Source organism: Daejeonella lutea (assembly GCF_900168015.1).
Classification (GTDB): domain Bacteria; phylum Bacteroidota; class Bacteroidia; order Sphingobacteriales; family Sphingobacteriaceae; genus Daejeonella; species Daejeonella lutea.
Genome location: NZ_FUYR01000002.1, coordinates 916,302 through 973,972, shown reverse-complemented (window position 1 = coordinate 973,972; position 57,671 = coordinate 916,302). Strand labels below are relative to the sequence as shown.

General features: G+C 42.0%; 45 protein-coding genes and 2 tRNA genes (2 of these 47 cut by a window edge). 26 read left to right on the top strand and 21 right to left on the bottom strand.

From position 1 onward, the window contains the following. The 4 genes in view from hydA to preA are tightly spaced (at most 19 nt apart) and all read left to right on the top strand, a layout consistent with a single transcriptional unit that may run on beyond the window. Positions 1-229, top strand: partial view of a dihydropyrimidinase gene (hydA, locus tag B5X60_RS13395; protein WP_079703183.1) — the 3' portion only. 1,151 nt of this gene lie to the left of the window's left edge; only the last 229 of its 1,380 coding nucleotides appear in the window; its start codon lies off the left edge, out of view; the stop codon is at positions 227-229. Between the two features lie 19 nt (positions 230-248). Beyond that, entirely contained in the window at positions 249-1,115 is an 867-nt protein-coding gene (locus B5X60_RS13390; protein WP_170878451.1) for a nitrilase-related carbon-nitrogen hydrolase, read from the top strand. Between the two features lie 3 nt (positions 1,116-1,118). After that, positions 1,119-2,504, top strand: a complete 1,386-nt coding sequence (locus B5X60_RS13385; protein WP_079703182.1) for an NAD(P)-dependent oxidoreductase — start codon at positions 1,119-1,121, stop codon at positions 2,502-2,504. A 7-nt stretch (positions 2,505-2,511) separates the two neighbouring features. Continuing rightward, complete coding sequence (gene preA / locus B5X60_RS13380; RefSeq protein WP_079703181.1) at positions 2,512-3,780, top strand: NAD-dependent dihydropyrimidine dehydrogenase subunit PreA; 1,269 nt, start codon at positions 2,512-2,514, stop codon at positions 3,778-3,780. A 23-nt stretch (positions 3,781-3,803) separates the two neighbouring features. Here the strand turns inward: preA and B5X60_RS13375 are convergent, their stop codons facing one another. Further along, positions 3,804-4,934, bottom strand: coding sequence for a carbohydrate-binding family 9-like protein (locus tag B5X60_RS13375; protein ID WP_079703180.1), 1,131 nt, complete (start codon positions 4,932-4,934; stop codon positions 3,804-3,806). Positions 4,935-5,161: 227 nt separating this feature from the next. On the opposite strand from B5X60_RS13375, the gene B5X60_RS13370 reads away from it, so the two are divergent. Then, positions 5,162-6,715 carry a M20/M25/M40 family metallo-hydrolase gene (locus tag B5X60_RS13370; RefSeq protein WP_079703179.1) on the top strand — a complete coding sequence of 518 codons (1,554 nt, stop codon included), beginning with the start codon at positions 5,162-5,164 and terminating at the stop codon, positions 6,713-6,715. 120 nt (positions 6,716-6,835) lie between these two features. Continuing rightward, positions 6,836-7,207 (top strand): hypothetical protein, encoded by a 372-nt coding sequence (locus B5X60_RS13365; RefSeq protein WP_079703178.1) that lies wholly within the window; start codon positions 6,836-6,838, stop codon positions 7,205-7,207. Here B5X60_RS13365 and B5X60_RS13360 read toward each other — a convergent pair. Continuing rightward, positions 7,204-9,402, bottom strand: coding sequence for a B12-binding domain-containing radical SAM protein (locus B5X60_RS13360; RefSeq protein WP_079703177.1), 2,199 nt, complete (start codon positions 9,400-9,402; stop codon positions 7,204-7,206). The genes B5X60_RS13365 and B5X60_RS13360 overlap by 4 nt on opposite strands. A gap of 154 nt (positions 9,403-9,556) precedes the next feature. On the opposite strand from B5X60_RS13360, the gene B5X60_RS13355 reads away from it, so the two are divergent. From B5X60_RS13355 to B5X60_RS13340, 4 genes are all read left to right on the top strand, one after another. Beyond that, positions 9,557-10,165: a superoxide dismutase family protein gene (locus B5X60_RS13355; RefSeq protein WP_079703176.1), complete on the top strand. Its 609-nt coding sequence runs from the start codon at positions 9,557-9,559 to the stop codon at positions 10,163-10,165. A gap of 137 nt (positions 10,166-10,302) precedes the next feature. Then, positions 10,303-11,166, top strand: coding sequence for a CvfB family protein (locus tag B5X60_RS13350; protein WP_079703175.1), 864 nt, complete (start codon positions 10,303-10,305; stop codon positions 11,164-11,166). A 62-nt stretch (positions 11,167-11,228) separates the two neighbouring features. Next, complete coding sequence (locus B5X60_RS13345) at positions 11,229-11,822, top strand: hypothetical protein (protein ID WP_079703174.1); 594 nt, start codon at positions 11,229-11,231, stop codon at positions 11,820-11,822. A gap of 322 nt (positions 11,823-12,144) precedes the next feature. Continuing rightward, positions 12,145-12,699, top strand: coding sequence for a glucosaminidase domain-containing protein (locus tag B5X60_RS13340; RefSeq protein WP_079703173.1), 555 nt, complete (start codon positions 12,145-12,147; stop codon positions 12,697-12,699). Here the strand turns inward: B5X60_RS13340 and B5X60_RS13335 are convergent, their stop codons facing one another. Both B5X60_RS13335 and B5X60_RS13330 read right to left on the bottom strand, forming a co-directional pair. Beyond that, positions 12,700-13,935: a TCR/Tet family MFS transporter gene (locus tag B5X60_RS13335; protein WP_079703172.1), complete on the bottom strand. Its 1,236-nt coding sequence runs from the start codon at positions 13,933-13,935 to the stop codon at positions 12,700-12,702. Between the two features lie 100 nt (positions 13,936-14,035). Next, the gene (locus B5X60_RS13330) at positions 14,036-17,023 is read right to left on the bottom strand and encodes a PAS domain S-box protein (RefSeq protein ID WP_079703171.1); all 2,988 of its coding nucleotides are present in this window, start codon (positions 17,021-17,023) and stop codon (positions 14,036-14,038) included. Positions 17,024-17,164: 141 nt separating this feature from the next. On the opposite strand from B5X60_RS13330, the gene trxA reads away from it, so the two are divergent. After that, positions 17,165-17,470 carry a thioredoxin gene (gene trxA / locus B5X60_RS13325; RefSeq protein ID WP_079703170.1) on the top strand — a complete coding sequence of 102 codons (306 nt, stop codon included), beginning with the start codon at positions 17,165-17,167 and terminating at the stop codon, positions 17,468-17,470. On the opposite strand, the gene B5X60_RS13320 is transcribed toward trxA, so the two are convergent. Continuing rightward, positions 17,467-17,928, bottom strand: coding sequence for a MaoC family dehydratase (locus tag B5X60_RS13320; RefSeq protein WP_079703169.1), 462 nt, complete (start codon positions 17,926-17,928; stop codon positions 17,467-17,469). The two genes, trxA and B5X60_RS13320, sit on opposite strands and share 4 nt — an antisense overlap. Before the next feature lie 258 nt (positions 17,929-18,186). Between B5X60_RS13320 and B5X60_RS13315 the strand changes: the two genes are divergently transcribed. Both B5X60_RS13315 and B5X60_RS13310 read left to right on the top strand, forming a co-directional pair. Continuing rightward, on the top strand, positions 18,187-20,043 hold the full coding sequence (locus B5X60_RS13315; protein ID WP_079703168.1) for an ABC transporter ATP-binding protein: 1,857 nt from the start codon (positions 18,187-18,189) through the stop codon (positions 20,041-20,043). Positions 20,044-20,078: 35 nt separating this feature from the next. Further along, positions 20,079-21,146 carry a DUF3810 domain-containing protein gene (locus B5X60_RS13310; protein WP_221406248.1) on the top strand — a complete coding sequence of 356 codons (1,068 nt, stop codon included), beginning with the start codon at positions 20,079-20,081 and terminating at the stop codon, positions 21,144-21,146. 82 nt (positions 21,147-21,228) lie between these two features. On the opposite strand, the gene B5X60_RS13305 is transcribed toward B5X60_RS13310, so the two are convergent. From B5X60_RS13305 to B5X60_RS13295, 3 genes are all read right to left on the bottom strand, one after another. Next, positions 21,229-22,581: a Gfo/Idh/MocA family protein gene (locus tag B5X60_RS13305; RefSeq protein ID WP_079703166.1), complete on the bottom strand. Its 1,353-nt coding sequence runs from the start codon at positions 22,579-22,581 to the stop codon at positions 21,229-21,231. 155 nt (positions 22,582-22,736) lie between these two features. Beyond that, the gene (locus B5X60_RS13300; RefSeq protein WP_245803521.1) at positions 22,737-24,032 is read right to left on the bottom strand and encodes an MFS transporter; all 1,296 of its coding nucleotides are present in this window, start codon (positions 24,030-24,032) and stop codon (positions 22,737-22,739) included. Between the two features lie 118 nt (positions 24,033-24,150). Beyond that, positions 24,151-25,110 carry a D-2-hydroxyacid dehydrogenase gene (locus B5X60_RS13295; RefSeq protein ID WP_079703164.1) on the bottom strand — a complete coding sequence of 320 codons (960 nt, stop codon included), beginning with the start codon at positions 25,108-25,110 and terminating at the stop codon, positions 24,151-24,153. 398 nt (positions 25,111-25,508) lie between these two features. Between B5X60_RS13295 and kaiC the strand changes: the two genes are divergently transcribed. From kaiC to B5X60_RS13265, 6 genes are all read left to right on the top strand, one after another. Then, the gene (gene kaiC / locus B5X60_RS13290; protein ID WP_079703163.1) at positions 25,509-27,254 is read left to right on the top strand and encodes a circadian clock protein KaiC; all 1,746 of its coding nucleotides are present in this window, start codon (positions 25,509-25,511) and stop codon (positions 27,252-27,254) included. Next, positions 27,254-27,532 carry a circadian clock protein KaiB gene (gene kaiB / locus B5X60_RS13285; protein ID WP_221406247.1) on the top strand — a complete coding sequence of 93 codons (279 nt, stop codon included), beginning with the start codon at positions 27,254-27,256 and terminating at the stop codon, positions 27,530-27,532. The genes kaiC and kaiB overlap by 1 nt, the downstream gene beginning before the upstream one ends. An 8-nt stretch (positions 27,533-27,540) precedes the next feature. Beyond that, entirely contained in the window at positions 27,541-27,846 is a 306-nt protein-coding gene (locus B5X60_RS13280; RefSeq protein WP_079703161.1) for a circadian clock KaiB family protein, read from the top strand. A gap of 7 nt (positions 27,847-27,853) precedes the next feature. Continuing rightward, positions 27,854-29,572 (top strand): PAS domain-containing sensor histidine kinase, encoded by a 1,719-nt coding sequence (locus B5X60_RS13275; protein ID WP_079703160.1) that lies wholly within the window; start codon positions 27,854-27,856, stop codon positions 29,570-29,572. 103 nt (positions 29,573-29,675) lie between these two features. Next, complete coding sequence (locus tag B5X60_RS13270) at positions 29,676-30,080, top strand: Dabb family protein (RefSeq protein WP_079703159.1); 405 nt, start codon at positions 29,676-29,678, stop codon at positions 30,078-30,080. 3 nt (positions 30,081-30,083) lie between these two features. After that, positions 30,084-32,411 (top strand): glycoside hydrolase family 95 protein, encoded by a 2,328-nt coding sequence (locus B5X60_RS13265; RefSeq protein WP_079703158.1) that lies wholly within the window; start codon positions 30,084-30,086, stop codon positions 32,409-32,411. A 34-nt stretch (positions 32,412-32,445) separates the two neighbouring features. On the opposite strand, the gene B5X60_RS13260 is transcribed toward B5X60_RS13265, so the two are convergent. Continuing rightward, a complete protein-coding gene (locus B5X60_RS13260) occupies positions 32,446-33,021 on the bottom strand; it encodes a dihydrofolate reductase family protein (RefSeq protein ID WP_079703157.1) in 576 nt (191 codons plus the stop codon). A 149-nt stretch (positions 33,022-33,170) separates the two neighbouring features. Between B5X60_RS13260 and B5X60_RS13255 the strand changes: the two genes are divergently transcribed. The 3 genes from B5X60_RS13255 to B5X60_RS18575 are packed head-to-tail and all read left to right on the top strand — an operon-like array spanning position 33,171 to position 35,611. Next, positions 33,171-34,103, top strand: coding sequence for an amidohydrolase family protein (locus B5X60_RS13255; protein WP_079703156.1), 933 nt, complete (start codon positions 33,171-33,173; stop codon positions 34,101-34,103). Further along, positions 34,093-34,878 (top strand): amidohydrolase family protein, encoded by a 786-nt coding sequence (locus tag B5X60_RS13250; protein WP_079703155.1) that lies wholly within the window; start codon positions 34,093-34,095, stop codon positions 34,876-34,878. Before B5X60_RS13255 ends, B5X60_RS13250 begins: the two co-directional genes overlap by 11 nt. Before the next feature lie 52 nt (positions 34,879-34,930). Beyond that, positions 34,931-35,611: a helix-turn-helix transcriptional regulator gene (locus B5X60_RS18575; RefSeq protein ID WP_079703154.1), complete on the top strand. Its 681-nt coding sequence runs from the start codon at positions 34,931-34,933 to the stop codon at positions 35,609-35,611. A gap of 115 nt (positions 35,612-35,726) precedes the next feature. On the opposite strand, the gene B5X60_RS13240 is transcribed toward B5X60_RS18575, so the two are convergent. The 4 genes from B5X60_RS13240 to B5X60_RS13225 all read right to left on the bottom strand — a co-directional run bounded on the left by B5X60_RS13240 (position 35,727) and on the right by B5X60_RS13225 (position 38,190). Further along, positions 35,727-35,800, bottom strand: a tRNA-Asp gene (locus B5X60_RS13240). Positions 35,801-35,996: 196 nt separating this feature from the next. Then, positions 35,997-36,069 (bottom strand) — tRNA-Lys (locus B5X60_RS13235). Between the two features lie 175 nt (positions 36,070-36,244). Further along, a complete protein-coding gene (gene prfA, locus B5X60_RS13230; RefSeq protein WP_079703153.1) occupies positions 36,245-37,318 on the bottom strand; it encodes a peptide chain release factor 1 in 1,074 nt (357 codons plus the stop codon). Between the two features lie 119 nt (positions 37,319-37,437). Continuing rightward, entirely contained in the window at positions 37,438-38,190 is a 753-nt protein-coding gene (locus B5X60_RS13225; RefSeq protein ID WP_079703152.1) for a UDP-2,3-diacylglucosamine diphosphatase, read from the bottom strand. A gap of 167 nt (positions 38,191-38,357) precedes the next feature. Here B5X60_RS13225 and B5X60_RS13220 point away from each other — a divergent pair, with 167 nt between their 5' ends. After that, the gene (locus tag B5X60_RS13220; protein ID WP_245803524.1) at positions 38,358-40,442 is read left to right on the top strand and encodes a prolyl oligopeptidase family serine peptidase; all 2,085 of its coding nucleotides are present in this window, start codon (positions 38,358-38,360) and stop codon (positions 40,440-40,442) included. Positions 40,443-40,469: 27 nt separating this feature from the next. On the opposite strand, the gene B5X60_RS13215 is transcribed toward B5X60_RS13220, so the two are convergent. Together B5X60_RS13215 and B5X60_RS13210 are read right to left on the bottom strand one after the other, a co-directional pair. Then, complete coding sequence (locus B5X60_RS13215; protein WP_079703151.1) at positions 40,470-42,200, bottom strand: S41 family peptidase; 1,731 nt, start codon at positions 42,198-42,200, stop codon at positions 40,470-40,472. Between the two features lie 97 nt (positions 42,201-42,297). Further along, the gene (locus B5X60_RS13210; RefSeq protein ID WP_079703274.1) at positions 42,298-42,513 is read right to left on the bottom strand and encodes a hypothetical protein; all 216 of its coding nucleotides are present in this window, start codon (positions 42,511-42,513) and stop codon (positions 42,298-42,300) included. A 141-nt stretch (positions 42,514-42,654) separates the two neighbouring features. On the opposite strand from B5X60_RS13210, the gene B5X60_RS13205 reads away from it, so the two are divergent. Beyond that, positions 42,655-43,251, top strand: a complete 597-nt coding sequence (locus B5X60_RS13205; protein WP_079703273.1) for a porin family protein — start codon at positions 42,655-42,657, stop codon at positions 43,249-43,251. Between the two features lie 200 nt (positions 43,252-43,451). Here the strand turns inward: B5X60_RS13205 and B5X60_RS13200 are convergent, their stop codons facing one another. The 3 genes from B5X60_RS13200 to B5X60_RS13190 all read right to left on the bottom strand — a co-directional run bounded on the left by B5X60_RS13200 (position 43,452) and on the right by B5X60_RS13190 (position 49,822). After that, positions 43,452-44,468 (bottom strand): glycosyl hydrolase family 18 protein, encoded by a 1,017-nt coding sequence (locus tag B5X60_RS13200; RefSeq protein ID WP_079703150.1) that lies wholly within the window; start codon positions 44,466-44,468, stop codon positions 43,452-43,454. A gap of 91 nt (positions 44,469-44,559) precedes the next feature. Further along, positions 44,560-46,401: a RagB/SusD family nutrient uptake outer membrane protein gene (locus B5X60_RS13195; protein WP_079703149.1), complete on the bottom strand. Its 1,842-nt coding sequence runs from the start codon at positions 46,399-46,401 to the stop codon at positions 44,560-44,562. A gap of 10 nt (positions 46,402-46,411) precedes the next feature. After that, the gene (locus B5X60_RS13190) at positions 46,412-49,822 is read right to left on the bottom strand and encodes a SusC/RagA family TonB-linked outer membrane protein (protein WP_079703148.1); all 3,411 of its coding nucleotides are present in this window, start codon (positions 49,820-49,822) and stop codon (positions 46,412-46,414) included. Positions 49,823-50,285: 463 nt separating this feature from the next. Between B5X60_RS13190 and B5X60_RS13185 the strand changes: the two genes are divergently transcribed. Then, positions 50,286-51,029: a DeoR/GlpR family DNA-binding transcription regulator gene (locus tag B5X60_RS13185; RefSeq protein ID WP_079703272.1), complete on the top strand. Its 744-nt coding sequence runs from the start codon at positions 50,286-50,288 to the stop codon at positions 51,027-51,029. A 572-nt stretch (positions 51,030-51,601) separates the two neighbouring features. Here the strand turns inward: B5X60_RS13185 and B5X60_RS13180 are convergent. The 3 genes from B5X60_RS13180 to B5X60_RS13170 are packed head-to-tail and all read right to left on the bottom strand — an operon-like array spanning position 51,602 to position 56,860. Then, entirely contained in the window at positions 51,602-52,381 is a 780-nt protein-coding gene (locus tag B5X60_RS13180) for an endonuclease/exonuclease/phosphatase family protein (protein ID WP_079703147.1), read from the bottom strand. A gap of 52 nt (positions 52,382-52,433) precedes the next feature. Then, a complete protein-coding gene (locus B5X60_RS13175) occupies positions 52,434-53,735 on the bottom strand; it encodes a RagB/SusD family nutrient uptake outer membrane protein (protein ID WP_079703146.1) in 1,302 nt (433 codons plus the stop codon). An 11-nt stretch (positions 53,736-53,746) separates the two neighbouring features. Then, complete coding sequence (locus B5X60_RS13170) at positions 53,747-56,860, bottom strand: SusC/RagA family TonB-linked outer membrane protein (RefSeq protein ID WP_079703145.1); 3,114 nt, start codon at positions 56,858-56,860, stop codon at positions 53,747-53,749. 447 nt (positions 56,861-57,307) lie between these two features. On the opposite strand from B5X60_RS13170, the gene nagB reads away from it, so the two are divergent. After that, a protein-coding gene (gene nagB / locus B5X60_RS13165; RefSeq protein WP_079703144.1) for a glucosamine-6-phosphate deaminase crosses the window boundary here: on the top strand, positions 57,308-57,671 show its start. 1,553 nt of this gene lie beyond the right edge of the window; 364 of the gene's 1,917 nt are visible here — the first part of the coding sequence; its start codon is at positions 57,308-57,310; its stop codon lies beyond the right edge, outside the window.

The following is a 57,671-nucleotide window of genomic DNA, read 5'->3' as shown; positions in this document are numbered from 1 at the left end:
TGGTTCTGATGCTGATTTGTTAATCTTTGATCCTGAAATGGAGCATGTAATTTCCGTTGATACCCATCATATGAATACAGACTATTCTGCATATGAAGGCTGGAAATTGAAAGGGAAAGTTAAAACAGTTTTGCTGAGAGGGAAAATTGTAATCGACCAAAATGAATGCCTTGTTGGAAAGGGCAATGGGCGGTTTATAAAACGTAAGAAAGTCACCGGGATCATTTAATCCCAAATAAAATTTAAAGATGCCAAGAAAAGTAAAATCGGGCCTTATTCAGATGAGTCTGGCAAAAACTGAGGGTGAAGGTACTATTCAGGAGATTAAAGATGCAATGCTAAAAAAGCACATTCCTTTTATAGAAAAAGCGGGTGAGCAAGGCGTTCAGATCTTATGTCTCCAGGAAATTTTTAATACTCCCTACTTTTGCCCGGGGCAGGATAAAGCCTGGTATGACTCCGCCGAAAGCGTTCCTGGTCCTACGACCGATTTAATGGCAGAGTACGCCAAAAAATATAAGATGGTGATGATTGTTCCCGTATATGAAAAAGAGCAGGCGGGGTTTTTATATAATACTGCAGCTGTAATTGATGCCGATGGCACCTATCTTGGGAAATATAGAAAGAATCATATACCACACACAACGGGTTTCTGGGAAAAGTTCTTTTTCAAGCCTGGTAATCTTGGCTATCCGGTATTTCAGACTGCTTATGCAAAAATAGGTGTATACATTTGCTACGACAGACATTTTCCGGATGGTGCGCGTGTATTGGGACTGAACGGAGCTGAGATAGTTTACAATCCCTCTGCAACTGTTGCGGGCTTGTCCCAATACTTGTGGAAACTGGAACAACCTGCACATGCTGCAGCTAACGGTTATTTTATGGGCTGTATAAATCGCGTTGGGGAAGAAAAGCCATGGAATCTGGGCAGGTTTTACGGATCGTCATATTTTGTAGACCCACGCGGTCAAATCTTTGCACAAGCTTCTGAAGACAAGGACGAACTTCTTGTATCCGAATTTGATCTCGATATGATCGAGGAAGTTCGTAATACATGGCAATTTTTTCGGGACAGAAGGCCCGAAACCTATGGCAAATTAACAGAATTGTAGGTTATGGCAATATCAGATAACAGACTTTCAGAAGAAGGGTATAAATCTAATTTTAAAGATATACATCCTCCATTTGAAAATTATACCGCGGCAGCAGTTGAGGCTAACCGTTGTATTTTCTGTTATGACGCACCTTGCATGAAGTCATGCCCGACGAGCATCGATGTACCAAAATTCATCAAACAGATTTCTACAGAGAATATAAAAGGTTCAGCCCACACAATTTTTTCATCCAACATTATGGGTGGTGGCTGCTCAAAGGTTTGTCCGGTTGAAAAACTATGCGAAGGTGCTTGCGTATATAATCTACTTGAAGAGGAGCCTATTCAAATTGCCAGGCTTCAGCGATATTCAACTGAGAAAGCAATTAAAGAAAAATGGCCACTGTTTACCCGTAAGCCTTCGACCGGAAAAAAAGTAGCAGTGGTTGGTGCGGGCCCAGCCGGCCTATCCTGTGCCCATGTACTTGCACGAGAAGGTGTGGACGTAACGATCTTTGAAAAAGAACAAAGGGGCGGCGGCCTTATGACATACGGCATCGCTGCATATAAGGTAACACCAGAATTTTGTCAGGAAGAGGTGGATTATATTCTTTCCCTCGGAGGAATAGAAATTGAATATGGAAGAACGCTTGGCGAAGATGTTCATCTTCACGAACTGGAAGAAGAATTTGATGCGACTTTTCTGGGTATTGGAGTTGGACTAACGCGCACCCTTGGCATTCCTGGAGAGGAGCTTCAGGGTGTAGCTGATGCAATTAATTTCATTTATGAAATAAGAACTAAGCCATTTAATAAAATACCGGTGGGGAATAAAGTGGCTGTAATCGGAATGGGCATGACTGCAATTGATGCCGCGACACAAGCAAAGCGACTCGGTGCTGAAGAAGTCACCTTAATATATCGTCGTACACAAGAAGAAATGCCCTGTACAGAGAAAGAGCTTAATATTGCCAAACTGGATGGCTGTAAGATTATTTGGCTCGCATCACCAAAGGAAATTATTGGCCTGGGAGGAAAGGTTTCCGGGGTAGTGTGCGATATTATGGCTTTGAACCCTGCTAGTGCCGGACAAAGAAAATTACCTGAGCCTACGGGCGAGACAATTCAGCTCGATGTTGATATGATAATTAAAGCCACCGGGCAACTGCCGTTTGAAAAGCTGGTTAATCAAAATGAATTCTTCAACAACAATGGTCGGCTTATCGTTGACGATCAAAATGAAACATCCATTGCTTCAATTTTTGCGGGTGGTGACTGCGTGAACGGAGGCAAGGAAGTTGTTGATGCCGTTCAAGCAGGCAAAGACGCAGCAGCAGGAATTCTCAATTATCTTAATATCAAGCCACTTCCAACAGAGCCTCTTATAATAAACCCCTTAAAACTTTAACTCAGAAATGGCAGATCTATCTTCAAACTTTCTGGGCATTAAGTCGCCAAATCCTTTTTGGCTTGCTAGCGCTCCGCCGACTGATAAAAAAATAAATGTGCTGCGTGCATTAGAAGCAGGCTGGGGTGGTATAGTCTGGAAAACTCTGGGATCACAGGTAAAAAATGTCTCATCACGGTATTCGGCTGTGAATTTTCATGGCGGAAAAGTTATGGGATTTAATAATATTGAACTCATTTCAGACCGTCCGCTGCAAATCAATCTCGATGAAATCAAAGAAGTCTTGCGACTGTTTCCAGACAGGGCAATGATAGTATCATTGATGGCTGATAACTCCCGTGACAGCTGGCATGAGCTGATCAAAAAAGTAGAAGATACAGGCGCACACGGCCTGGAACTTAATTTCGGATGTCCGCACGGAATGACAGAGCGCGGTATGGGAGCAGCTGTTGGACAAGATCCCGAAATTGCAAGAATGGTAGTTGAGTGGGTTATGGAATGTGCTACCGTTCCGGTTATCACCAAACTTACTCCAAATGTTCATTCTGTAGTTCCAACCGGAAAGGCAGTTGTTGAGGCAGGCACAAATGCCCTCTCGCTTATAAACACTATTCAATCTGTTACTGGTATAAACCTGGATACATTGGTTCCAAATCCTAATGTTGCGGGAAAATCAGTTTTTGGAGGATATTGCGGACCAGCCGTAAAACCTATCGCCTTAAAATTTCTGACAACGCTGGGCCAGAATGAGCTTACGAAAAACGTTCCTGTCTCAGGAATAGGAGGTGTTAGCACATGGAAGGATGCGGTAGAATTTATGCTTTTGGGAGCCACCAACGTGCAGGTTTGCACGGCTGTAATGACCCATGGCTTCCGTATTATTGAAGACCTATGCGAGGGATTGAGTAATTGGATGGACGAAAAGGGTTTTGCTAATGCAACGGATTTTATAGGAAAATCATTACCGGTAATGACCAACTGGGAAGAACTTGATATAAATTATCACATTGTTGCGAATATAAACCAGGACAAATGCATTCATTGTGGCCTTTGCTATATTGCCTGCGAGGATACAGCGCACCAAGCCATTAATCTATCCTACGGAACACCCTATAACACCTATTCGATTAAAGAACCGGAGTGTGTTGGATGTAATCTTTGCTCGCTGGTCTGCCCGGTCGACAATTGCATCACCATGATTGAACAGCGCAAAGGAGATGAATATCTCAACTGGAAAGAGTTTCAGAAACGAGGATTGCCCTTAAATGATCATTGATCAGGCTTGGGTTAACGGGCCTCCTACTGCCTGGTTGCTCTGCTGGTTTGGACCAAGCCCTCATCATTCACGCTGTAAGTTGTTTCATCCCCCATTATATAGACCATGAACTGGCGGCTGGTAGCTTCCATCCACAATTTGTTAACTTTCCCTTCCACAGTATATTCAGTGTCATTGATACCTAGATCTTTCAATTCTTTCGCATATGATCTGTTTTTTTGGAAATATTCTTTCTGCCGATAATAGACCAGCCAAAGATATTTTTTCTGGGTTTCGCTATACGGTATCTTATACTCAACGGCAGCTTTTCCTGTCTCAGGTTTACTGAAGAACACATAACCTAAACGTTCAGGATAGTGCATATTCACCAGGCCTTGCGGCGACCACACCCAATTGTGTTCCGGAAGATTCCTGCCATTCGCTCCTTTTAATTTCACGTACTTCCCATCCTTAATTTCTACATCCCATTCAACCCTGGAAAAACCTAGTCGCCAAAATTCACCGTCATTCGGAACTTTTGCAACATTGCCCATCGTTACCGCCATAAACGGGATAAACATCTCTAGTGTCCAGCCCTTGTCTACGTCAGCAGGATTATTAAGCGTACCTTGTATACTGACTGCGGTTTTCATACCGGGAGTGTTGTAGGCAAACATAGCACCACTATTATTGCGATACGGCTTGGGCATAAACAGATCAAAAATTGTATTAGCGGCGTTAATTTCTATCTCATAATAACGGTGCGTATCATTGTCCGGATCAATGAAAACCTCGAAATCATTGTCATAAAAAACTATTTCATCATGTTTTGTCAAATAAGCCCATACATGTGGTTCTACAAGCTCGGCTGCAATATATAAACCCTCCTGTGTCCAGGTCATTTTGGCCCGGGTATTCCAGGTTGGTGCCGGCCTGATGTCTCCTTCGATGTCTTTAAAATACTCAGTCCATGGTGCGCTCTGCCAGGCTGCGTCGTCTATTTTACCGTCAACCACCGGGGCTGTGTTTGTGAATGGAGCTACATACTGCCTGGGTGTTGTAAATAAAGCTTCTTTTCCAGAAAAAATTGATTGTGAATAGGCAGTCGTTTGGCTCAGCAAAGTGAGAACTACTATTAATGAATACGCGCGGACTTTATAGTTGAAGGCTTTCATTGAGGAACTATCTAATATCAGAGGAAATTAGTAAGATTTATTTAAACTCAGGAATTTCATATTTATGGGTGCGCCCTATTTGTTGTGATTTTGGTCGCCTTGCTAATCTACTCTAAGTTTTTCTCCAACAACTGAAAAACAAGTAACATGTCCGTTAAATTCCTTACGGCGTAGTCAGACAATTAATTATATTTGACCAAACCATTATAAACTCAAATTATTTATTCATGAAAACATCGATCGGACTCCTATCCGTTTCCTTATTATTTTCGGCGACCCTATCCTTCTCTCAGGCCAAAGATCCAATTGTCGAGAACATAATAAAGGAAGCAACCCAAAATTCCCAGCTAAAAAAACTAGCCCACGAATTGACCGATGGTATTGGGCCAAGACTAGTTGGAACTCCGCAAATGAAGCAAGCACATGACTGGGCAGTTTCCAAATATCAGACTTGGGGAATAACCGCAAGAAATGAAAAGTGGGGTGAGTGGCGTGGTTGGGAAAGAGGTATTTCTCATATTGACATGGTATATCCCCGGGTGAAGTCACTGGAAGGAATGCAACTTGCCTGGAGTCCATCAACAAACGGCAAAACAATTACCGCAGAAACAATTGTACTTGGAAATGCTCCGGATTCTGTAGCCTTTCAAAAATGGCTTCCATCAGTAAAAGGGAAATTTGTTTTGATCTCTATGAATCAGGCCACTGGTCGTCCTGATTATAACTGGCAGGAATTTGCCACTAAAGAGTCTTTCGAGAAAATGAAAGCCGAGCGCACCGCTGACATGGCAGCGTGGCGAAACCGTATGACCAAGACTGGCTTAACTGCCAGAAGTCTTGCATTGGCGCTAGAAAAAGCAGGTGCGGCTGGCATCGTGGCCTCTAATTGGTCTGCCGGGTTTGGAGTGAATAAAATATTCAGCGCGAACACAAGCAAAATCCCGACTATTGACCTATCCCTTGAAGATTACGGTTTATTATACCGCCTGACAGAATCCGGTATCAACCCAAAGATCAGCGTTAAAACTGATTCAAAGGAGCTGGGAATGGTTCCGACTTTCAATACCATAGCAGAGATTCGCGGAACTGAAAAACCAGAGGAATATGTGATGTTATCAGCCCATTTCGATTCATGGGATGGCGGAACGGGAGCAACTGATAATGCTACCGGCACAATTACCATGCTTGAGGCAATGAGAATTCTTAAAAAGGTTTATCCGAATCCTAAAAGAACTATTCTTGTAGGTCATTGGGGTAGTGAAGAACAAGGTCTGAATGGTTCGAGGGCCTTTGTTGAAGATCATCCAGAAATTGTGAAAAATATACAGGCTCTTTTCAACCAGGATAATGGAACTGGCAGAGTGGTCAGTCTTTCAGGGCAGGGATTTTTAAATGCTTACGACTATTTAGGTCGCTGGCTGAACCCTGTTCCAACTGAAATCAAATCACAAATCCAAACAAGTTTCCCTGGATCTCCTGGGGGTGGTGGTTCTGATTACGCTTCGTTTGTTGCAGCAGGCGTGCCCGCATTTTCATTAAGTTCATTGGGATGGTCATATGGTAATTACACATGGCATACAAACCGCGACACGTATGATAAAATCGTTTTTGATGATGTCCAGAATAATGCAATCCTGACCGCAATCCTGGTTTATATGGCGAGCGAAGATCCTAATAAAACATCCCGCGAACGGAGTATCCTTCCAATTAACTCTACTACGGGGAAGCCTTCCGAATGGCCTGCTCAGCGCTCTCCTACTCGTAAAGGCGGAGTTAACTAAACGCAATAGATTTAAATTCTCTAAAAGCGCAATCTTTGATTGCGCTTTTTTTATTTGAAATTAAATACGCAGATGAATAAGTCGAAATAAACAAAACCGGTATTCGCGGGTTTTATTAACATGAAAGCTATTCAACAATTAACTCTTGTGATATTTTTTGGATTGATCGCGGGATGTGCCACTATGAATGAAACCTCCAGGCTTGCTGGAAAGTGGAAGCTGACAGAAAGCCTGGCAGATCCGGGTGATGGAAGTGGAAAATGGAATGCGGTAACGAATGAATCATACCTGACGTTTAATACCGATGGGTCAGTTTCCAGCACAGATTCTCCGAACTTCCAAACATATAAAGTTTTGGACTCCGTCAAACTGGAGTTTACTCTTAATGATGGTAGAAAACAAGTTGTCTCTTACAAAACAGAGGGATCTACTTTAACTCTCACCCCGCAATGCATTGAAGCATGTGGCTCAAAATATGTGAAGGTAAATTAAGATAATACCAAGAGGCCCGAGTTCCGGAGCGTATTAACAGCCTTGCCGTACCAAAATGGTTCAAAATCCTGACCGGTTAGGCGTTCAAAATCCTCTTTGGCTTTTTGAAAAGTTATACGTTCAACATTCTCCGGTGAACTTATCTCCAGAAAATTACTGAGCCAGGCGGCCAGCAATTTGTCGACTTGAATGCTAAATTCTGATTTCTTGTCGTAAAATTTGAATTCTGCCAAATCCCAGTGTTTGCCCTTCTTTACCTTGTTAAAATAACTTATATGCGGTTTTGACCCGAGCCATACTAGTTTTGCTTCAGGCTTCACGAGGAAGTTATCATCTGCACTAATAGCACTTTCTATAAACCCCGGATTCACCCTGGTGCGGGGAACCTTATGGTCAAACCACGATTGTAGGGGATTTTCAAAACAAATCCCATGCATATAATTGAAAAGAGATTTCTTCAGTCCATAGCTGAAGAGTTCATGGTTGGCACCACCCGGATCGTGATGAATAATATCGTTATTTGCAAAACTTCCAATAGTTGATGTCGCGCGCGAAACATTGAATTGCTCCGGATACATTCCGACAGGACTATGAGCTGTCATAGCAAATTGATGCCAAAAAGCAGATTGTAAGACTCCTGATTCAAACATCTGGCGAACCATCTCCAGCGAGTCTATAGTTTCCTGAGCGGTTTGCGTGGGGAAACCGTACATCAGATAAGCGTGAACCATGATCCCGGCCTGGGTAAAGTTATTTGTTACCCTGGCTACCTGCTCCACAGTCACCCCCTTTTGAATTAACGCCAACAGGCGGTCAGAAGCAACTTCAAGACCGCCTGATATTGCGATACAACCTGAAGCTTTGAGAAGCAGACATAAATCTTTGGTAAAGCTTTTTTCGAACCGGATATTGGTCCACCATGTTACCGTTAGCTTCCTTCTGATAATTTCCAGAGCCAGGGAACGCATCAACGCAGGGGGTGCTGCTTCATCAACAAAATGAAATCCATTCTGGCCGGTCTGTGCTATCATTTCCTCCATTCGATCGCATAGCAGACCCGCGGCAACAGGCTCATAAATCTTAATGTAATCTAGAGCTATATCACAGAAGGTACACTTCCCCCAATAGCAACCATGGGCCATTGTCAGTTTGTTCCATCTCCCATCACTCCACATCCGATGCATCGGATTTACAATTTCTATAACTGAGATATAATGATCCAGCAACAAATCAGAGTAATCGGGAGTTCCCACTTCAAACTGCTTGTAATCTTTGGATGTGCTTGAGTTAATATACTCCACAACACCATCGTTCAAGATGAATGTCCGCTTTAATTCACTTACCTTTCGTTTTCCATCCAGTAGCTCTACAAGGTGTTCGAAAGGCGCTTCTCCATCATCCAGACAGATGAAATCAAAAAACTCGAATACGCGAGGGTCAGAAACTGAACGCAGTTCCGTATTTGGGAATCCTCCGCCCATCGCAATCTTCACACCCGGAAAGTTAGCTTTGATACATTGTGCCGAACGAAATGCTGAATATAAATTACCTGGAAACGGAACTGAAAATGATACCAGCTCAGGACCTACTAAATGCATTCGCTCAGCGAGTATTTCGATTAGTAAATTATCAACATAAGTGTTTTCTTGCTTTAATGAATGATACAGTTCGTCAAAACTGCCAGCCGATCTGCCCAATCGTTCGGCATACCTGCTGAATCCGAAATTGGGGTCAACACATTCAACGATAAGGTCAGAGATATCCTCAAGATACAGGGTGGCCAAATGTTTTGCCTTATCCTGAGTACCCATTGATCCGAATGCCCATTCCAATTCTTCTGTTTGGCCAAAGCGCGAGGCTTCAGGTAGAAAATCCTCCATGCATATCAAATGAGAGAGGGTTGGATTTTTGCCTTGAAGAAAGGATATGACTGCATCAACCGTTCGTATATAGTCATCCTTTAAAGCAATAATCCGGCTTGCATTGTCGCTCAGAGGAACTGAAGACTTTTCAGCTTCATTGAAAACACTATCCAGCCCTTTAGCTGAGAACAATTTTAAAATCACCTCAATACCAAGATCAGCCTGTGTAGCGGGAATTTTTTTGGTATTGAGAAAGCCCTTTAAATATGCCGTCGCTGGGTACGGTGTATTCAACTGCGTAAATGGTGGCGTGATTAATAATACTTTCGTCAAGTGCCCAAAATTGTCTGTACAAAAATATCCTTATTATCTGAGATAATGAATTAGCATCTTAGCCTTTGCCAAGGATTGATTGTGCATTAGCTTTTCATAAAACCTTATCTGAATCAAAACGTTATATACAATATCAAATCCTAAAAACTTTATTATGAAAAAAACATCAATGTGGCTAACCTTACCGCTTTTTATTGGGGTGATGGCAGCATGTACTAACACGAACAAAACTGATGCTATGCACGATTCGACGATGCAAGCCGATAGTGCGACAATGGATACAACTGCAACGATGGGGGGTGTAGCTACCAAAGCTCACGCTGATATTGCTGCTACCAAAACTGACACTACGGGTAGTGGCCGGGTGGAGTTTACCAAAAAAGATGATGGATCTGTTGAAATGACTTTAAACGTATCTTTCCCTAAGATGGCAAACAAAACTGTCGCAGTTCATTTTCATGAACATGGTGATTGCGGAGACGCCGGCAAAGGTGCGCATGGGCACTGGAACCCAACAAATGAAGCACATGGAAAATGGGGATCAGCAGCATACCACTCCGGAGATATAGGCAACGTTCAATTAAATGGTGAAGGAGCTGGCACGGTGACTGTTTCCTCTAACAGATGGACTATTGGTGGGGATGAGAAAACAAACGTCCTTGGCCGCGCAGTTATTGTCCATTCAGGTGTTGATGACTACAAAACACAGCCAACTGGAAATGCAGGAAGCAGAATTGGTTGCGGTGTAATTTCAGGAAACTGATAGTCAATTTATAAAAAATGAAAATGCCTTCGACAGTTCGGAGGCATTTTTCGTTTCCAGACTGTCTGAACAAAATGCATTCAGGTTGTTTTCATATCTTTGCATTTTATACCTTCCCGCCATAAAGCTTAACAATCATGATAGACATAGGAAAGTTCAATGAACTCAGATTCATAAAAAAAACAGATACCGGACTTATTCTTACCGATGGTGAGAAAGAAGTGGTTCTTCCTTATGTCCATGCTCCTCAGGAAGCTGAGATAGGTGACAATTTACACGTTTTCGTTTTTATACATAGCGACGGCCGTCTAATGGCTACCACGGAAACTCCAATCGCAATGGTTGACGAATTTGCTTTTTTGGAGGTTGTTGACGTAAATGAGGACGGAGCGTTCATGGATATGGGTATTGGTAAGGATGTATTTGTTCCGGAACGCGAGCAAAAACGCCCTATGAAAATTGGGCAGAAATACGTTGTTTACTTATTCACCGATGAAAAAAACGAACGCATTACTGCTTCTTCCCGCGTGACAGATTTCATTGACCAGGATATGCATGATCTCGAAGAGGGCGATGAAGTTAGTTTACTCATTTTTGATGAAAGTGATCTTGGTTATAGTGCGATCATTAACCAGAGCTACACTGGTCTGCTCTATCACAACGAAGTATTTGAAGATCTTCACCCCGGAGATGTTAAACGTGGTTTCGTTAAAAAGATAAGGGAGGAGAATAAGATCGACTTAAGTTTGCAAGTAATTGGATTCAGGCACATACTTGATCTCAAAGATACATTGTTACAAGAATTACGGGACAATGGGGGCATCATAAACCTTGGTGATAAGAGTTCCCCAGAAGATATTTATAACCAATTGAAGATTAGTAAAAAGGCTTTCAAAAAAGCTGTGGGCAGCCTCTACAAAGAAAGACTAGTGCTTGTATCTGACGATTCGGTGAAGCTGGTGCAGGCCAATGCGGCAGAAATCGATAAAAAAGCTGACTAATATTTGCGTTTCCCGCTAAAAATGATTAAAATTAGTTAGCCTGGACGCTTTAATATTCAATTATGAAAACTTCCTTTCTAACATTTTGCATTTTATGTGCTGCACTGATCACAAGTGCCCAATCTATCATACCCCCGGCCGCTATTCAAATTCAGACTGCCGTACTCGCTGCACCAGCTGATAAGCGCGAAAATTCCACAGTGTTGGGGTATAATGAAAAAGGCGAATTTATAGAGTTGAGGAAAGGCAGCAATGAAATGATTTGCCTTGCCGATGATCCGAAACTTACCGGTTTTAGCGTTGCAGCCTATCATCAGGACCTCGATCCTTTTATGAAACGTGGGCGGGATCTAAGGCTTGCAGGAAAGTCAGCCAAAGATGCTTCTGATCTGCGTGATGAGGAGGTAAAAAGCGGTAGGTTGCTTATGCCTAAGCAACCTACTACTCTCTATGTATATACTGCAAAAGCTGAAAATTACGATGCGGCTACAGGTAATGTGAAAGATGGCTTTCTTAGATATGTTATCTATGTTCCGTATGCCACTGCCGCAAGTACAGGCCTTCCAACAAAACCAGATGTTCCAGGTATGCCTTGGCTAATGGATCCGGGATCCCATCGCGCCCATATCATGATTACGCCCGCTCCCAAAAATTGACCAGTTTGTCATTTTAATGTCATAACGACCCCATTCTCGAAATCCTAATTTACTACGAGTCTTTTAGGCCCACATCAGAACAGGTTGGTTAAAAAACCTCACCAAACACACGCGAAAAGCAAGTTTTTAACCAAATTAAGTGTCTGTTTTCGGGATCAAATGTTGTATACAAAGACATACACAACGTTAGAATCGCTTTGAAAATATGCCTTGAGATATTAAAATAACCCGTTTCGACAAAACAAATCAAAATATGTGCCGTTATAGATGAAACCTTTTCTTAAACCGATTATCACAACGATCAACCTAACTGAGAAAAATTATGAAGGATCTATTTAAGCAAGGAAAAACTATGAAGAAATACATTTACCACGTACTGGTGCTGGCACTAGGCTACGGGATTGGGTTTGCATATAATGCAAAAGGTATATTAAATGCTTCAGAAGGAAGGGGTAAACAATCCCAAATAAGTAATATTCCGAATGAGTTTTCTGAAAAGGCATTAATCGCTTTGATGAAAGAACTCAAGATTAAATACCCCGAAGTTGCCCTATCACAAGCAAGACTCGAAACAGGTAATTTTACCTCCGATATTTTCAAAGAAAACCATAATCTGTTTGGAATGAAGATGGCGGAATTAAGACCTACTTCAGCAATTGGAATAAACAGAGGTCATGCTTCATATTCAAATTGGAAAGAATCTGTAGTTGATTACGCTCTTTACCAGAGCTATATAATATCTCGCTTAAAAAATGTGAGCAAAGATGCTTACCGTGAGCACATTCAAAAATATTACTCAGAAACTTCTGATTATCTCGCAAGAATCGATCGTGTTGGAGTCGATAAAATTGACGATGTTTTCAAAGTAAAACTATAATCAGGGATTTGTTTTCCTGTTGATAAAGACGTCCCGTTTCATTGTGCGGGCAGCAATGACCGCACTTACAAACATTAAAATTGCTCCCGCGAAGAAAGGGGCACCGGCAAACTTCACAGGAGCACCGGGTCTGGTAAACCAGGCAAAAAGGTTGGTCATCAGCAATGGTCCGACAATCGACGTCGCACTCATCAGGCTGGTTAAGGCCCCTTGAAGTTCACCTTGCTCATTTTTGGGGACGTTCCCTGATATTATCGACTGAAGTGCCGGCCCTGCAATTCCTCCTAGGCAATAAGGGATCAAGAATGCGAACATCATCCATCCCTGGTTGGCAAATGCGAATAAGAATAATCCTAATGAATAAAGGCCTAATCCAACATAAATACTTTTTTCGTCGCCGAGTCTTGGGTTAGTATACCGGATTAATACACCCTGAACCAAAGCAACCAGCAATCCAACAACAGTTAAGGATATTCCCATAAGCGCGTTGCTCCAGTTGAATTTTTCGATATTGAAAAATGTCCATGTGCTTTGTACTGCATGGGCAGAGATGTAGACAAAAATCAGCGAAACAATCAAACCACCAACTCCTTTATATTTTTTCAATTGCAGCAGTGAACCTAAAGGGTTGGCTCGCTTCCATTCGAATGGCCTTCGATGCTCTTTTGTAAGAGACTCAGGAAGAACGAAGTATCCATATATAACGTTCAGAAATGTAAGGATCGCAGCAGCAATAAAAGGTACGCGCGGACCAAGCTCTCCAAGTAAGCCACCTAATCCGGGACCAATAATAAACCCGAGTCCAAAAGCAGCCCCAATCATGCCAAAATTCTGAGCCCGATTCTCATCGGTACTGATATCAGCAATATAAGCGGTTGCAGTAGTAAAACTTGCACCGAATATGCCAGCAATTATTCTCCCCAGGAACAACCACCAAATACTGGGAGCCAATGACAGGAAGATATAATCTATACCAAAACCAAATAAGGACAGCAGGAGTACTGGCCTTCTGCCATATTTATCACTTAAATTACCAATAATTGGAGCGCATACAAATTGCATAATGGCATAAGCAAATGTTAGCCAGCCGCTCCATTGAGAAGCTTCGCTAATGTTTCCATGCGTTAGCTGTTTTATAAGCTCCGGAAATACCGGAATTATAAGTCCAAGCCCCGTTACATCAATTAGTAGGGTAATAAAAATAAAGCTCATTGCTGCTTTTCGGGAGGTAGGCATATTGGACTAATAGTGAAGCAAAAGGTTAAGGGCGCAAATATAATGGATTTAAAACCGGCCTTAAAAAGTGAAGGCTATTTAAAAAATGTGGGATTCGGCTTTAAAGAAGTTTTTCCTGATCGGGAATATTGAAGTAAAAAGTACTTCCTTTCCCCTGAATACTTTCTACCCAGATTTTTCCACCGTGGCGTTCAACAAAATTTCGGCACAGGCCAAGTCCCATACCAGTACCTTTTTCACCAAGTGTACCATATGACGTAAATCCAGTGTCGTCGCTAAATAACTTTCCCATATCATCAGGAGGAATCCCTATGCCGTCGTCAGTAACCGAAAAGAGATAACCATCTCCCTTTCTTTTAGCAGAAATAAGTACAGTACCTTCTTTGTTAGTGAATTTTATTGCATTGGTTACGAGGTTCCGGATGATCGAAGCCAGCATGTGTTTGTCGGCCATTATCGATACACCTTCTTTTATCTCCTGATTTAACGTAATGTTTTTAGCCTCAGCAAGCGGTGCAAGCTTCTTAATAGTATGTCTGACGTCACTGGCGAGGTCGTCTATCTTTGAAGGAATGAAATCAACTGAATGAAATTGGATTCTTGCCCATTCCAAAAGATCTTCGAGTAATTCATGTGCATTGAGAACACCTTTCTGCATCATCTGCATATACTCGATTAGCTCGTCCTTGCTTGTATTGTCGATGTCCATAAACACTACTTCAAGCAAACCCACACATCCTGCAATAGGGTTTCTTAAATCGTGGGCAATTACAGATAAGAGCTTATTTTTCTGATCATTAAGCGTGTTAAGGTCGTGGTTGAGAGATTTTAGCGAATCTTGCTGCAGTTTCCTTTCCGTAACATCACGCATACTGCCTTCCGTCCCAATAACCTCCCCATTACGAATAATCAACTGAGCATTCACTGATGAATATTTTTTCTCTCCTGCCTTCGTTTTTAAACGTACTTCAAAATCGGTAACTATCCGGTTGGCCTTAATGGTCTCTACTAGTTGTTCTCTATCCTCGATATTGAAGTAAAAGTCTGTGACAGGCTTTCCAATAACCTCATCCCGTGCATATCCCGAATGCTTTTCTATCGAAGGGCTGATTTCAGTTACTATCCCTGCCTGATCCGTTTGATAGAAAACATCTTGAATATTTTCAAATATTCGCCGATACTTTTGTTCGCTTTCAAACAATGCACTTTCGGCTTCTTTAATTTTTGTTATATCGTAAGTTATTCCTAGCAAGCCTGTGATCTTGCCATTATCATATAATGGAATTTTCGAGCTTAAGAGGCATCTTGTACTTCCATCGATCCACGTTACAATTTTTTCACGATTTACAATTGACTTCCCTGATTTAAAAACCTCCTGGTCCTCTGCAATGGCAATGCGAGCGAAATCCAAAGGAAATAACTCAAAATCATCTTTACCCAGAATTTCTGAGGGCTGTTTTGCACCCATAAACTCGCACTCCGCTTTATTGACAAGCAGTTTTCGCGACTCCAAATCCTTAATAAAAATCCCTGTAGGTATATTGTCAATCAGTGTACGGAGCAGTTCACGTTCTTCGCGTAAAGCACTTTCAATATTTTTTTGCTCCGTGATATCCTGGATCTGGACGGTCCAGTGGGATGGCTTATAGTCTATGTCATGAACAACGGAAGTAGCCTGATGAACCCAAACTACGGCTCCGCTCTTATGTAGAAAACGCTTTTCGATTTGATAGGATTTTTTTATTCCTTTTAAAACTTCTTCCATCAACGGCAAATCCATATCACGATCGTCGGGGTGTGAAATTTCTTTCAAAGTACGGGACATCAATTCCCGGTTAGTATATCCTAGAATACGACAGAAACTTTCATTAACCCTTATCCACTTACCATTTATATCCATCAGCGACATTCCAAGCGCTGAATACTCAAATGCGGCACGAAATTCCGCTTCACTCAAACGCAGATTTTCTTCAGCTTTTTTTCGCTCTGTGATATCAACCATGGAAACACTCGTCCGCTGGACACCGTTTGAATCTACGAACGATACAGAGGATATCTCGTGCGGAAAGCGTTCACCGTTTTTTCTTATTCCTGTAAGTTCAGCATTCGCAGAACCTGTTTGCTCCCTTTTTTTAACATATGCCGCCAAATTGGGATCATCAGTGTCCATAATACCCGTCCTGCCTAATGCTCGCATCTCGTCAATTGTGTATCCGAACATATCCAATGCAGCCTTATTTGCTTCAAGAATATATCCGTCTGGCTGGATCAGGAAATGTGCGTTCAGGGAGTTTTCCAGAATTGATTTATATTTCTCCTCACTGTCTTTTAACTGGATGCTCCGGATTTTTAGCTCTTGGATATCCTGAATTGTACCTGATATTCTAATGCAGGATCCATCTTTGAAATGAGGATTCCCGCGTATGCGAATCCATAGAGGATCGCCCTTAGCAGTAATAATCTCCAGGTCTATATCAAAAGACTTTCCATCGTTTATTGCTTCAGCAATTAACGAATCAGATAAATCTCGATTCAGATCATCTTTGAAAAATTCGCGAATTGTTTGCAGGTCAGGCACAAAGTCTTCTTCAACCTCATAAATATGTTTTACCATTGAAGACCAAAACATGGACCCTGTAATAATGTCGTATTCCCATGATCCTATCCTGGCCGCTTCATTTGTTTCATTGAACAGGTCAAGATTACGTTTAAGTCTTAATTCGTCAACTACCCGCTTAGTGATATCTTCAGAATACATCACCATCCCGCATATGGTCCCGCTGTCATCTTTCCAGGGACGGATATCCCAACTAAGCCACTGCACTTCGCCATTCATCCTGACGAACTTATCCTGGGAGTTCTTTTGCGCTTTACCTTTCAAGCAGTCTGCATGAATCGCCTTCCACTCATCCCCGATTTCAGGGAAGAGATCGTAATGGGATATTCCAATTATTTTTTGGCCCTTTAGATTATAGTCGTCAATCCACTGTTGTGAAACGGCAATATACTTCATCTCCAAATCCACAACCGCAATGGCTGTTGGTGTGGCTGAAATAATATTGACTAAAAGATCAACAGAAGTGTTCATTCTATTACAGGGCAAAATTAGCTAAACAATATCCTGGCAAAACAGTTACGTAAAAGTACGGTCTTTATATGGTGTACGTCAAAACAGAATTGTTAAAAATTATATATTGTCTGCAATTTAGCAACGTATAAAAGTGAATTTATGTCTGCGTTCAATAACATTTTGAAATCCGATCAGCCAGTGCTCGTCGATTTTTCAGCAGAGTGGTGCGGCCCTTGCAAAATGATGGCACCAATCCTTAAACAGCTAAAATCAATGGTTGGGGACAAAGCGAAAATACTCAAGGTCGATATTGATAAAAACCCGGCAATTGCCCGTCAATATAATGTCCAAAGTGTTCCAACACTCATTCTTTTTAAAAACGGTGAAATTAAATGGCGGCAATCGGGAGTTATTCAGGCAATACAATTAAAACCAATCATTGATGCACAGATAGAAACTATCTAATCGATGAAATGGTATAAGAAAACAACATTCCCGGCAAATGCAGCCTTTTTTTGATCTTTAACTTCAAGTTCAACATGGATAGTTGCTTTCGTGATCCCGCGGAGGTTAGCGATTGCCACCAATTTAACCTTGAGCCTGACTTCACTATCGACCACTACAGCCTGACCGAATCTTAAGTCTTCAATCCCATAATTGATTTCCATCTTTAGATTCTGGATATCGACAATTTTCTTCCATAGATAAGGTATAAGAGAGAGAGTAAGATAACCATGGGCAATTGTTGCTTTAAAGGGGCCCTCACTTTCGGCTTTTGCAGCATTTACGTGTATCCATTGATGGTCCAGAGTTGCATCTGCAAACTGATTGATTTGTGCCTGGTCAATTTTATGATATGGTGAAGTGCCCAGATCCTTGCCGAGGTAGGCTTCAAATTCGTCGTAATTCTTTATAATAGTCATGCTTAAAAGATTAATATGGTATTGCACACTGATTCATAGGAAATATGAATATAGCAAAGCTTTTATCAGCAAATCATATTTGCTGATGCTTATTTTCATTGTTGCGATGATCTACATTTCGCCATGCTGTCCTCCCATCAATAAATAACAAAGCAATCGGTATAGTCATAAACATAACACACCAATGAATGTTGACACTTAGAAATGTTTTAACATCAGAGAATTCCGTATGATACTAAATATATAAGTTTGCCCAGGATGAGTGAAAAAAGCCGCTTCGAGAAGAAGCCGAGGAATTCTATTTCAGCAGATAATTTAACATTTAGGCAGCGCTTGTCCGCCCTTTCCAATTTACCGGGGTTTTTGAAGTTAGTATGGCAAACAAATCCGGGAATGACTCTAGCCAGTGGGATTCTCCGCCTGATCCGATCAGCACTTCCCCTGGCCATGCTCTATGTTGGAAAGCTTATTATAGACGAAGTTGTTGAAATCAGTAAAGGAACGCCGACAAATAGCCACGATGATCTCTGGATCCTGGTTGGCATTGAATTCGGGCTTGCAATTATTACGGATGTACTAAATCGGGCAATAACTCTTATCGACAGTCTTTTAGGTGATTTGTTTTCAAATTTCACCTCGGTTCAAATAATGGATCATGCTGCGACGCTCGATCTTGATCAATTTGAAGATTCTGTATTTTATGATAAGATGGAACGGGCAAGGCAGCAAACGATTGGCAGAACCATGCTCTTATCGCAGGTAATGAGCCAAATTCAGGATATAATAACAATGTTATTTTTAGCGGGTGGACTTATCGCATTTAACCCCTGGCTTATTCTGCTGCTATTTGTTGCCATCATTCCATCATTTCTTGGAGAGTCACATTTTAATGATAAAAGTTATGCGCTTACCCGTGGCCAGACCCCTGAGCGGAGGGAATTGGACTACATCCGTTTTCTCGGAGCTAGCGATGAAACAGCCAAAGAGGTAAAAATTTTCAACCTCTCAGGTTTTATAACTGACCGGTTTAAGACTCTATCCGGAAAATTCTACAAAGACAACAAGAAATTGGTCGTAGGCCGCGCCGGGTGGGGGGCATTTTTCTCTGTTTTAGGAAGCGCCGGGTATTATCTCGCCTACGTTATTATTATATTAAGAACTATTGAAGGAAAAGTAAGTATCGGTGAATTAACCTTTCTTGCAGGATCTTTCAGACAAATGCGCGGGTTGTTGGAGAGTATTTTAACCAGATTTACCAGCATTTCTCAGGGTGCAATATACCTAAACGATTTTTTCGAGTTTTTCGAGATAAAGCCCCGAATCGTTCCGGTCTTGGGATCTCTACCATTTCCCGTACCTATGAAAACCGGATTCGCGTTTGAAAACGTGGGCTTTCGCTATGTCAACTCAGATCGGTGGGCAAATCGTTATTTAAACTTTACGCTGCACGCCGGGGAAAAACTTGCCTTAGTGGGCGAAAATGGTGCAGGGAAATCTACCCTTGTTAAATTGCTTGCACGTTTGTATGACCCGACAGAAGGCAGGATACTTCTGGACGGGATAGATTTAAAACAGTATGATCTGTTTGACCTTCGGAAAAATATGGGTATTATTTTCCAGGATTTCTTAAAGTATCAAATGACATTTGCACAAAATATTGCTACAGGAAACATCGTCGAAAAAGATAATCGAAGCTTGATCGAAATAGCTGCCCAAAAGAGTCTGGCTGATCTTTTGGCGAAACGCCTGCCAGACCATTATGATCAGATGTTGGGAAAACGTTTTGCGGATGGCGTGGAATTATCTGGGGGCGAATGGCAGAAAGTTGCCCTCGCACGGGCATATATGAAAGACACCCAGCTAATGATACTAGATGAGCCTACCGCTGCCCTGGATGCAAGAGCGGAATACGAGGTTTTTGAGCGCTTTGCAGAACTCACAAAAGGGAAGTCGGCAGTATTGATTTCACATCGGTTCTCAACGGTTAGAATGGCTGATCGGATCCTTGTGCTCGACAAAGGCGAGCTTGTGGAGATTGGAAGCCATGAGGAGCTGCTGGATAGAAAAGGACGTTATGCAGAGCTATTTAATCTTCAGGCAATGGGATACCGTTAATGATGAAAGCAGCAACGAAGAATCAGTTTCCTAAAATGCAGTCTACACTGCTTTGGATAGCATGTATGTTTATTTTGCTCATGATTATTTTCAGCCTGAAAAGATACCCCTTGTTTGTTGAAAAATATTATTCGACCGGTCTCTATACATTCGTTCGAAGTGGTTTCCAATTCCTTTTCAACTATATACCTTTCAGCCTTGGCGATGTCCTCTACATTCTTGTGGTTTCACTTACTACAATAGGTGTGGTTAAGCTCGTCAGGCTATTGATTCGGAAGCGAATAGCAGATGCGGGCTTTGTTTTTTTAAGGTTTATTCTTAAAATAGAAATTGCGATAGCGTTATTTTACCTGCTCTGGGCTCTAAACTACTTTAGACAGCCAGCAATTGACCGATTAAATCTTGAAAATAAGGAGTACGATGTTGCACAGCTTGTATCCCTAACTTCCCTGCTGATTGATTCAACAAATGCCACGCGCGCACGCCTAAAAGCTCAGGACTTCAGAATTTCACATGACGAAATAATAACCCATGCTTCCAAAGCAGTTTCAAGCCTATCTTCTTTTGATCCTCCCCTTCACGCAATCAAGCCATCTGCAAAGAAAAGCCTTTTGAGTCCCCTGCTAAATTATATCGGTACCGCAGGGTACTACAATCCATTCACGGGGGAAGCGCAGTTTAACAGTTTGATGCCTTTGTATACCCAGCCATTTGTGGCGTGCCATGAAATGGCTCATCAAATGGGTTTTGGAGCAGAAGATGAAGCCAATTTTGCAGGTTTCATAGCTGGCAAATCTTCGGATAACAGGCTGTTGAAGTATTCTGCTTACTATTTAGCAGCGCAGGAATTTATGAATGAGGTTTGGAGAGCCGACAGCACGGCCTTCACCCAAATGAAAGCAAGGATTTCTCCCGGGGTGATTCAGGATCTTCAAACTGAACGGGATTACTGGACAAAGTATCAGGGAGGTGCAGCCCGATTGAGCAGCATTTTTTACGATAATTATTTGAAAGTAAATAAACAGCCGGGGGGATTGAAGACCTACAACCGAATGATTAAGCTTTCGATGGCTTATTATAGAAAAAAAGGATCCATCAAATGAAAACGTATTGCGCTTTAAAAAAAGAGATCCTGACCATTAGTCGGTCAGGATCGGTTTTATGGCTGTATTTTAAAACAACCTATTATACTTTGGGTTCCCATCCTCTTTGATATTCCCGCTTCCAAAATTTCATAGCATCCCTGTCATTTTTTATATGCCCGTTGGTCGGATCAATATTCAAAGTCTTTCCAGAGCGTTGGGCAATATTTCCAAGCTGAACTAACAATGTACTTTTATGTCCGCCAAAAATATCTGCATTTAATGCTTTGCCATTTTTTATTGCATCAAAGAAATTCTGGAGGTGGAATGCATCCAGTTGCTGGGAAGGGCTCGTGAGACTGCCGGTATTAACAACAGAATCTGCCTTAACCTGTTTAACGATCTTGTTTTTGAGATCATATATCGTGTAAGCATTACCTCCGGTAATTACCATCGAGCCATTGTCGCCGTAAAAGATAACGCCCACGCTATCACCTTCGATTTGATGAGGGTTACAGCTTCTTCCTTCCCAGGTTATAGTTGTCCGGTTAGGGAATTCCATGGTTATTACCTGAGTATCTGGAGTCTCCCAATCATCTTGAAAACGATAACGACCGCCTGCTGAAGTAACCTTGGTCGGATAATCAACACCAAGGCCCCAGCGAGCTAAATCAACCATGTGAGTACCATTATTTAGTGCTTCGCCAGTACCCCAGTGCCAGTGCCAATGCCAGTTATAATGAATAAGATTATCCTTATAAGCCATCCGCGGTGCTGGTCCCTGCCACAAATCGTAATTGAGCCATGCAGGTACAGGGGCAGGCTTACCTATCCCAATTGAAGGGCGATTATTTGTATACCAGGTTTTGGCAAAGTACGGGCGCCCGATGACACCAGCATGGAGTTCTTCAATACCTTTAACAACATTTGGCCATGAGCGGCGCTGGTTGCCCATTTGAATTACATTTTTATACTTCTGTGCCGCAGCAACCAGCATTTCTCCCTCATGGGGATTGTGGCTGCAGGGCTTTTCAAGATAGACGTGCTTGCCGGCAGCCGAAGCCAGGAGAGCGGCTGGTGCATGCCAATGGTCTGGAGCGGCAACTACGAGTGCATCAACATCTTTATCTTCTAGTGCTTTTCTGAAATCAGGTACTGCAGTTGGTGAGGTGCCTTGTATCTTCCGAACACTGTCAATACAAACCTGAGCAGCCCGGCTGTCTACGTCACAAACATTATAAACTTCACAATTCTTCTGAGCTGCAAAATTATTGGAAAGAGCAAGTCCACGGGAATTCACTCCCATGACAGCAATCTTCAACCGTTCGTTCGCCCCTAAAATCCGGGCATAACTGCTCGCGCTAAATCCTGGTAAAATACCACCAAAAGACAAGGCGGCAGCACCGGTGACAGTTTTCTTAATAAAATCCCGACGGGATTCTGATGTTTTAACCATAGCAAATTGTTTTTTGGCGCAAGCCGTGATATTTCTGTTTATAAATGTTCACTGCAATAATAACCGCGAGTCGCATTTCAGGTGGCACAATATCCTACCCCTGAATTGATGTTTTCATATTTTAAAATTAGCACAAAAAATCACATTGGCCGAAACTACAGTTCAGAAATTGGTGTCATCTTGGGCACCAGAACCCGGAACATTAAAAACCATGCAATTAAATAGGCAGTACCACAAAACAAGAATAAAATATAATAACCGGTTTCGATCTGGCCTATTGATCGATAATGATCCAATAGTGCACCGGCGGTTTTTGCAATTAGTATTGCACCAAAGCCGCCAAACATTCCTCCTATTCCTATTACAGCACCGATGGATCTTTTGGGAAACATATCTGACACAGTTGTAAATATATTGGCCGACCAGGCCTGATGTGCAGAGGCTGCAATTCCAATAATTATTACCGCATACCACATATTATAAGATCCTGCTTCCTGCGAAAACATTACCATCAGTGGAAAGATTGCGTAAATAAGCATGGATGTTTTTCTGGCTCTTACCATACTCCACCCTTTGCTTCTTACAAACCACATTGGAAGCCACCCGCCCAGTATGCTGCCTACACCAGCCATTATATAAACTACTGCAACAGGAATACTAACTTCCATTCCTACCAGTCCGTATTCGGCAATTAAGAATGCTGGTAACCAGAAAAGGAAAAACCACCAAACTCCATCGGAAAGAAATTTACCTACTGCAAACGCCCAGGTCTGTTTGTAGGTCAAGAGTTTAGTCCATGGAATTGTAGTTTTTGTGTCTTCAGATCCTGTTTCATTCATATCAGGATCACTGTGTATATATGCCAATTCAGCTTCAGAAACGCGTTTATGTTGTGCCGGTAACTTATACATCGAAAACCAAAATGCAAGCCATAAGAAGCCAACTGCACCAGTGGCAATAAAGGCCATTTGCCACCCATATGTCACAGCTAGCCATGGAACAACAAGTGGTGCAATAACCGCCCCGATGTTAGTTCCACAGTTGAAAATTCCGGTTGCAAGTGCCCGCTCTTTTTTTGGAAACCATTCCGCAACAACCTTAATTGCAGCCGGAAAATTTCCTGCTTCGGTCACACCGAGAAATGCCCTGAATACGCCAAAGCCAAAAGTGCTGGTTGCAAATGCATGCATGATCGATGCTATACTCCAAAGGAATAAAGAAATCGCATAGCCTAGTTTAGTTCCTATTTTGTCGATGACACTCCCAATTCCAACCATTCCCAGAGCATAAGCTAACTGGAAGGCAGCAACAATGTTCGCGTAGTCCGATTCAGTCCATTGAAATTCCTTTTCGAGAACAGGCTTTAATAAACTAATCACCTGTCTGTCCAGATAATTAATAGTAGTCGCAAAAAATACCAGGGAACAAATTGTCCAACGGTAATTTGTCATTGGCTTCATCTTTTTGTGCTTAAATTTGACTTAATAATACTTTTGTTCAGATCTTCTTCGGCAACTGCAATAGGGCTGGCCTTAGAGCAATATCGGAAATTAAAGTGTAGAATCTACACTAAGATTTAACAATATTTATCGGTGTTCCTTTGATAAACGCTGATAAATTTTCAACAGCAATTCCCATAAGCCTTTCCCTGGCTTCCCGGGTTGCCCAGGCTATATGTGGAGTAATAATGCAATTTTTGGCTGTAAATAAAGGGTTTCCCAGTGAGGGAGGCTCAGTTGAAAGTACATCAATAGCCGCACCCGCTATTTGACCGGTATTAAGGGCAATTGCAAGATCTTCTTCAACTACAAGAGGTCCACGGGATGTATTTAGCAAAAATGCCGAGTGCTTCATCCGTTGTAGCCGGTCAGCATTTATTAGCCCCTGCGTCTCAGGATACAGCGGGCAATGTAAACTCACCACATCTGACTCAGCAAGCAGTGTGTTAAGATCAGCCCATGCGAAATTTTTGCGGTTCCCCTGACCGGTTCGACGTCTGCCTGTCGCAATAATGTTCATTCCAAATGCAGTAGCGAGATCGCCAAGTTTTGAGCCGATATCGCCGAAGCCAATGATACCTATTGTTTTCCCCTGTAGCTCTACCAGAGGAGAATCCCAATAACTGAAATCCGGGCTTCGAGACCACTTTCCGGAAAGCACGCTGTCGCTATGCCTTTGAACGCGGTGGCACAATTCCAAAAGAAGGGCTATTGTGAACTGTGCTACTGAAGCCGTCCCATAACCGGGAACATTAGACACGATGATCTGACTGGCTGTAGCAGCAGCCACGTCAACAACATTATAACCTGTTGCTAAAACACCTATAAACTGCAGGTTGGAAAGCTGGTGAATTACCTCTGCACCAAGTGGTGTCTTATTGGTAAAAACTATTTCAGCCCCTTCACAACGCTCTAAAATAAGATTGGCTGGTGTCCGGTCATAAACTGTAAGGTGCCCAAGCATTTTGAGTCCAATCCAGCTTAGATCGCCAGGGTTAAGCGTATACCCATCTAAAACTACAATTTTCATTTGCGAGGTTTATAGAGCGAAAGGTAATCAAGACAATTTAAACCTGAACCGAGAATGGCAGACTTTTTGTATTACTAGTATATCTTATTCCTCTAAACCATAAGATCGTTCTTTTTCCTCAGTTAAAAGTTAAACAACAAAAGAATCCCGTCCCCACGGGATTTTTTTTTGTTTAAAAAATTAGACAGTGGCCTAATTAAATGTACACACTAGTCTGGAAATAAGGACACAAATCAGGACAAACCTATCCGCCAGTATTTTTTCTAGAATCGAAGTTAATTAATATAATTGCTCGGTCACGAAATAGGGACCCTGACAAACACTAGCAGCCTATTTTTGTTGATAATCAAATCATTGTGTTATAAAGGATATTTCAGGAAATATCGAAATTGAAGTGAATGGCAAAAAACACTAAAATTCCAAAAATACCGCGGACTCCCAAATTGGCCAAAACACCAACTGGAATCAGCGGTTTGGATGAAATAACATTTGGTGGCTTACCAACTGGAAGGCCCACCTTGGTGTGCGGAACAGCGGGATGCGGTAAAACTCTGTTCTCACTCGAATTTATAATCAGAGGTGCAATGGATTATAACGAGCCCGGCGTTTTTATGGCGTTTGAGGAGAAAGCGCATGAATTAGCAACGAATGTCGCTTCCCTTGGGTTTGATTTAAGAACACTGGAAGAGCAAAAACTGATAAAACTCGATTATGTCCATATAGATAAAAGCGAAATTGCAGAAACAGGCGAGTATAATCTCGATGGCCTTTTTATTAGGCTTGGATATGCTATTGACAGCATTGGTGCAAAGCGCGTGGTGTTAGATACAATAGAAAACTTGTTCTCCGGCCTCTCCAATCAGGGAATCCTACGAGCTGAGATTCGTCGTCTTTTCCAATGGCTTAAAGAAAAAGGTGTAACTGCCGTGATTACAGGCGAACGGGACGGACCAAGTTTGACAAGACAAGGACTTGAAGAATATGTTTCAGACTGTGTCATCCTCTTAGATCACCGGGTAATTGATCAGATTTCCACCAGGCGTCTGAGAGTAGTTAAATATAGAGGGTCTCTACATGGCACAAATGAATACCCATTTCTTATCGATGAGGACGGCATTTCAGTTTTGCCCGTTACCTCGCTGAATCTAGACAAACCGGTCTCTACCCAAAGAATTTCTTCCGGTATTCGTTCCCTGGATACTATGTTAACTGAGGGAGGCTTTTATAAAGGCAGCAGTGTGCTCGTTTCAGGAACTGCAGGAACTGGTAAGACAAGTGTTGCAGCGAGTTTTGTAAATGCTGCCTGTGAACGAAAGGAAAAATGTTTGTTTTTTGCTTTCGAAGAATCGCCTCAACAAATCATACGGAATATGAAGTCCATAGGTATGGACCTTCAGAAGCACCTTGACAAGGGTATGCTGCAATTTTATGCTTCAAGACCAACACTGTATGGCTTGGAAATGCACCTTGTGGCAATCCATAAAGCTATCCGCAAATTCAAGCCTAAGATTGTCGTGTTGGACCCCATTACTAATTTAATAACTGTAGGCTCGGTGAGTGAGGTTAAATCTATGCTCGTACGCCTTATTGACTTCTTCCAGTCCGAGCAGATCACGGTTATGTTCACCGCCCTAAGCCTCAACACCATTGTGAATGAACAGACCGATGAAGGTGTGTCATCGCTCGTAGATGCGTGGATTTTGATCAGGGATATTGAATCCAACGGGGAAAGAAACAAAGGTTTATATATCATGAAGTCTCGTGGTATGCCACATTCCAATCAGGTAAGGGAATTTGTGATCAGTGAAAACGGTTTAGATCTTGTAGATGTTTATTTAGGCCCTGAAGGAGTTTTGACTGGTTCTGCCCGTATGCAACAAATGCTGCAGGAGGAAACGGGAGCGGTGCTTCATACTCATGCATTATCACGAAAAGATCGGGAGATTATAAGAAAACGCACCATGCTTGAGGCAAAAATAGAAAGCCTTAGAAGTGAATTTGAATCAGCAGAGGAAGAACTAAATAAAGTTTATGTTGAGGAAGATATTAAAAAGGCTGTTATGGAAGAGAATCGTAAAAAGATGACGGAATTACGAAAAGGGAATGCCAGAGATATTTTGCCGACTAAAAAAAATAGAAAATAGTGGAGAAGCAATATCAATTAAGACTTTATATAGCGGGAAAGACGTCCCGGTCCATTACTGCCCTGAACAATTTGAAGAAATATTGTGAAGAGCATTTAAAGGGACAATATTCGATTGAGGTTATTGACTTACTGATTAACCCGCAGCTTGCTGAAGGAGACCAGATCCTGGCCATTCCAACGCTTGTAAAAAAAGTACCAGAACCTGTAAGAAAAATTATTGGCGACCTCTCTAACCAGGAAAAGGTATTGGTTGGGCTTGACATCAAGCAATTATAAATAAGCTCATGAGCGACAGCAGTAACGGTGAGAACCAAACAGACGAAGAGTTTTACATTCTTAGATTGTTTGTGAGTGGTACTTCGCCAAATTCGGTTCGGGCCATTAACAACCTAAAGATTATTTGCGAAAATCATCTGAAAGGCCGACATGAACTTGAAATAATAGACATTCATCAACAGCCCTTGTTGGTGCGTAATGAAGATGTCACTGCTGTTCCTATGCTAATAAAAAAATCACCTTTGCCAAAAAGGCGATTAGTTGGTGATATGTCTGAAAAAGATAAAGTTTTAAAAGGATTGGGATTAGTGTAAAATTAATTTGGAGAATTCATCACATATCAAGTTACTTGCTGAGCTGAATGAACTTCGCATTCAATTGGAGGAATCTAATGATACCATTGAAGCAATTCGTTCGGGTGAAATTGATGCTTTAGTTGTTAAAGATAAAGAGGGCCATCAAATTTTTACGCTCAAAAGTGCAGATCACACATACCGCATTTTTATCGAGCAGATGACAGAAGGTGCTGTAACTCTAAATCAGTCCAATACCATTCTGTATTCAAACAGCCAGTTTGCTAAAATGATTGATATACCTCTTGAAAAGGTCATCGGGCAACCCTTCGAAAAATTTCTTCCGCAGCAATACCAGGGTTCGTTCAAGTTTCTGATATCAAAAGCATGGAACGAAAACGTCAAGGGAGAACTAAAGCTGAAAAGCAGAAATGGATTAAATCCGCCTGTACTGCTTTCCCTTAAAACCCTCGAACTTGACGAAGGAAGCTCCATGAGCATCATCTTAACGGATTTAAGCAGTCAAAAAGAAACCCAGCAACTTTTACGTCAGAAGAATTTACAACTTGAGGATGCACAAAAGATTGCCCAGGAATTAAACGCCAATCTGGAGAATACGGTAAAAGAAAGAACAAAGGAACTGGAAATCACCATAGTTAAAAAAACCAGAGCAGAAGATGATCTGCGGGCAAATCAGGATCGACTCACACGCATTCTTGAAACGATGGCTGAGGGGGTTGTAATAGTTGATGTTTCGGGTAATCTGACCTATGCGAATCCAATGGCGCAGAAGATCTTTTTTATTAACAATCAAGAAAGTTTGAGTAGTATTTACGGTACGGATAAATGGCAAAATTTGAAAGTAAGCGGCGAACCACTTACACACAAAGACCATCCATTAGCGTTGATGTTGTCTACTGAAAAAGAAGTTTATGATCATGAAATTGCTATTCAGCCAATTAATGGCGAACGCTTTTATATTTCTGTAAATGCGGCTCCTATTCGCGATCAAAACGGTACGTTGACCGGCGGTGTGGTTACATTTATGGATGTAACAAACCGGCGGAAGATTTCCCAACAAAAAGATGAATTTATTAGTGTTGCAAGCCACGAATTAAAAACACCCCTTACATCTCTGAAAGCATCTATGCAGATTCTTACCAGGCTGATGCAGTCAAATAAGACTTCGGACAAGATCCCGGAATTTGTTGAAAAAGCTAACAAAAACTTGTCTAAGGTGCTTTATCTGACAGAGGACCTGATGAATGTTTCGAAAATCCAGCACGGCCAGCTTCCGCTTAATAAAACAAGATTTAACCTTACGAAATTGATATCTGATTGCTGCAGCCATGTCAAAGCTGATGACAGCTATAACTTCATCATTGAAGGCGAAAAAGGTGTGGAAATCCTTGCAGATTTTCAGCGAATTGATCAGGTTGTAGTAAATCTTGTAAACAATGCTATTAAATATGCTCCGGAATCAAAAACTATTAGACTAGACATTAGCCGACAAGATGGGGTAGCGAAAGTATCGGTTCAGGATTTCGGAATTGGAATTTCCCCGGAAAAACTCCCGCACTTATTTGATAGATATTACCGGGTAGACCCATCAGGTATACAATTTTCAGGTTTAGGGCTTGGTTTATACATCTCAGCCGAAATTATCGAAAGGCATGGCGGCAAAATTGGTGTTGATTCAGTTGAAGGTGAGGGTAGTACCTTCTGGTTTACTTTGCCGACAGAATAATTCTCAACCTATTCGCGATCTTCTTTATACACCCATCTTCAGGGTGTTAGCACTTTGCTTTGTCAAAAAAATAATCTAGGTTTAAGAAGCATTTAAATCTATTATGGTCAAATCTAACAGAAGAAAATTCATCGTAACGGCTGCAGGCCTCGCGGCGACCACGGTTGTCAATGGGACTCCAAATATGGATACGGAAAAAGGAAATATCGCTCACCAGGTTTATTTCTGGCTCAAAAATCCTGGCTCGGAAGAAGACAGGGAACTATTAATAAAGGGAATAAAAACCCTCAGGCAGATTGATTCGGTACAGAAGCTTACAATAGGCATTGTTGCAGCTACGGAAAAAAGATCGGTAATCGATGATAGCTGGGGAGTTTCAGAATTGGCTTTGTTCAAAGACCTCGCTGGCCAGGCGGCTTACCAAATACACCCCATACATCTTGATTTTGTGAAGAACTATAGCCACCTATGGTCGAAAGTAGTGATTTACGACTCACTTGAAGTCTAGTTTATGATTAAGAAGTTTGCATTTTACCTGTTAATCACCTCTGCCCCGTTCGTGTCGAAATCACAGGAGAAGGACCTAAAACTATGGTATCAGCAGCCTGCAACAACATGGGTAGAAGCATTACCTGTTGGAAATGGACGAATGGGAGCAATGGTTTTCGGGAATGTACAATATGAACGTATCCAGCTAAACGAAGAAAGTATTTGGGCTGGAAAAAAAATCAGCATAGATAATCCAGGGTCGGCAAGTCACCTGAAAGAGATTCAGCAATTGCTTTTAAATGGGGAAAACGCCAAGGCGCACGAACTGAGCACGAAGTTTATGCTGGCAATTCCTAATCGATTTCGCTCTCACCAAACTCTGGGTGATATTTTTATAGACTTCGGACTTCAGGGTTCTCCCAAGGAATACGAACGAAATCTCGACCTATCAACAGGAGTAGCAACGACTACCTACGTTATAGATGGGATAAAATTCAAACGGGAAGTCTTTGCTTCAGGTCCTCATGATTGCATTGTGGTGCGTATCACATCTGATAAGCCAAATTCGATCAACTGTAAAATCAATTTAAGTCGTGAGCGCGACGCAACAGTTAATAGTTATGGCCAGAACAGCCTTTTAATGAACGGCCAAATAGTTGACGTCGATGATTCAAATGGTGAGGGCGGATTAAATATGAAGTTCGGGGCTATACTAAAGGCTAGTTCTGCCGATGGCACTATACAATCTGCGAATAACAGCATTCTGGTTAAAAGTGCAAGTAACCTGACCATACTCCTTACAAGTGCCTCGGATTATAGTCTCCCAAAGCTTGATTTTGATCGATCTATAGACGTGAAAGCTGCGTGTGATAAGATTATTGCGAACGCATCAGCTAAGCAGTACGAGGAAATTAAAAAATCGTCCGTTGATAAACATCGCGAATTATTTGACAGGGTTACGCTTGATCTTGGTGGAAATGACCTTTCGCGGATACCGACCGACAAGCGCCTTAACGCCGTAAAAAATGGCAGCGCCGACCCCCAGCTCATTCAGCTATACTTTCAATATGGAAGATACCTGCTAATCGCCAGTTCAACTTCGCCGGGAGTTCTGCCGGCTAACCTACAGGGCGTTTGGAACGACCATTATGACGCACCATGGGATTCTGATTACCACACGAACATTAACCTTCAAATGAATTACTGGCCTTCGGAGGTCACAAATCTTTCAGAAACTAACGAATCACTTTTCAATTTCATTGATGCTTATCGGCTACCCGGACGAGAAACAGCCAAAGGGATGTATAATGCGAAAGGCTGGACAATGCACCATGCAACAGATATATTTGGTAAGACGGGAATTAATGCAGCTATCCAATATGGTGTGTCTCCTCTCGCCGCGGCATGGTTAACCTTGCATCTATGGGAACATTATCAATTTACGGGAGACAAGAAATTCCTTAAGGAAAGAGCTTACCCAATCATGAAGGAGGCTGCAGAATTTGTTCAAACATTCCTGATAGAGGACAAACACGGCCGTCTTGTAACTGCACCGTCAATGTCTCCGGAAAATGCATTTAAGCTGGCTAACGGAGAGAAACACCAGATTACCTATGCACCAACAATAGATATTGAGATTATCATGGCATTATACAATGCCTGTATTGAGTCGGCAGAAATCCTAAAATCTGATCAACATTTTGCCGCCGGCCTGAAAAAAACCTTAACCAGACTTCCAGCAATAAAGGTCAGCCCGAAAACAGGGGGTATACAGGAATGGATCGAGGATTATGATGAGGCCGAGCCTGGACATCGACACATTTCGCATTTACTTGCATTATATCCCGCAGATCTCATTACTCCCGACCAGCCTGAGCTCTTTGCTGCTGCGGCAAAGACGCTTGAACGGAGGCTTGCCAACGGCGGGGGACATACGGGCTGGAGCCGGGCCTGGATTATAAATTTTTACGCCCGACTGCTAGATGGAGAAAAAGCCTATGAAAACGTCGTAGCACTTTTACAAAAATCTACGTTGAGCAATTTATTTGACAATCACCCTCCTTTTCAAATAGATGGAAATTTTGGTGGCACCGCGGGAATTGCCGAAATGATGATCCAGTCGCATCAAGATTATATAAAACTTTTACCAGCTATGCCCCAAGTCTGGGCAAATGGATCGGTTAAAGGACTGTGTGCTCGCGGGGGATTTGAAGTAAATATGAAATGGCAGAATGGTAAAGTAAGTGAGTGCTCTGTGACTTCTAAGCAAGGCAATCGCCTGAAAATAAACGTCAACGGCAAAGCGATCGATTTAAGAACAAAAGCCGGACAGACTTATAAACTATTGTAAGTCACAATCTTGCCCTTCATCACCGTTTGTAGCCTTATTCATCATCGGGGGACGCCGCCACATAGGTCAGTTTAACTATTCCACTTTCATATGATTTTACCTTTACCAGGTCGGCAGTCATAATATAATTCTCGGGAATAAAAGATAGGCCGCTTCCGAGAAATGCAGGTGTCACGGCCAATTGATATTCATCAACCAAATTCGCGGATATCAGGGATCTAGCGATCGTAAGGCTGCCCCAAAGAACAATATCTTTTCCTTCCTGCATTTTCATCGCAGTAATTGTTTGAATGGGATCAGCTTTTATCTGCGCGGGTTCCCAATTACCCCAGGGTGCTTTGTCAAGAGTTTGAGAAAAGACAATCTTAGTTGTCGAATTCAGTTTGTCAGCTACGAGCTCTTTTGCTGTATCGGCTTCTGGCCAATAAGCAGCAAACATTTTGTACGTAGTTGCTCCAAGAATGATTGTATCGATTGAGTCCATAAAAACTAATTCGTCAACTTCCCAACCTAAATTAAATTTCGGGTTGTTGAAAAAATCAATTCTGCCATTCCTGTCAGCAGCAAAACCATCGATAGAGATCCACTCCTGGATAATCAGTTTTCGCATATAAATTATATAGGGTTATTAACACCTTAGTTACTGTACTGTTTTCAAGGTGTTTTTAATTCGTGAAAGAAACTTCTATATTGTGCTTACAAACGGGTAGGTACACGCAATGTATCACGCGTTTTTTCGGAGACCTAATTTCCTAACCTATGTTTAAATTCAACCGCCGTACTTTTGTCGGAACCACTGCTGCTTCTGCAGCCGGGATCTTGCTTGGAAATACCTTATCAGGATTTACTGATAAGGAAGACAGTGAAACCGCGGCAGCGCCCATCAAAAAAGTAGATCTGATGGCAGAAGTTAGAAAATATCGAAAGATTGATTCGCACGCTCATTTCGGTCTTGCAGGAGCTACGAATGCGTCGAACCTAAGCTACGCTGATCGGCTGGGTATTGATAAACTCGTGATTTCAAAACCCATGGCTCCGGGAAGTCCGGGTCTGCCAGAAGAATTCAGGGCATGCAACGATGCTATTATCGGTGCCGTTAAAGCACATCCGGACCGTTTCATGGGTCAGTTAACATTGAATCCTACCTATAAAAAAGAATCCATGGAAGAAATCAAACGCTGTACCGACCTGGGATTTACCGGTATGAAGCTGTATAATCATGTCAAGATAAATGATCCGCTATTCTATCCAATAATTGAGAAGTTCATCGATCTTAAGTTGATTATCCTAATGCACTCACCCATAGGCAAAGCGCGGATAAAGTATAACGCGAGGGAACCAAAAAATATCTCTATTCCTGAGGATTTCGTTGATATTGCCAAACGCTATCCGGAAGCGATGTTTCAGTTTGCGCACACGGCCGGCGGAATTGATTGGGAAGATGCTTGCAAAGCCCTTCAGCACTCGCCTAACGTGTATGTTGATCTTTCAGGCAGTAATAATATCGCAAATATGGTTGAATTTGCCCTAAGATATATTGGAGAGGATCGACTTTTCTTTGGCTGTGATAATAGCTTCTATCAGGGTGTGGGACATATTATCTCAGCTAAGATGACTGAGGCACAACGAAAGAAGATATTTTTTGATAATTATAATAACATATTAAGAAAGGCAGGGAAAAATGTTGATTGATAGCAATGCATACATAGGTCACTGGCCTTTTTTGCAATTAAAATATAATAATTTTCCTGCCTTATCTGAAAGAATGCAGGAGTTCGGAACAGATATTTCTGTAGTGAGCAGCCTGAACGGGATTTTTTATAAGAATACCCAATTCGCCAATGAGGAGTTATCCGAAGAGATACGGTCTAAAAAAGCTTATCAAAGCCGTTTTATTCCCTTCGCCGTAATCAATCCAATTTATAATGGTTGGCGTGAGGATTTCGAAACGAGTGTTAACAAATTAGGGATGAAAGGCATTCGTCTTCATCCTATTTATCACGGTTATGAATTGGATAATCCAGCCTGTATTGAACTCGTAAAAATGGCGCGCGACCGGGATATACCAGTAGCATTATCATTGAGAATGGTGGATAGCCGTCCAAGTTCATGGCTTGACGTTGAAAAGGAATGGACTCTGGCGAATGTAATGCCAATCGTGCGCGCTGTGCCAGATGCAAAATATATGATCGTAAATCTTGCTAATAGTTTGGTTCTGGATGAAAAAGACACAGCTTTGTTAAAAAAATCAAAAGTGATCATGGATACCTCTGGTCGAAATCTTTTAGATCTCGGAAGCTTGCTTAAGACTTTTGGAACAGATAAATTTTGTTTCGGAACCCACTCTCCCGTCCTGGATTACTGCACAGGATTATTGCGGATTGAGTCACTTAGAAATGATGAAGCAAATGAACAAACAAAAGAGATGCTAAGGTCCGGAAATTTAAGGTCGTTTCTAAACCTTTAAAAGTCAGTTCCTGGTCGCATTGATCAGCTTAATGTAGTCTAACCTCGCACCCATGGTTGAGCAGGATATTCAAAATCTCATTGATGATCATATTGCTAAGGTAGCTTCTTTCGCCGAACTGCTTCCTGGAGTAACTATAATTCATGACCTGCGGGACTGGTCAGTGGCCTGGATGTCAGACCGGGGAATAAAAGAACTGGGAATTTGTTTAGAAGAAATTGTAAATCTGACAACAGAGGAATATCACGCACGTTTCTTTAATGAGCAGGATGCGAAGGACTATGCCCCAAAAGTTTTCCAGCTAATGGAGAAAAACAGTTTTGACGATATGGTAGCCTTCTTTCAGCAAGTCAGGTTCAGTGGGAAATCGGATTGGATGTGGCATATGACAGCAATGAAGATTTTGGCTCATGATCCTAAGGGTAAGCCTTTGCTGTCTATCACTATAGCCTTTCCCATCGATCCAATGCATGCAATGACCCTTAAAGCTTCGCGTTTATTAAAAGAAAATAATTTCCTGCGCAAGAATCTGCCTTCATATGCAAAACTAAGCAAACGGGAACGAGAGATATTGAAACTACTCGCTTTGGGTAAATCAGCTCCTGAATCTGCTGAAGAACTTTTCATTTCCATCCATACGGTGCAAACTCACATAAAGAATATCAGGAAGAAGTTAGACACTAACTCCTATTATGATCTGTGTGAATATGCGCGTGCTTTTGATTTGATCTAAAATCCGTCCCAACCACAGGTCGGGATGACAGCGAGGCATTCTACCAAAGGCGACGCCTCAATTAGCTGTAAAACAGAAAACCCTCGCAATTTTCATTGCAAGGGTTTATACTCTGCGGACCGGACGGGACTCGAACCCGCGACCTCCGCCGTGACAGGGCGGCATTCTAACCAACTGAACTACCGGTCCGTAGTTTCGTTTTAATTTCTTTATTTGGTTGCCATAACTCACAGCAACTAAATCCCTGGACTCAAACCCGTCCCAACCAAAGGTCGGGATGACAGGGCGGCATTCTAACCAACTGAACTACCGGTCCGTTTGCTTTCAATATATCTGCCCGAGGGCTAATTCCTGATATGCTCAGGAAAGATACAATTTATTTTTGTGATCCCGCTGGGATTCGAACCCAGGACCACTACATTAAAAGTGTAATGCTCTACCAGCTGAGCTACGGAATCATTATTAGAACTACTTTCGAGATCGTTTTTCTTAAAAGTGAGGCAAATATACGGCAATAACCCTTACAGTGCAAATAATAAAAACCTTAATTTATAATGAGCACTTAACCTCCTAATATTCAATTGAAAACAATGAATTTGAAAGTTAGTTTTGGAATTATTGCCTCCCTATTTATCAGGCAAATGATCCTTCTTTCATCTTTTCAGCATTCTCCGCAAGCTGTAATTGGTCTATTACTTCCTGTATATCGCCATTCATGACATTTGGAAGATTATATATAGTCAAGCCAATCCGATGCTCGGTAACTCTACCCTGAGGATAATTATAGGTTCTGATCTTAGCCGAACGATCGCCAGTAGCGACCATTGTCTTACGTTTTTTAGAAGTTTCTTCCAGCATCTTTGCGTGCTCAAGCTCATAAACCCGGCTTCTTAAAACTGCAAATGCTTTATCGAAATTCTTAAGTTGGGATTTTTGATCCTGACATTGGGCAACTATACCAGTAGGAAGGTGAGTTAAACGTACTGCTGAATACGTCGTATTTACCGACTGACCGCCTGGGCCTGAGGAACAGAACAGATCTTTCCGCACATCATTCATGCTGATCTGAACATCGAATTCATCTGCCTCAGGCAAAACAACAACAGATGCTGCCGATGTATGCACCCGTCCTGCTGTTTCAGTATCAGGCACGCGCTGTACCCGGTGTACCCCTGACTCATATTTCAGTTGTCCATAAGCGTCCTCGCCGTTAACATTAAATACGACTTCTTTATATCCGCCTGCTGTCCCTTCTGTTACATCAACAACTTCCATTCTCCAGCCTTTACGTTCACAAAAGCGAGTATACATCCGGTAAAGATCACCGGCAAATAAAGCAGCCTCATCCCCACCGGTACCGCCGCGGATTTCAACTATGGCATTTTTACCATCCTCGGGGTCTTGCGGTATGAGCATCATACGTATTCTCTCTTCCAGTTCTTCCTGTTGCGGGATCAGTTCTTCCAACTCCATTTTAGCCATTTCGCGCATCTCCTCGTCTTTTTCAGTAGCAAGAAGACCTTTATTCGCTTCAATATTGCTTACTACCAGGCTGTAGACCTTATATTCATCTACAATCTTGGTGAGATCCTTATATTCTTTGTTAAGCTGAGCGAAACGCTTCATATCACTCATTGTTGCGGGGTTACTTAACTCCCGCTCAACATCTTGCCAGCGCTCTTTAATTAATTCTAATTTGTCTAACATCTTTAATTGCGATTGCAAACACCCATATCGACAGGTATTGCTAATATTTTACAAAAATACGGCTTTTCTATATAATAAGTTAATCTGGTCAAGAACAGGAAGATTCTATGACGATAGTGCTAGGTCTGGTCTTGTTCAAAATATTTTAATTCTAAACTCTCACCATCAAAAACAGCGTAAGAATTGAATTTTATCCACTCTCCAAGATTGATGTATCGGCTTTCTCCTAGGTTGAGATCAAGCGGAAGGTGACGGTGACCAAATATCAAAAAGTCGTAATAATTTGCTTTAAGTAAGTCTCTTGAGTACAGATATAACCATTCTTCCTCAGCATTCTCAAAAATTTCTTCTTTTGCATTCTGAGCCCGGCTACTGCGTGACCACCTTTGAGCAATACCCACACCCAAGTTTGGATGCAGTCGTGCAAATAGCCATTGGCAGATTTTACTTCTGAATATCTTTTTCAGGATTTTGTACATGTTGTCTCCGGGGCCTAAACCATCACCATGGTGGAGATAGAATTTCTTACCATTCCTTTCAAGAATCAGTTCATCAGAGACGATTTCTATGCCCATTTCCTGTCCGAAATAATCAAACATCCACATATCATGATTACCCTTGAAGAATGTGATTTTTACTCCTGAGTCACTGAGTTCTGCAAGCTTACCCTGAAAACGGATGAACCCTCTGGGGATCACAGTTGCATATTCAAACCAGAAGTCGAAGATATCTCCCATAAGGAAAATCTCAGCGGCGTCAGATTTAATGTGATCGAGCCACCTCACGATGCGATCTTCCCTTTCGCGGCTAGCATCCCGGGTAGGGACGCCCAAATGAAAATCAGATGCAAAGTAAATTTTTGTGCCCGGCATGGCCTCAAAAGTACATAATTTTTACATTCGGTATAAACCAACTCGCTGTAATCACAAGGTTCTCACTTATTTCCATGCTTTTCGTAATTTTAGAAATTCTCAAACCGATTGCTATGAAACCAATTATCATTTTCAGCCTGTTAAGTGTGGCTTTGATCAATTCTGAAATGGCCAACGCACAGCATACAAGCCCGAATCCCAATACGATGAACTACCCTAGAACAAACAAAGTTGAAGTATCTGATACTTATTTTGGTACTACTGTTAAAGACCCATACCGATGGCTGGAAGATGACCGTGCCGAAAATACGAAAGCATGGGTTGAGGCTGAAAACAAGGTTACGCAAAGCTACTTGTCAAAAATTCCTTTCCGTGATGACATCAAGAAACGACTTGAAACTTTGTGGAATTATGAAAAGTTCACTGCACCATTTAAAGAAGGATCCTACACGTATTTCTATAAAAATGATGGACTGCAAAATCAATATGTTCTCTACAGACAAAAAGATAAAGGAACTCCCGAAGTATTTTTAGATCCGAACAAATTCTCTAAAGATGCTAGTACGTCACTCGCGGGTATAGAATTTACCAAGGATGGAAGTATGGCAGCATACCAGCTTTCTGAAGGCGGATCTGACTGGCGTAAGGTGATCATTCGCAATACGAGTGACCTGAAACAAGTTGGTGATACAATGACCGATGTTAAGTTTTCCGGATTATCCTGGAAAGGAAAAGAGGGTTTCTATTATAGCAGCTACGACAAGCCGAAAGAAGGAAGTCAGCTTTCCGGGCTAACACAATATCACAAACTATTCTTCCACCGGATCGGCACCAAACAATCGGAAGATATCCTCGTATTTGGAGGGGATAAAACTCCAAGAAGATATATCGGCGGAAGTGTAAGTGAAGACGATCGTTTCCTGGTCATCACGGCAGCAAAATCCACTACAGGGAATGAGCTCTATATTCAGGACCTCTCGAAACCCGGCAGCGAGATCATGAAAGTGGTTGACAATTTTGATAACGAACATTATGTAATCGATAATGTAGACAGTAAACTTTACATCTACACTAATCTGAATGCACCTAACTATCGGGTGGTGACGGTTGATGCATCAAATCCATCGCCGTCAAACTGGAAGGATCTTGTTCCGGAAACCGAAAATGTTTTGAACGTAAGTACTGCTGGCGGAAAAATCTTTGCTAATTACCTCAAAGATGCTACGTCACTTGTCATGCAATATGATATGGATGGTAAACTGGAGCGCACCGTGACATTACCCGGTGTGGGATCAGCAAGCGGATTCAGCGCGAAGAAAAGCGAGAAAGAATTATATTATACATTCACTTCATACATCTATCCACCAACCATCTTTAAATATATAATTGCGTCGGGCCAGTCCGTGGAGTACAAAAAATCAGGTGTTTCTTTCGATCCGTCGCTTTATGTTTCCAAGCAAGTGTTTTATAACTCAAAAGACGGAACGAAAATCCCGATGATCATCACCCATAAAAAGGGAATCGAGCTCAATGGTAAAAATCCGACCTTGCTTTATGGCTACGGAGGGTTCAGTGTTAGCCTGACACCAGCATTCAGCACGTCGAACATTGTCTTGCTGGAGCAGGGCGGCGTCTATGCTGTGCCGAACCTACGCGGCGGTGGCGAATATGGTGAGAAATGGCACCTGGCAGGCACCAAAATGAACAAGCAGAACGTTTTTGATGATTTTATAGCAGCAGCGGAATATCTGATCAGCAACAAATATACTTCAAAGGACTACCTGGCCATTTCTGGCGGATCAAACGGCGGATTACTTGTAGGCGCCGTGATGAGCCAAAGGCCGGAGCTTTTCAAAGTAGCCCTGCCAGCAGTTGGCGTACTTGATATGCTTCGCTATAATAAATTTACCGCTGGCGCCGGGTGGGCTTATGATTACGGAACAGCAGAGGAATCGAAAGAAATGTTTGAATATATGCTTAAATATTCGCCATACCATGCTTTGAAACCTGGAGTATCATATCCTGCGACATTAATCACAACAGCAGATCACGACGACAGGGTAGTACCAGCTCACTCCTTTAAGTTTGCTGCACGCCTGCAGGAATATCATAAAGGTGCAAGCCCTGCCCTGATCCGTATAGAAACTAACGCAGGTCATGGGGCAGGAAAGCCCACGGCAAAGGTAATTGAAGAACAAGTCGACAAGTGGGCATTTATGCTGTATAATATGGGATTGAGCTGGAAGCCCTAAGTATTTGGTATTAGGCTTCCTAACATCCTATTGTGCATTCGCCGAGAAGTTAACTCCCGGCTTTCCAATCGATTTGTAGTTTCCTTCGCCGCTAAGAATTGAGGCCAGCACCGCTTTATTGTTGAGAATCTTTAAAGATTCATTAAGATCAGCGTCGTATTTAAATCCCTGCTCAAGTCTTCCCTTTTCGAAGAAATACCTGGATACTATTTCAGCTTCCAGCACTTTCCTTATCTCATCTTTAAATTGAGTTAAGTCATTCTTTTTACTGTGAGATACCTTTGCCTTCAGGGCGTCAAACTCAGTCTTGATATCGGTCATTTTACTTTCCTTCTCTGCCTCGTCACGAAGGTCATTCAAGATGCGCTCTGTTCGGGTATTGTAATTATAGTCCCGGTTGGAGAGGTAACTGACAAATTTAGCGTACTCGGTATCGGTTAGTTTAAAAGTCTTTGCATCAGGGATCGTTGGACGCTCTGCTCGATAAACTGTGGCATAGTCGAATATGTGATATTTAGACGCCAGGGTTTGGGTGATCATATTATACTTGACCGGCTTGACAAAGACATCAGGATAAATACCGCTGCCGTCATATACAGACCTTCCGGCTTTGGTTTTGTATTCTGTAATAAGCGAATCGGCAACTTTAACCACGCTGCCTTCGCTGTCGCGATGAGTGTAATCCAGTGCCTGGATACACCTTCCTGATGGGGTGTAATATTTAGCAACGGTTACTTTCACCAAACTGTTGTAGGGAAGGTTAAATGTTTGCTGCACAAGGCCTTTTCCAAAGCTCCTTTGACCGATCACCACTGCCCTATCCAAATCCTGCAATGAGCCTGCAACGATCTCTGAAGCAGAGGCAGCGCGGTTGTTCACCAGGACAACTAAAGGAAGAGTAGGTTCTTCCGGAGTGTTAAAAGTGTTGTATGTTATTGATTTCTCACGGTTCCTGCCTTTCTGGATAACTACCGTAACGCCTTTTTCAACAAACAGGTTTACAATCTTAACAGCTTCCTGCAGAATTCCCCCGCCATTATATCTCAAATCAAGAACAAGGCCTTTCAAATCATTCTTTTTAAGATCAATTAGCGCATTCTTAACCTCCTGTCCTGAATTTTCAAGGAATTTATCCAGTTTTATATAGCCTACGTTGCCCTCCAGCATACCGTAATAAGGAACGTTATCCTGCCGGATCTCTTCGCGCTGCAGATTGATCTCCGTTGGTTTTGCAGATCCAGGTCTCAACAATAACAGCTTCACGGGGGTTCCTTTAGAACCTTTAAGCATAGAACTTACCTGATCATTAGCCTTGCCTTTCAGCGAAACACCATTGATCTCCAAAATTTCATCCCCGGCCCGGATATCAGCCTTTTGAGCTGGAAAACCTTCATATGGTTCAGCAACTATTACTTTTCCATCACGATTGGAAATTGTTGCACCAATGCCACCATATTGAGTACTTACGTATTTTAATTTGTAATCTTCAATATCGGATTCAGGGATGTATTCAGTGTACGGATCGAGTTCCTCCAGCATTGCATCAATCCCTGTCTTCATCATCTCCGACGAATTAACATTATCCACGTAATTGATACTTAGATTTTTGTATACGGATGCGAAGATGTCCAGATTCTTGGAAACCTGAAAAAGATCTTCAACAAATGATAAGGAGAAGAGAGAAATGGCTATAGAACCAATAAGGATTTTTCTCCTTAACGCTGATTTCTTCGGTTTAGAGTCGACGGCATTCTTCATACTAGACAATTATGGTACTTAAAAGTACGAAAAAGCCGAACTATTAGTATAGCAAGTGTCAGAAAAACTTTGTCGTAAGCGGTTTGTAATAAAGGAATTACAACCTGTTGGTTTCGAGATGAACCATTCCTTTTTTTAGCGTAAACACCACATACTCGCGGTTTCGCTTTATCCTGGTCATTAAACGGGTAATCAAATCTTCCTCCTGGCCTTCCTGATAAGCAAGATCTTCTTCACTCAAGTGATTGTATTTTCGCTTGATCTTTAACTTTAAACGATCCCAATCCGAATTACTGATACTAATCTCTGCCATGATTCTAATTTGTACAAAATTAAGTTTTATCGCGACAAATGCCAATTTCATTTACAGTTTACCCATCCAATGCAACTTTTTCTTAAAAAATTCGTCTTTGTGGTACGGGAGTTGATCTCGTGTGAATTAAACCTTATAATTATGAAGAAGATCATTTTATTTATGGGCGTGATGCTTTTCGCAGGAGCAACCGCTATGGCGCAATTACCTTCCTTTGACCTGGGAATTAAGGCAGGCTTAAATGTTTCTAAGTTAAAATCAGATGTTGCAGCTGAAGACAACCTCACAGGCTTCCAAGCCGGCGTATTTGCTCGTTTTGGCGGGGCTGGCTTATATTTTCAGCCAGAGCTATATCTTGGCAGCAAAGGAAGCAGTTATCCCACAGCAGCTCAGGTATATAGTGGTGATGAGAAAATTAATTTTACCACACTGGACCTTCCCTTACTTATCGGTACTAAGGTAGGGCCAGGTGCTTTTAATGTCAGGTTTATGGCCGGGCCTGTTGTTTCATTCCTGCTAGATAAAGAAGAACCAGTGGCTTCTGCTTCACAGGATGTGAAAGACTTCCGGAATTACAAGGATCAGGCTTTAGGCTTACAGGCTGGTGCTGGCATCGATGTATCAAAATTAACATTTGATGTACGTTATGAAACCGGAATCAGCAATATTAATAAAACGGACAAGTACGACCAAAAGACAAATTTGTGGCACCTGAGTCTTGGTTATAAAATTTTTTAAGCGGAGATAAGACCCGGGCCTTTAGCATTTTATACAATGAATTGTGCTTCAGCGATTTTCATGCCCCCACCGATAAATAAAGCCCAACCCTATGAGATTTTAACGCGGCTGTAATTTATTCCATGGTGGTACCGTCAACTAAAGAGCCCCTTAGCCATTCTGGTAAGGGGCTTTTTATATGAGGTTTGATGATTTTGACGTCAATTATAGGACCTGCCAAGGGTATCATTTGCTGCTTTTAACAAAGAATTAGAACCGTTGGTATCAAAGTAGAATTCCCAGAACATTATTCCATTGCCTCTTTGCTTAGCCAACATAGCCTTTTCCTTAACAGTTTTCGTCCCGTTGTAATAATAAATGGCACCATTATAGGCAGCTGAATCCAGGTACGACTTCGCTCCATTGGAAATTAGAGTCCTATAGCCAGCAGATCCATTGTTAGTATTCCTTCCGTATGATGGGATGCCCATAATTGCTTTCTCTTTTATAAGGCCTTTGGAGTTGAGCCAAATGTCGAAACTTGCAACTGACATATTATATGAAGCATGTTGTTTGGGAGCTGTTTTATCCCACCCTACGCCATCATACATCATTATATTCAGGAAATCGAGATAAGCGAAATTTTCAGGCTTAAAACCATCTCTCACGCCTCCGGCATAAACACCCGGAGTTACGGCTGCACTTAAATATTTATTATTGTTATGAAGAGTGTCAGAAAGCTCTTTCACAAGGAGAGTGTAAGTTACATCACTGCCGTCGGTCGTGCGGGGATATTCCCAGTCAAGATCAACCCCATCCAGATTATTCTGTTTTACAAACGCTAACACATTCTTTACCAGGTTAGACCTGGAACTAGCGCTTCCTGCCAGAGAGACGAATATATCACTGGGTCCGGAAATGGATATCCCGACTTTAACTCCTTTGCTTCGGGCAGTATTTATTACCTGATTAAATCGGGCAATTTGGGGAAGGGCATTTAACGAACCATTAGCATTCGGTGTGAGAAAAGCATAGAAGAGATGAGTAATCATTTTATACTTACTAACATCCACCGAATCAGGATTTTGATAAGAAGGGAAGTAGGCAACTATTTTAAAACTATTTTCAGAAACATAGGTCTTTTGAACCGGTGGCGGGGTGGGGGCAGGTATTGTGCCCTTTTTACAGGCGTTAAGCAGTAATAAAATTACCATAAGGGGAAATAATATTCTGAACATTTAAATTCGGTTATGTCTGATAAAAAAACAACCCGGTTTTTTGAACCGGGTTGCATTTAATAGGTAACATGTTAATTCGATCTCAATCGGATTACCAACCAGTTGTCTGTGTAAGCTTAAACCCGTTAGATTGGTATTCTGCAATTTGGGCCTGACCAACAGGGGCAGTATAAGACTTATCAGTGAAGGCGTTCCGGTTTGTGGCACCCTCAACCATAAAGTACCCTACCATTGCGCTCTGATTTGTCCCGTTGAAGGTAACCACAGTTCCATCTTCTTTTCTAACCCTCGTTCTGTTTATAAACGACGTTCCCAGTAATGCTGGAGCCTCAACCGGAATATTTACCCATGGACCCATCAGATAATCATTCTTGGTGCTGTAATCCATATAACGAAGTTTCTTCCAGCGTTTCAAATCTAACAGGCGTGTGTGCTCGTATACAAATTCCATCCGTCTTTCGCGACGTATTTCCCAGATAAGGGCGGGAACATCAGTGTCCCGCGCAGGATCTACAGGAAGAGCTGCAAGCAATAATGGAGAAGTTTTTTTCACTCCCTTAGCAATTGCCGCCGCGTCAAGTGGGCGACTACGGATCGCATTAATAGACTTGTCAATATCGCCCTGGGTGATCGCCGGACCAGCAAAGTGCTGCGCAAGAACTGCTTTCGCTTCGATCCAGTTTAACACAACCTCCGCCAAACGCATTACAGGCGCATCACTGGTGTTTGTACTACTGCCCCACATTGCAGGGTAAGCCTTACCTATAAAAGTGATAGCTTCGCGTGATGCAAACTTGTAACCATAAAGCAAGGTTGTGGCCGGTGTATGAGCCCGATCAATAAAGGTTGCTTCGAATCGTGGATCGCGTGTTAATGCCAGATCTGGAATTGAAAAACTGTTTGCTTTTGCAACAGTTGAATTCTGCCAAGGCTTACCGTCATTTACGATAAAAGATTTAACCAGGTCAAGATTCGCATCACCACCATTAACTTCTGTTCCATTGTTATAAGAACCAATACTATGTGTAACACCAAGTGCCGCATCATAAGTTCTGTATAACATAACTTCTGGGTTACCATTAAGGTTGTCTGAAGAGAATATAGCCTTGAAGTCGCTTCCGAAATTATATGCATTGCTGTTGATGACTAACTGCGCTGCTTCAGCCGCAAGCTCAAGATATTTCTTCGCACGAGCAGCATCCAAATTGTGATAATGCTGGAAAGTACCTTCAAAAAGCATGAACCTTGAAATGAAACCTGCAGCAATGTACCTGTTCAGATATTGCTTGCCATCATTTATACGGATATTAGCCAGGGCGTATTTAAAGTCGTCATAGACTTTATCCATTACTACACCGCGGTTATCACGGTCTTTGAAAAGGATTTCCAGTTCTGTCTCCTTTACTACCTTGTCAAAATATGGCACATCGCCAAAAACACTAACCAAACGGCTGTATTCATAACCTCTGAAAAAACGTGCTACACCACTCCAGTGATTGTATGCTTCGGGCGTAAGCTTTGGCTTGGTTACTGTTTCTAAACGATCCAGAAAAACATTGGTTTTACGCACCCAAGAAAAGTTCCAGGTTGGACCGGCAAATTGTGATCCTAACCAGGCAGCAGTTTCGGATGTAGACGAACGGCTTGCAGGAACAGCATTTTCAAAAGCTGCTTGTTGATTTCTGCTTGTAAGATCATCTGAAAAAGTATATCCTCTTACTGGAACATAGTCAACGCCGAATCCTGACGAGTAACCGTTAAAATAATTTGTATAGTAACCGTTTGCAAAAAGACGGATATCCGTTTCATTTTGCCAGAATGTGTCATCCGTAGGATCATTTAATTGCGGTCGGTCCAGTACATCCTTATTACAGGATGAAACAAGGATTAATGCCGCAACGACACCGTATATAAATCTTAATTGATATTTCATCTTTTTGAGTTTAGAAATTTAATTGGGCACCAAATGAGAAGCTTTTAAATGTTGGGATTGAAACTCCGGTACGGCCTGAATTATAATTGTCGGTATTAAACATTGAATATCCGTTAATTTGCTCAGGATCAATAGGCAATCTTCCCAACTTATCCCATGTGATAAGGTTTTCTCCTGCGACATAAAACCGCAGCGAATTTATTCCAACTTTATTCAACATAGTTTTAGGTAAGGCATATCCAAGAGTTAAGCTTTTCAACCTCAAATACGACATATCTAACAAGTACCTGGATTGAACCTGCATGTTGTTGGTTGTGCCGCTACCGCCATTATTGAAGGCAGCAGGATAAAACGCATTCGTATTTGTTGGAGTCCAGTAATCGTCAGCGATAGCTGCAGGCATAGCCCCATCCGCAGAGTTAAAGCCAGGAATAGCTAAGAAACCCTCACCCCAGATTTGACGACTGCCAACACCCTGGAAAAATGCACCGATATCAATTCCTTTGAAATCTCCGCCCAATCTGAAACCATACTCATAACGTGGTGTAAAGTTCCCTATTACTTCAAGGTCACCATAGTTGCTTAACAGGTTGCTTCCATTACTAATTTCACCGTCGCCGTTCAGATCCACAAATTTAACGTCACCAGGTCCAAATCTGAATGTCGCGCTGTTTTGTACAAACGGTTGATAAACTGGTTTTTGACCATTTACAGTTTTCAATTTATAAGCTTGTTTTCCAGCGTGCAATGCGCTTTCTGCGGCAGTAAGAGTTATTAGCTGAGGTTTGCCTGATGCATCAAGCTCAAAGTCGTCGTTTTGATATAATCTATCAGTACGGTATCCCCAAATTTCGCCATAGGTTTTTCCTTTATAATTACCCGTAACCGTTTGAGTCGATCCAGCATTGATAATGGTTGTTTTAGCATCCGAAAGGTTTCCTCTCAAATTGATCCCCAACCCATTTGTAAAGCGATGATTGAAGTCAATAGACAACTCCCAACCTTCAGTCTTCAAGTCGCCATAATTTCCACGAGGAGCGGTAGTTCCAAATGTTGCTGGAATCCCTTCAACCCCAATAATCATATTATCAGTGTTTCTTCTGAATATATCAAAACCGATGTTGATCCTGTTGTCAAGCAAACCTGCATCTACCCCAAGGTTCAGGGTTCTGATATCCTGCCATGTAATATCGGCAGCAACTGCACCCGGACTACCAACCGCTACTTCCCTTGCGTTGCTCGCGTTGATCCAAGTAGTCTGACCGCTGTTCATTGTCGGAACATACAAATTGTTCGGAACCGACTGATCTCCGATCGAACCATATGATCCTCTGAACTTCAATGTATTCAGAACAGGTTGTGTCCACTTCATGAAGCTTTCCTCACTGGCAACCCAGCCAGCAGAGAAAGATGGGAACCATCTCCACTTAAGATCAGACGGAAATTTGGAAGACCCATCATAACGTATATTACCTTCAAGTAAATATTTGTTTTTGAAGGCGTAGTTCAACCGGCTGAAATAACCTAGCTGAGCTTCCCAAAATTCGTCACCACCCCCGGTTACAATACCGATTGCATTTCCAAACTGTGGATTATCAAGGTTGGTAAGATTTGTTATTTGGGTGAATTGGTTTGCGCGATTATCAGTCACACGGTTCAAACCGCCCATTAACTTGAACTGGTGGTCTTCTTTAAAAGTTAAATTATAAGTAGTAATCGCATTAATAGTGTGTCTGTAGAAATTCTCTGCTGATTTATACAAATGATCAGGGTTAGCTCCTGTCGAAGTATAAGTTGCTAATGGCAGATCATATGCACGAATTGCACCAGCTGTAGTAGATGGGACAACTGCTCCTTCAGCATTTACGAAAACCGGATTACCGCTTCCATCAACACGCGCAATCGGCGCAACCCATGAATCCCTTGCAGTATATTTAGTACCCGGACGTCTGGTTCTTCCTTCCTGATTCGAAAACGAATAATCGAAATCAGCAGTCCAGTTTGAAGCGATATTAAATGTACCTCCAAGATTGAAGTTCAAATAGTTTTGCAGGATGTTCGCAGTATTTGCGGCAGCTGCCTCACTTGCCGGGCTTCGAATATCCTCACCAGTCTCTGCTTTCCCATATGGATATAGTGAACTCCATCTGTACATGTACAGCCATGGATCGGCTGTTGTTGAACTAGTTATATACGGGTATTCCTTATTTCTTCGTGAGTAAATTGCACCACCACGGGCAGTGAAATATTTATTGATCTCACTTGTTACTCTTAGTGAAGCGTTATAACGAGTGAATTGATCAACCTTGGCAGCTTTCATCATCCCACTCTGGTCTAATGCAGCCAATCCGAGGTTATATGACGTTTTCCCGGTGGTACCACCTAGTGATAAATTATGCAGCTGGGTTGGAGCCCATTCTTCAACCATTGATTCATAAGGATCATACGTCCGAACACCATGTTTATAGTTACGTGCAGCATCATAATACCAGTCACGTCCGTAAACTGTTGGGTCAGTGTTTTTAACCGTTGAACCGTATTTCTGCTCCCAGGCAACAGCTCTTTCGTAGCTTTCACGACTAGTAATATAAAAAGCTCCTGCAACTGTTCCACCGGTGCGTTCAAATGCATCAACAGTATATTTAAGAGCATTAACACGTCCCATTTCAAGTTCTTTCCATGGATTTTGGAACGATAGGTTACTTGAATAGGTAACCTGTGGTTTATCAGACCCTGTACCTTTTTTAGTCGTGATTAAAACTACCCCGAACGCCGCTTTTGCACCGTAAATAGAAGAAGCAGCCGCATCCTTTAATATAGTTATGGATTCAATGTCCGCTGAATTTACGAGTTGTATGCTTGGAATTTCAACGTTGTCCAACAATATTAATGGAGAGGATCCGCCTGAGAAAGAACCTATCTGACCACGGATTTTGATAATTGGATCAGATCCTACCTCACCACTCGGAAGAACAACACTTAAACCCGGAGCAGCCCCTTGCAGCGCCCGTCCCGCATCAGCCACTGGCCGACCCTCAAGTGTCTTTTTCACATCAATTGTAGAAATAGCTCCGGTCAGGTTTCCCTTTCTTTGAGTTCCGTACCCAACAACCACTATTTCGTCTAGTGCCTTTGTATCGGCACCAAGTGTTACATTGATAGTATTTTCAGCACCTACCGTGCGTTCCTGTGTGGTACTACCGATAAATGAAAACTGTAAAACAGCGCCCTGATTTACTCTGATAGTATAATTTCCATCAGTTCCTGTAGTTGTTCCGGTGCTTGTTCCCTTTACCTTAACAGATACTCCAGGAAGCGGGCCGCTGTTATCCGTAACGCGGCCGGTAACAGTCTTTTCCTGTGCTACAGCGCTGATTACAAATAAACATACCCCTAACAACATTAGTAATGTTTTTTTCATACTTAGTTAATTAATTAAAATTGAGGTTGTTAAAAAAAAATTATCATCATCCTGTTACAGACGATTTTACAGTCTAAAGTTTGGATTAATTGCAGAACTCTGCAACAAAAACGGAAAAAAAGTGAAGAAATACGCAACAAAACGGAACTCTAGTGTACAATTAAAAAGTGTAAAAACTACACTTTCCAATATTAAAAATTATTAAATACGCTATTCATTGCGTTTTATTCATCATTTTATCCTTGTGGTTCTAACAGCAATGTTGAGGTTAGTGTAATTAAGTGAATTAAAAAAAACCGCAGAAATTTGCAATTTCCTGTGTAAAGTGGTGCTTTGTTGATAATTTTTTAATTTAAAGTGAATGACTTAAGTGATTAATATTCCTAAAATTTTGAATTCCCGAAAAAAACCGCAACTTTATAATGCTAGAATTGATCGATTAATGAAGATAATTACAACTGGTATGCTTAAGAAAGAGCGACATGCCTTTATAATCCGCCAAATTAACCTACACAATAAGGTGTTATCCTCAGATCTTGGGTTACAGCTGCAGGTTTCCGAAGATACTGTCAGAAGAGATTTAAATGAATTATCGGAAAGTGGTAAGATCATAAAAGTCCATGGGGGTGCTCTTTCTAAATCGTTCCATTTCCCCTACGAGCAAAAAGACGTCTATGCTCAGGATTCCAAAAAGGAGGTTGCCCGAAAAGCAATAGGCCTGGTATCTGAAGGAATGACAGTACTAACAGGGGGTGGAACTACGATGCTCGAGATGGCCAGATTGGTTCCTGATGATCTTGAAGCAACTTTTTTTACAATTAGTCCCGTCGTCGCACTGGAGCTTTCTGAGAAAAAAATGTTAACTGTAATCCTAATTGGCGGGACCCTCAACAAAAATGCTCAGGTGAATATGGGCTCCAAAACTATTGCAGATCTATCTGAAATCGGAGTGGATCTCTGTTTTTTAGGTACCAATGGGATAGACCTAAAAGAAGGAATTACGGATTCCGAGTGGGAAGTCCTTCAAGTAAAAAAAGCGATGATTGGTGCATCTGCGAGGATTGCGATTATGTGTATTGGAGAAAAACTTAATTCCGTTAAAAAAATGAAGGTGTGTTCCCTGAATACGATCGACTACCTTATTACGGACCTGGCATCCAATGATCCGAAACTGCAGTCGTATGAAGCACATACCAAGGTAATTTGAGTCATAGTTTTAAACGCCAACACCAGGGAATTAAAAGAAAGAACACTTTGAATCCAAGAGCATGCCCTGGATGAATTCAAGGCATGAACCTCCGCACTTTTAATTTGCAATTTTCCTCGGGATTTCCTATTTTTAATAAACCAACTATCACATAGTTCTTCACTAATTTCCGGCACGATCTTAAAGCCATTTAACTTTTAAGAAATACCACCCTGCCGGTTTTTACGCCAATTTCATAGACTTTATTTTAATCTTACCTTCGTCGGGAACGGTAGGGTAATCGTTTGTACCTGCTTCGTAAAAGATTCAAGACAGTTCCGGGACAGCTTCGGGACAGTTCCGAGACAGCTTCGGGAAATTGCCGGAACCATCCCGGATCTTTCGCGGATGTTTCTCAGTTCTGGAAAGAAGGAGGTAAGGACTAGGCCACTTCCTGTTGCGGCAAGCAACCGATTGAATTAACAAAAGTTCGAATGCAATAGAATAGAAGATTTCCGGCCGGAATTTCTTTTAAAGAATTTAGGGAAATTGTGTTAATTATTCAAAAAAATAAGAAATAATCCAAGTCGGTTTCACCGATCCCGGCTTTTTATTTTGACATGGGACATCAGCGGCAGATGATCGGAAAACACTACTGGATAGACTCGCGTACCCTTTGCTTTCACCAAATCCGCTTTGCTAACCATCACATAATCAATTTTCTTTACAGGCTTTACCGCGGGAAAAGAAAGATCATCGTCTTTTCCTGTATCAATAAGTATACTTTTTAAAGCAATAATCTCTGCTGTACCGGGTTCTGCATTAAAATCGCCAGTTAAAATCACGGGAGATTTGACAGCACCTAATAGCTTGACTAATTCCCCCGACTGAGCTAAGCGCGAATTGGAATCTCTATAATCCATATGGACGGTCGCGAAAAGAATTTCTGCTTTTCCCCTGGCTATTTTTGCTGTTAACAATGCTCTTGTCGCTGCAGCCGATTTACCATCACTGGTAAGTATAATTCTATGATCCTTAACGTCGGAAAGCGGGAACTTGGAAAGAATACCTATACCATATGACCCTCCGTCAAAGGCAAAGTGCCTTGCATAAGCATAGTACATCCCTGTAGCTTCTGCTAGAAACTTCATTTGATCGACATTACCGGATCTCCTGCAAACACTATCGACTTCCTGCAATCCAACAATATCTGCTTTAGACATTTTTATAAACCTGGCCATGTTTTTTAGCTGATCCATGTTTGCAGCGTCTTGTCCGACGTGAATGTTGTAGGACATAACTTGCAGGGTTTGAGCCTTTGATCCGTTTAAGGCGAGTAGAAAAGGAATAAGAATTAAAGTATACGATCTCATGATAAATAAAAAAAAGGGAACCGAAGCCCCCTTTTATACAACGTTAAATTATTTAAAAAGCTGGATCAGCCGGAGTATTCGGGTTCTGATCTCTCTCGCGGAAAGGATAGTTAACAAAATTACGCTTACGCTCGGACTGAGGCCTGCCTAAACGGCGCGAATCTTCAAGCCTTTGTCCTGAAAGGAACAACTCGATAGAGCGTTGTTTATACACTTCCGTCAGGATTTGCGCAGGCGTTAAAGGACCTACCAGTGCAGGAAGGTCTGCACCTACTCCATATGGATCAGCGGCAGGCTTCTTTGTTATTATTTTATTTAATTCGATTAAAGCAAGCGCTGGATCAGGATTAGCCTGACGTGCATAAGCCTCAGCTTTTATGAGCGTGATTTCACCCGGAAGATATACTGGCCATTCTGAAGTAAGAGCCGATGCAAATCCATTCATACGCCACCTTGGAGCGATCGTTAAATTTTCAGTTAAGTAAAATGGCAGACGTTTATCCGCCGGATCTGGAGTTAGACCGGTTGGAAGACCAAGCGTATTGCTAATTGGCTGCCAAAGGTTATTTGTACCCGTAACGGCAACGTAGATACCATTTTGATTAACGGTTGCATTATGCTGGAACCCGGATTTTTTCGTCAAATCGACTGTATTCGCTGTAGCCAAAGCGAGTGTGTAATTAGCATTATACAAAGCATATCGTGCCTTTAATGCGCGCAAAGTGTTAGGAATGTCAATTCCAGCAGGGATGGTTCCTAAAAACGCAGAGCTTATGGGATTTTGACTTATTGCCGCCAGGGCAAGATCGATATCAGCAATGATCTTCGTATAAGCTTCTGCACGCGTAATAAAAGTGACATTCTCACCTGTTCCAGACGGAACTTTTTCCCAAAATGCAGCGAGATCACCCAAGGCAAGGGCTTTAAAGATCGTAGCGTATCCCACCAAGCCACTGACAAGTGCCTTGTCAGATATTGCTGCTGAATTATTAATGACAAGGTTAGCATCAAAAATAAGTTTGTTGCTGTTTGACCATAAGCCGCCAATAACGGTGTTTCCACCATCTAATGAAGTGCCACCCAGGCTTAACTGCAGCTCTGCTGTGTTACCCTGGTTCAAAAGCACAAGCTCGTTAGCAAGGAAGCCACTCATAGTGATTGTGTTATAAATGTTGCCACGACCAGCTGCATAACGCGACTGCAGCGATACGGCAACGCCGGTCAGCCCCTTAGTACTTGTGTTAACGTCATCCTGGGTTGCGCGCGCTGGATCAGAATAATTCTTCACACATCCGGCAAAGGTCATTGCAAGCATCGCCAGAATTGAGCACGATATATATATTTTCTTTCTCATTTTATTTCTAATTAAAATTTAGCCTGTAAACCAAAATTAAATGATCTTGGAACAGGGACTGCCCCGAAATCAATACCTCTTACAATGGAGCTTTGTCCCCCAGAGTTTACTTCAGGATCATAACCACCCTCAAAGTCATCCCATGAAATCAGGTTTCTGCCTCCAACAGTAAGCGTCAGATCTTTGAGATATTTAATTGCACCAAGTCTGTACGTTAATGATACATCTCTTAATTTTACCCAATGACCCGGATGAGAACGCCACTCTTCAATGTTGTAATTGGCATTCACATAACCACGTGGAACTTTGCCTAAATGCTCTGCTTCTGCAACCAGGCCGGCACCAACACCTTGTGCTGTTCTCCAGTCCGCTGCCCATCGTTCTCCACCCTGCTCTGTATCCAACTGAACTCTAAAACCTAATCTTTTGTAGGCAAGTTCATTTATGATTGATCCGTTCCAGTCGGGATTAGGATTTCCAATTACCTTGCGCAATACAGTACCGGTAGGCTGGCCTGCAGCATCACGTTGTGGTGTTGGATTGATCGGGTCATTTTGAACACCTCTTTCTGTTTGAGGAAGACCAGCGGGGGTGAGCAATAAATTGCCTTGAGCATCCCTTGCAAAGTATGAGCCGTAGTATAGACCAATAGGCTGACCGTTAATCAAAGATACAGGGCCTGAAGAGCTATTGGTAAATGCAGTAACACCTGCGCCGACATTCGTAGCTTTATTCCTATTCCGGTTAAAGATCACTGTTGCATCCCATGAAAAATTTGTTGCTTTTACAGGTGTACCAGTCAGCATCAACTCGATACCCTTATTTTCTAACGATCCAAAGTTGTCGAGTTTACTGGTGAAGCCAGTTGTTGGAGCAATTTGTCGGGATAATAAGAGATCACTTACCTTCTTATTGTAATAGTTAAACGTAACACCTAATCTGTTTTTCAGGAAAAACAAGTCGGTACCAATCTCGAACTCATTCTGCCGTTCTGGCTTTACATCTTCATTCGCCTGTTGAGCACTTGATGTAAAAGAAGTTCTTCCCAGGTAAGAAGATGTACTGTATGAGTTGAGCCTTTCATAAGCACCAATACCAGTCAGGTTACCTGACTCACCGTAAGCAGCGCGCACTTTCAGGACATCCCACCAGGAAGAAAGTCCCAAGCCTTGCCAGAATTTGGTAGAAGAGACCACGTAGCTACCGCTACCTTTTAGATAAGTTTGATTACGTTGATCTTCACCAAATACGCTGGATCCGTCAACTCGGACAGCGCCGGTTATAAAGAAATTATTGTTCACTTTGAAGTTCTGCTGAAGATAAGCTCCTTCAACAGCAAATTCACTGCGTCCATCTCCAAATACACCCTGTGTGCTGGCGCCTCCAACAGTTTCCACGAAAGGCGCTAAACCTCGGCCCTGCACCTGACTACTTGATCCGCTTTGATACTGATACGAATAGCCAACCTGACTAGTGGAGCTAATTTTACTGGTGATCGGAAAATCATACGTAAGATTTATATCATGATTAAAAAGATACTGACCAGCATTACGTTTGCTCGCAAAACCATTCTGGGCAGGGTCAAGTGTTGGGCCGCCGCCATATGAACCATCCGCTGTGCTTACGTTGTAGGTATAAGGTGGCACGAAAAGAGTCCCTTCCTGAGCCGAATTATCAACACCTATATTATAGTCAACAGTAAGATTTTTAACGGGAAACAATTTAACGCCCGCGTTGGCAAGAATTCTGTTTGTAAATTGCCGTTGCTTTATATCTTCAATAATCGATACCGGATTAACACGACCACGCTCACCGACAGCTTGCAGGTTGCCCAAAGCATCTCTTGTCCATATATCATGGAAGTTGGCAATGATCCATTGAATGCCGACAGGAACTATCAGACCGTTTCCATAAGGTTTCTCATTCGCATCGCTTCTTACGAAGTTCAATCCGGCTCTGAATGTCGCCCATTTAGCGAGTGTCTGGTCGACATTTGCTCTAAGACCGAAACGTGTATAATCGGTGTTTTTAACAATCCCCTGGTTTGTGAAATACGAAGCTGAGGTGTAGAACTTTGTTTTATCACTTCCGCCACTAACAGAAAAATTATTATCTACACCGCTTGCATTTCTGAAAATGTAATCCTGATAATCATATCTTGTTACCGGTGTAGTATTAGTTGGCAGGACGCCTCCCACAAGGCTGATAATATCCTGAGTTAACGCTCCTGGTCCGTCAGTTGGTCCACCGAATTTAACCGGGGCCATATTTACACGAAGCTTTTTGCGAAGCTCGCTATTTGTATAGGTAGACGAAAAAGTTACCTGCGGCTCGCCCGTGCTACCCCGTTTTGTGAAAATCTGGACAACACCTGCATTCGCACGAGATCCGTAGATTGCGGCAGCTGCAGCTCCATTAAGAACCTCAATTCTTTCGATATCGGCCGGATTGATATCAACCAAGCGGTTTTGCTGATTATCGGTAACTCCTGATGTTCCATTATTGGCAATTACACCATCAATGATGTATAGTGGATCTGAAGATGAGTTGACGGAACTGATTCCGCGTAAACGCACAGACATACCTCCTGCAGGATCACCTTGATTCTGTGTAACCTGAGCTCCTGCCACTTTACCCTGGAGCCCGGTCAGAACGTTTCCGGCAGCACCTTTATTTAAGTCTTCGCCACTAACCGATCCCACATAATTTCCCAACTGTCGCCGTGTGGTACCTTCGGAAGTACCTGTTACAATAACTTCATCAAGACCGACAGCATCCTGACTAATTTCTGCATTCAAGACGACCGAAGATTCGGTTCCAAGTTGGACGGTTTTAGAAATCGTCTGATAACCAATGTAAGTAAATGAAATGGTGTATTGCCCTGGATTTAATTCTGCTGTAAGTGAATAATTTCCATCTCCATTCGTTGAAACACCGTTTGCTGTTGAAGTTAGTCTGACAGCGACCCCTGGCAGGGTTTCCTTAGTTTTTGCGTCCGTTACCTTTCCGGCAATTACGTACCTGCGGGTTTGAGCCTCGAGCTGCCCCCACATTGTAACTAACAAAAGGATTAGGCCGAATGCCAAAACAGGTTTTGACCATCCGGAAGAGTAAATTTTTCTCATTTAAATTAAGTTAATTGTGATTAGAATAATGGAATGTTTTTGATGAAAAATACTGGCTGCTTTTCATATGGTAGTTAAGCGTTTTCGTAGAAATCACACTTGCAAATTCAGTTGACTAAATACACAAATCAATTTTCGGTTTCTTGCAGGAATTTTTGATACCGCATTGTAAAACTAAGCCTATTTGCGGTTATTTGCCAAATTAATTTTAAAAATCCAATAACAAATTGGAAAGAACGGGGCCACTAAAAAGTGTAATTAATACACTAAGTGTGTAATTTGCATGTTACTTGTTGAAAAATTAAGCTTTGGTGCTGAACGCCATTGCACGAAAAAGGCTGCAAAAAAACGCAAGAAATTCTTGTTGATCTGAAAAGCAATTGATGTCCGGCCGCCAAAGTTTAATTTTTTTATATTTGCGTCTCACCTAATAAAGTCTGTTCCCGAATGGCTAGATTAAATTTACTGGAAGAAACCCGTTTCGAAAAACTACCCGTTACCGTTTACCAAAATACTGACATCGCTTCACGCAAGGTTGCCCGAAGAATTACTGATTTAATTCAAAAAAAGAGTAAGAATGGCGAATATGCTATTCTGGGCCTTGCAACCGGTGTAACCCCTATTGGAGTTTATAAAGAGCTTGTAAGAATTCATAAAGAAGAAAATATAAGTTTCAAAAATGTGATCTCCTTTAACCTGGATGAATACTATCCGATGAAGCCGACCTCTCCTCAGAGTTATGTTAGTTTCATGAAGGAAAATTTATTTGATCACATCGATATAGACATGGCGAATGTTCATATCCCAGACG

What these genes read in the sequence shown, in the direction of transcription:
- kaiC (WP_079703163.1), top strand. Translation starts at nt 25,509, where the DNA reads ATGGCAAAAAACACTAAAATTCCAAAAATACCGCGGACTCCCAAATTG.
- B5X60_RS13330 (WP_079703171.1), bottom strand. Translation starts at nt 17,023, where the DNA reads ATGAACACTTCTGTTGATCTTTTAGTCAATATTATTTCAGCCACACCA.
- B5X60_RS13205 (WP_079703273.1), top strand. Translation starts at nt 42,655, where the DNA reads ATGAAGAAGATCATTTTATTTATGGGCGTGATGCTTTTCGCAGGAGCA.
- B5X60_RS13225 (WP_079703152.1), bottom strand. Translation starts at nt 38,190, where the DNA reads ATGCCGGGCACAAAAATTTACTTTGCATCTGATTTTCATTTGGGCGTC.
- B5X60_RS13335 (WP_079703172.1), bottom strand. Translation starts at nt 13,935, where the DNA reads ATGCCTACCTCCCGAAAAGCAGCAATGAGCTTTATTTTTATTACCCTA.
- B5X60_RS13255 (WP_079703156.1), top strand. Translation starts at nt 33,171, where the DNA reads ATGTTTAAATTCAACCGCCGTACTTTTGTCGGAACCACTGCTGCTTCT.
- B5X60_RS13295 (WP_079703164.1), bottom strand. Translation starts at nt 25,110, where the DNA reads ATGAAAATTGTAGTTTTAGATGGGTATACGCTTAACCCTGGCGATCTA.
- trxA (WP_079703170.1), top strand. Translation starts at nt 17,165, where the DNA reads ATGTCTGCGTTCAATAACATTTTGAAATCCGATCAGCCAGTGCTCGTC.
- B5X60_RS13280 (WP_079703161.1), top strand. Translation starts at nt 27,541, where the DNA reads ATGAGCGACAGCAGTAACGGTGAGAACCAAACAGACGAAGAGTTTTAC.
- B5X60_RS13365 (WP_079703178.1), top strand. Translation starts at nt 6,836, where the DNA reads ATGAAAGCTATTCAACAATTAACTCTTGTGATATTTTTTGGATTGATC.
- B5X60_RS13355 (WP_079703176.1), top strand. Translation starts at nt 9,557, where the DNA reads ATGAAAAAAACATCAATGTGGCTAACCTTACCGCTTTTTATTGGGGTG.
- B5X60_RS13320 (WP_079703169.1), bottom strand. Translation starts at nt 17,928, where the DNA reads ATGACTATTATAAAGAATTACGACGAATTTGAAGCCTACCTCGGCAAG.
- B5X60_RS13190 (WP_079703148.1), bottom strand. Translation starts at nt 49,822, where the DNA reads ATGAAAAAAACATTACTAATGTTGTTAGGGGTATGTTTATTTGTAATC.
- B5X60_RS13170 (WP_079703145.1), bottom strand. Translation starts at nt 56,860, where the DNA reads ATGAGAAAAATTTACTCTTCCGGATGGTCAAAACCTGTTTTGGCATTC.
- prfA (WP_079703153.1), bottom strand. Translation starts at nt 37,318, where the DNA reads ATGTTAGACAAATTAGAATTAATTAAAGAGCGCTGGCAAGATGTTGAG.
- B5X60_RS13385 (WP_079703182.1), top strand. Translation starts at nt 1,119, where the DNA reads ATGGCAATATCAGATAACAGACTTTCAGAAGAAGGGTATAAATCTAAT.
- B5X60_RS13375 (WP_079703180.1), bottom strand. Translation starts at nt 4,934, where the DNA reads ATGAAAGCCTTCAACTATAAAGTCCGCGCGTATTCATTAATAGTAGTT.
- B5X60_RS13200 (WP_079703150.1), bottom strand. Translation starts at nt 44,468, where the DNA reads ATGTTCAGAATATTATTTCCCCTTATGGTAATTTTATTACTGCTTAAC.
- B5X60_RS13315 (WP_079703168.1), top strand. Translation starts at nt 18,187, where the DNA reads ATGAGTGAAAAAAGCCGCTTCGAGAAGAAGCCGAGGAATTCTATTTCA.
- B5X60_RS13390 (WP_170878451.1), top strand. Translation starts at nt 249, where the DNA reads ATGCCAAGAAAAGTAAAATCGGGCCTTATTCAGATGAGTCTGGCAAAA.
- B5X60_RS13265 (WP_079703158.1), top strand. Translation starts at nt 30,084, where the DNA reads ATGATTAAGAAGTTTGCATTTTACCTGTTAATCACCTCTGCCCCGTTC.
- B5X60_RS13370 (WP_079703179.1), top strand. Translation starts at nt 5,162, where the DNA reads ATGAAAACATCGATCGGACTCCTATCCGTTTCCTTATTATTTTCGGCG.
- B5X60_RS13300 (WP_245803521.1), bottom strand. Translation starts at nt 24,032, where the DNA reads ATGACAAATTACCGTTGGACAATTTGTTCCCTGGTATTTTTTGCGACT.
- B5X60_RS18575 (WP_079703154.1), top strand. Translation starts at nt 34,931, where the DNA reads ATGGTTGAGCAGGATATTCAAAATCTCATTGATGATCATATTGCTAAG.
- B5X60_RS13270 (WP_079703159.1), top strand. Translation starts at nt 29,676, where the DNA reads ATGGTCAAATCTAACAGAAGAAAATTCATCGTAACGGCTGCAGGCCTC.
- B5X60_RS13175 (WP_079703146.1), bottom strand. Translation starts at nt 53,735, where the DNA reads ATGAGAAAGAAAATATATATATCGTGCTCAATTCTGGCGATGCTTGCA.
- B5X60_RS13185 (WP_079703272.1), top strand. Translation starts at nt 50,286, where the DNA reads ATGCTTAAGAAAGAGCGACATGCCTTTATAATCCGCCAAATTAACCTA.
- B5X60_RS13340 (WP_079703173.1), top strand. Translation starts at nt 12,145, where the DNA reads ATGAAGGATCTATTTAAGCAAGGAAAAACTATGAAGAAATACATTTAC.
- B5X60_RS13250 (WP_079703155.1), top strand. Translation starts at nt 34,093, where the DNA reads ATGTTGATTGATAGCAATGCATACATAGGTCACTGGCCTTTTTTGCAA.
- B5X60_RS13310 (WP_221406248.1), top strand. Translation starts at nt 20,079, where the DNA reads ATGCAGTCTACACTGCTTTGGATAGCATGTATGTTTATTTTGCTCATG.
- B5X60_RS13180 (WP_079703147.1), bottom strand. Translation starts at nt 52,381, where the DNA reads ATGAGATCGTATACTTTAATTCTTATTCCTTTTCTACTCGCCTTAAAC.
- B5X60_RS13195 (WP_079703149.1), bottom strand. Translation starts at nt 46,401, where the DNA reads ATGAAATATCAATTAAGATTTATATACGGTGTCGTTGCGGCATTAATC.
- B5X60_RS13350 (WP_079703175.1), top strand. Translation starts at nt 10,303, where the DNA reads ATGATAGACATAGGAAAGTTCAATGAACTCAGATTCATAAAAAAAACA.
- B5X60_RS13345 (WP_079703174.1), top strand. Translation starts at nt 11,229, where the DNA reads ATGAAAACTTCCTTTCTAACATTTTGCATTTTATGTGCTGCACTGATC.
- B5X60_RS13220 (WP_245803524.1), top strand. Translation starts at nt 38,358, where the DNA reads ATGGCCAACGCACAGCATACAAGCCCGAATCCCAATACGATGAACTAC.
- B5X60_RS13260 (WP_079703157.1), bottom strand. Translation starts at nt 33,021, where the DNA reads ATGCGAAAACTGATTATCCAGGAGTGGATCTCTATCGATGGTTTTGCT.
- B5X60_RS13210 (WP_079703274.1), bottom strand. Translation starts at nt 42,513, where the DNA reads ATGGCAGAGATTAGTATCAGTAATTCGGATTGGGATCGTTTAAAGTTA.
- B5X60_RS13305 (WP_079703166.1), bottom strand. Translation starts at nt 22,581, where the DNA reads ATGGTTAAAACATCAGAATCCCGTCGGGATTTTATTAAGAAAACTGTC.
- preA (WP_079703181.1), top strand. Translation starts at nt 2,512, where the DNA reads ATGGCAGATCTATCTTCAAACTTTCTGGGCATTAAGTCGCCAAATCCT.
- B5X60_RS13215 (WP_079703151.1), bottom strand. Translation starts at nt 42,200, where the DNA reads ATGAAGAATGCCGTCGACTCTAAACCGAAGAAATCAGCGTTAAGGAGA.